Below are 48,598 nucleotides of genomic sequence, written 5' to 3'. Positions count from 1 at the left end.
GTGTAAGTCCGGTTCGGAGGGGAGTTCTCGGAAACCTACCATAGCAATATGGCAAGGCGCCGGGTTCTTACCCTACTTGTAACTTCGGTGGCTCCCGTTCCAATGGCTGCAATGATGGGCAAAGAATGGGGCGGTATGGGACAGAATTACCTCCGATCCCTGCTGGCACTGGGCTTTCAGGCGTTTCTCATTATCGTCTGCGTGGCAATTTATGCTGTGCTGGTGCAGAACATCGCTCTGGAAGATGACATCATCATGGCAATCTGGAGCTGCGTGGGCTACACTGTACTGCTATGTTTTACGCTGTTCAAAACCGGCAGTCTCGCCAAATCAGTCTTTCAGGCGCACTAAAACGGAAGGAGGTTTCCACATTGGCTTATGTACCCGTACCCAAGGACTTAACAAAAGTCAAAACAAAGGTTATGTTCAATCTGACCAAGCGGCAGCTTATCTGCTTCACGGGCGGAGCGCTTATTGGCGTACCGCTTTTCTTCTTGCTCAGAAAACCTACCGGAAACAGTGTAGCGGCTATGTGTATGATGCTGGTTATGCTGCCCTTCTTTATGCTGGCTATGTACGAAAAGCATGGACAGCCCCTGGAAAAGATCGTGGGCAACATTCTCAAAGTAGCTGTGATCCGTCCAAAGCAGCGACCTTACCAGACCAACAACTTTTATGCCGTATTAAAGCGGCAGGAAATGCTCGATAAGGAGGTGTATGACATTGTTCACCGCAATAAAAAAATGGCTGCATCGGATGTTCGGAAAAACCGAGGAAAAAACTGTGCAGCCGGTAAAGACAAAGAAAAAACTGTCCCGCGCCGATAAGAAGCAGATCGAAGCGGCCATTGCCCGCGCTAACTGCACGGACAAAAAAGGAAAATCTGCGCAGGACAGTATCCCTTATGAACGGATGTGGCCGGACGGAATCTGCCGCGTATCGGACAGCTACTACACAAAGACCATCCAGTTTCAGGACATCAACTATCAGCTCTCCCAAAACGAAGATAAGACGGCAATCTTTGAGGGGTGGTGTGATTTCCTCAATTATTTTGACAGCTCGATTCATTTCCAGCTGTCTTTTTTGAACCTTGCGGCATCGGAGGAGACCTTTGCTAACTCCATTTCCATCCCGCCCCAGAGGGACGCCTTTGACAGTATCCGCGAGGAATACACCACAATGCTGCAAAATCAGCTGGCCAGAGGTAACAACGGTCTCATCAAGACCAAATACCTGACCTTTGGTATCGACGCGGACAGCATCAAAGCCGCCAAGCCCCGTCTGGAGCGTATTGAGACCGATATACTTAATAACTTCAAGCGTCTTGGTGTAGCTGCCAGAACGCTGGACGGTAAAGAAAGACTTTTTCAGCTTCATGCGGTATTCCACATGGATGAACAACTCCCGTTTCAGTTTGAATGGGACTGGCTGGCTCCTTCCGGCCTGTCCACAAAGGATTTTATTGCACCAAGCTCCTTTGAGTTCCGCACCGGCAAGCAGTTCCGTATGGGCAAGAAATACGGGGCTGTTTCTTTTTTGCAGATTCTCGCACCGGAGCTGAATGACCGTCTGTTGGCTGATTTTCTGGATATGGAAAGCTCGCTCATTGTGAGTATGCACATTCAGTCGGTGGATCAGGTGAAAGCCATCAAAACGGTAAAGCGAAAGATTACCGACCTGGACCGCAGCAAGATCGAGGAACAGAAAAAAGCAGTCCGTGCCGGATACGACATGGACATCATTCCATCTGACCTTGCTACCTACGGCAGTGAAGCGAAAAAACTCTTGCAGGATTTGCAGAGCCGCAACGAGAGAATGTTCCTTTTGACCTTTCTGGTGCTGAACACAGCGGACAATCCCCGTCAGCTTGGCAACAACATCTTTCAGGCAGGCTCTATTGCCCAGAAGTATAACTGTCAGCTGACCAGGCTGGACTTCCAGCAGGAAGAAGGGCTGATGAGCTGTCTGCCCCTGGGACTCAATCAGATCGAGATCCAGCGAGGACTGACCACCAGTTCTACGGCTATCTTTGTACCGTTCACCACACAGGAATTATTCCAGAACGGCAAAGAAGCTCTGTACTATGGCATCAATGCTCTATCCAACAACCTCATCATGGTGGATCGAAAGCTGCTGAAAAACCCCAACGGCCTGATCCTGGGTACGCCGGGTTCCGGTAAGTCCTTCAGCGCAAAACGAGAAATTGCCAACTGCTTTTTGCTTACCAGTGATGATGTTATCATCTGTGACCCGGAAGCGGAGTACGCACCTCTTGTTGAGCGTCTGCATGGGCAGGTCATCAAGATCTCACCTACTTCAACCAACTATATCAATCCGATGGATCTGAATCTGGACTATTCGGATGATGAAAGCCCGCTGTCACTCAAGTCTGACTTTATCCTCAGCTTGTGTGAGCTGATCGTGGGCGGTAAGGAGGGCTTGCAGCCGGTGCAGAAAACCATTATTGACCGTTGTGTACGGTTGGTTTACAACGAATATCTCAATGACCCAAAGCCGGAGAATATGCCGATTTTGGAGGACCTTTATAACTTGCTGCGGGAGCAGGAAGAAAAGGAAGCCCAGTATATCGCTACGGCTCTTGAAATCTATGTAACCGGCTCCCTCAATGTGTTCAACCACCAGAGCAATGTGGACATTGATAACCGGATTGTCTGCTATGACATCAAGGAACTGGGCAAGCAGCTTAAAAAAATCGGTATGCTGGTGGTACAGGATCAGGTGTGGAACCGCGTTACCATCAACCGTGCCGCCCACAAGTCCACCCGTTACTACATCGACGAGATGCACCTGCTTTTGAAGGAGGAGCAGACCGCCGCCTATACGGTGGAAATCTGGAAGCGATTCAGAAAATGGGGCGGTATTCCGACAGGTATTACCCAGAATGTCAAAGACCTTTTGAGCAGCCGCGAGGTAGAGAACATCTTTGAAAACTCGGACTTCGTGTATATGCTCAACCAGGCAGGCGGAGACCGTCAGATTTTGGCGAAGCAACTGGGGATTTCCACGCACCAGCTTAGCTATGTGACCCACTCCGGTGAGGGCGAGGGCCTGCTGTTCTATGGCTCCACGATCCTGCCGTTTGTAGACCACTTCCCGAAGAACACCGAACTTTACCGCATTATGACCACCAAACCTCAAGAATTGAAAAAGGAGGATGAATGATTATGAACCCCAACATTTTGAATAAAAACCCGCTGATGTTTTTTGACAGGGCGGTAAATGCCCAGCGCAGCCAGCTACTTACGGTCATGGCCGATGCGGTAAGTGAGTGCCGCACGGCGGCAGATCAGGCAGCCGAACTGAATGAGACCGGTCAGGTGGGGCTGCTCCGTCTGGCAGAGGTCTGGAGCGCCATTCGTGCTAAAGAAGGTATGGGCGGCCTGATTCTGGAAGGAACAGAGGCGAAGATCCTGTCCGATGTGGTGGCACAGTTTTATGCCTACCTGTCCGGCTGTATGTTCAACGATCCTGTGGGAATGGCCATTTATGCAGAGCTGCACTACATGATGTCCTCCCTCATGCTGGGAGAATGGTTTGAATAAAGAGCCGCGCCTGCGCTTTACTGATGAGGAACGGTCTGATCCTGCACTGGAAAAGCCGATCCGTAAAGCGGAGAAAGCTGCGGCCAGAGCAGATAAGGCGCAGGCCAATATCCCAAAGAAAAAGGTCAGGCAGACGGTCATTGACCCAGATACCGGAAAAAAGACCTCGAAGCTGACCTTTGAGGACAAGAAAAAGCCACCTTCCAAAGTTTCTCAAGGCGTCAGGGAAGCTCCCGTCCATCTGGTTGCGGGCAAGCTCCACAAAGAGATCCGGGAAACAGAGCAGGACAATGTGGGCGTGGAAAGCGCCCACAAGTCCGAGGAAGCGGTGGAGACCGGCGCTTATCTGGTGCGGGAGGGCTATCGCAGCCACAAGCTGAAGCCGTACCGCAAAGCAGCCCAGGCAGAGCGTCAACTGGAAAAGGCAAATGTAAATGTTCTGTACCAGAAATCTTTGCAGGAAAATCCCCAGTTTGCCAGCAACCCTCTTTCCCGCTGGCAGCAAAAGCAGGCCATCAAAAGGCAGTATGCCGCCGCCAAACACGCCGGTCAGACTGCCGGAAATACCGCCCAGGCTGCATCTAAAATCGGAAAAGCCGCAAGGACGGTAAAAGAAAAGGTACAGCAGGCAGGGGCATTCGTCATGCGCCACAAGAAGGGTTTCCTGATGGCAGGGGTTTTGTTCCTCATTACCTGTATGCTGATGAATACCATGTCCTCCTGCTCCATGATGGCGCAGAGCATCGGTTCCGTTCTCTCCGGCACCACCTATCCGTCGGATGACCCGGAAATGCTGGCGGTGGAGGCAGATTATGCAGCCAGAGAAGCCCAGTTGCAGGAGGAAATCGACAACATAGAAAGCAGCCACCCAGGGTATGACGAGTATCGCTATGACCTTGGTATGATCGGTCATGACCCTCATGAGCTGGCAGCATTTCTGTCTGCCGTTTTGCAAGGCTACACCCGGCAGAGCGCTCAGGCAGAGCTGGCGCGTGTGTTTGCAGCACAGTATCAGCTGACGCTTACTGAGGAAGTGGAGATTCGCTACCGCACGGAGACCTCCACCGACCCGGAGACCGGCGAGACCACCTCAGAAGAAGTCCCCTATGAGTATTACATTTTGAATGTGAAACTCACCAGCAAGCCCATTTCCGCTGTGGCGTCGGAGATTCTGACCCCGGAGCAGATGGAAATGTATCAGGTCTACCGACAGACCATGGGCAATAAGCCGTTGTTGTTTGGCGGTGGTTCCCCTGACATGAGCAATTCCGAGGACTTGACCGGTGTACAGTTTGTAAATGGAACCCGTCCCGGAAATCCGCAGTTGGTGGAGCTGGCCAAGCGTCAGGTCGGCAATGTGGGCGGCTATCCTTATTGGAGCTGGTATGGCTTTGACAGCCGCGTGGAGTGGTGCGCCTGCTTTGTATCCTGGTGTTATAACCAGGCTGGAAAAAGTGAGCCGCGCTTTGCAGGCTGTGAGTGGCAGGGCGTTCCGTGGTTCCAGTCTCATGGACAATGGGGTGCAAGAGGCTATAACAATCTGGCTCCCGGAGATGCAATTTTCTTTGATTGGGATTTGGATGGGACAGCAGACCATGTGGGTATCGTGATCGGTACGGATGGCAGCCGTGTTTATACCGTGGAGGGAAATTCCGGCGATGCCTGCAAGATCAAAAGTTATGACCTGAATTATCAAAGTATTAAGGGCTACGGCCTGATGAACTGGTAACAGACTTTGTGGAAAGGAGTGAACGGTTATGGCAAAAAACAAAATTGAACGTATCGACCAGGAAATTGAGAAAACCCGTGAGAAGATTGCGGAATATCAGGAAAAGCTCAAGACCCTGGAAGCACAGAAAACGGAGGCAGAGAATCTGGAAATCGTTCAGATGGTTCGTGCGTTACGCATGACTCCAGCACAGCTGAACGCTATGCTTTCCGGTGGAATGAACCACGGCAGAGATACAGCACTGTCGGAATCAAATAATCAGGAGGTTACCGCTTATGAAGAATAAAAGAATTTGCAAAACACTTTCCGTCCTTTGCCTGACAATGGTTGTGGCATTTGGCTTTACGATCCCTGCTTTCGCACAGGGGTCAGAACAGGCTCCGGCGGCACCGGCAGAGGATTCTACCAATGACAGCAATGTGATTGTGGAAGAAACAGAACCGGCACCGGCACTTACACCGGAGGGGAATGCGGCATTGGTGGATGATTTTGGAGGCAATAAGCAGCTTATTACTGTTACGACCAAAGCTGGAAATTACTTTTACATCCTGATTGATAGGGCGAATGAGGACAAGGAGACTGCTGTTCATTTTCTGAATCAGGTGGACGATGCAGACCTTGCGGCGCTGATGGAAGATGGAAAACCCAAAGAGGAGATGCCTGCGGTATGCAGCTGTTCAACAAAATGTGAAGCAGGGGCAGTCAATACGGCCTGCCCGGTCTGCGCAACTGATAAGAGTAAATGTACGGGCAAAGCACCGGAACCTCCGGCAGAAACATCGGAGCCGGAAAAAGAGAAGCCTGCCGGATTGAACCCGGCTGCGCTGGTCCTTTTGCTGGCTCTGCTTGGTGGCGGTGGCGTATTTGCCTACTTGAAGCTCGTTAAGAACAAGCCTAAGACCAAGGGCAATGACAGTCTGGACGATTATGATTATGGAGAGGAAGATTCCGAGGAATGGGAAACCGAGGATGAGGAGTCGGAAGAACCGGATGCTGACGGGGGCAGCACAGAAGAAGATGATGAGGACAGTGTGAAATGACCCGTTTCACAGACAGTCCCTATGAACGCATGATGACACGCAGGCCGGAGGGCGGGAAGGAAACTTCCCGTCCTCCTTCTTTGCCCCACAGCCACCCCTGCTATGGTTGCGGGAATTATGGAAGACCCTGCGTAGGTATCTGTCACCGGGAAATGTCCCGATGGCTCAAAGAGAGGAGGAACCATCATGGCTCAACATAAATTGGTAATTGCCGAAAAACCATCAGTTGCCCAGAGTTTGGCGGCGGTGATCGGCGCAACCGTCCGTAAGGACGGGTATCTGGAGGGCAACGGTTGGCGTGTCAGCTGGTGCGTGGGCCACCTGGCCGGTCTTGCGGATGCAGACAGCTATGACCCCAAGTATGCCAAGTGGCGATATGATGATCTGCCTATCCTGCCGGAACATTGGCAGATGGTGGTGGGAAAAGATAAGAAAAAGCAGTTTGATATTCTCAAAAAGCTGATGAATGCCCCGGATGTTTCGGAGGTGGTAAATGCCTGCGATGCCGGACGCGAGGGCGAGTTGATCTTCCGTAGCGTCTATGAGCTGGCAGGTTGCAAGAAGCCGATGAAAAGGCTCTGGATTTCTTCGATGGAGGACTCTGCCATAAGGGAAGGCTTTGCAAACCTGCGCCCCGGTGCGGATTATGACGGACTTCGGGATGCTGCCCTCTGCCGTGCCAAGGCCGACTGGCTGGTGGGGATCAATGCGACAAGGCTTTTTTCCGTGCTGTATCACCGAACCCTCAACATCGGGCGCGTGATGTCCCCGACGCTGGCGCTTATTGTTCAGCGAGAAGTTGAGATCGACACCTTTCAGTCGATTCCCTTTTATACCGTGGCGCTGGAGCTACCCGGTCTTACCGTATCCGGGGAGCGCATGGCGGATAAGGTTGCTGCTGAGCAGCTGAAAGAAGCCTGTCAGGGTGCAGCTGTCACAATCAAAAAGGTGGAGTGCAAGGAAAAGTCCGAAAAGCCGCCTGCCCTCTATGACCTGACTACTCTGCAAAGAGATGCCAACCGCCTGCTTGGATTTACAGCCCAGCAGACCCTGGACTATCTGCAAAGCCTGTATGAAAAGAAGCTATGCACCTATCCCCGTACTGACAGCCGCTATCTGACCAGTGATATGGCAGACAGCCTGCCGGTGCTGGTCAATCTGGTTGCCAATGCTATGCCGTTTCGCAAAGGAATCGCTATTACCTGTGATCCGCAGACGGTAATCAACGATAAGAAAGTAACCGACCACCACGCAGTAATCCCTACCAGAAATCTCAAGGATGCAGACCTTTCTGCCCTTCCTGCGGGAGAAAAAGCGGTGCTGGAGCTGATGGCCCTGCGTCTGATGTGCGCCGTAGCCCAGCCCCATATCTATTCGGAAACCGTTGTGATTGCAGCGTGTGCCGGTGGGGAGTTTACCACAAAAGGAAAAACGGTGAAGCACCCCGGATGGAAAGCACTGGAGGACGCTTATCGTGCCAAAATGAAGGATACAGAGCCGAAAAAAGAGGGCGTAGAGAAAGCCCTGCCGGAGCTGACCGAAGGACAGACCCTTTCGGTTTCTGCGGCAATCGTCAAAGAAGGCAAAAGCAGTCCGCCTCAGCACTTTACGGAGGACACCCTATTGTCCGCGATGGAGACTGCCGGAAAAGAGGATATGCCGGAGGATGCCGAGCGAAAAGGTCTGGGTACACCGGCCACCCGTGCCGGTATTTTGGAAAAGCTGGTATCTGCCGGTTTTCTGGAACGAAAAAAGAGCAGGAAAACGGTGCAGCTTCTCCCTTCCCACGATGCAGTTTCCCTTATCACAGTGCTGCCGGAACAACTGCAATCGCCGCTTCTGACTGCCGAGTGGGAGTACCGCCTGGGAGAGATCGAGCGCGGGCAGCTTGCCCCGGAGGAATTTCTGGCCGGGATCAGCACCATGCTGAAAGATCTGGTGGGGACTTATCAGATCATCAAGGGAACTGAGTACCTGTTCACTCCGCCCCGTGAGGTGGTGGGCAAATGCCCTCGCTGCGGCGGTGAAGTTGCAGAACTGCAAAAAGGCTTCTTCTGTCAGAATGATTCTTGCAAATTTGCAATCTGGAAAAACAACAAATGGTGGGCTGCCAAGAAAAAAGAGCCGACCAAAGCTGTGGTGTCTGCGCTGCTGAACGATGGCCGTGTCCGTGTGACGGGGTTATATTCGGAGAAAACCGGCAAGACCTACGATGCCACTGTGGTTTTGGAGGACGATGGACAGTATGCCAATTTCAAGCTGGAATTTGACCAGCGGAAAGGAGGCAGCCGATGAAGCTCTCTTTAGTGGAACGGGAAACCATTCTCCTCTATAACCAGGCAGAACCAATGGCTGAGGTCTACACCCACGATCCCCGCCTGATGGAGAAACTGGAACTGCTGGCAAAAAAGCACCCCGACCAGATCACCCGAAAGGACGCCCATAACTTTACCGTCCCTAAGCGGTGTGTATCAGTCAGGGAGCCATACAGCGCAGAACGCCGCAAAGCTGCCAGTGAGCGTGCGAAAGCCGCCGGATACCAGCCCCCTGTGAAAAAGTCCGGCAGTTAAAGGCACATGGCAGAGAATGTATTTGAAGCAGTCAAGCAGTCGGTCAGCACCAGAGAAGCGGCAGAGTTTTATGGGATAAAAGTCAGGCGAAATGGCATGGCCTGCTGTCCTTTTCACGATGATAAGAACCCCAGCATGAAGGTAGACCAGCGATTCCACTGCTTTGGCTGCGGTGAAGATGGGGATGTGATCGACTTTACCGCAAAGCTCTTTGACCTCTCCCCAAAAGAAGCGGCGGAGAAACTGGCACAGGACTTTGGCCTGATCTATGACAGTCAGGCCCCGCCCCGCAGGAGATATGTCCGGCAAAAAAACGAGGCACAGAAGTTTCGGGAGGATCGACAGCGCTGTTACCGTGTACTGTCCGATTACTACTATCTGTTGAAAAAATGGGAAGCCGACCGTTCTCCCAGGACACCGGAGGAAGAATCGCACCCCCGCTTTGTGGAAGCAATCCAGAAGAAAACCTATGTAGAGTACCTGCTGGACCTTTTTCTTTATGAAAGTGAAGAAGAACAAAAGGCATGGATTGCAGAACACACAGCAGAAATCACACACTTGGAAAGGAGATTGAAAATCATGGCTGAGAATAAACCCACCAACCGAGAACGGCTAAGGGAAATCACAGATGGCATCGAGCAGGGCATCAAAGAACTGTTTGAAAGCGAAAAGTATATGCGCTATCTGTCCGTCATGTCCCGATTTCACCGCTATTCGGTAAACAACACCATGCTCATCTATATGCAGAAGCCGGATGCCACTTTGGTAGCCGGATACAATAAGTGGAAAGACCAGTTTGAGCGTCATGTAAAAAAGGGCGAGCATGGCATTACCATCATTGCCCCGACACCGTATAAGAAGAAAATCGAGGAGCAGAAGCTGGACCCGGATACCAAGGCTCCGATTTTGGATAAAGACGGAAAGATCGTTACAGAGGAAAAAGAAATCGAGATCCCCATGTTTCGTCCGGTCAAGGTCTTTGATGTGAGCCAGACCGACGGGAAACCTTTGCCGGAGCTTGCATCATCCCTTTCCGGCAATGTGCCAAATTATGAGGCATTCATGGAGGCCCTGCGCCGCAGCGCACCGGTGCCGATTACTTTTGAAGCAATGGCCGCCGATACGGACGGCTATTTTTCTGCCGATCATCAGAAAATTGCCATTCGTCAGGGCATGAGCGAGGTGCAGACGGTTTCGGCCACGGTTCACGAGATTGCTCACAGCAAGCTCCACAATCAGAAAAAGATCCAGATTACCAATGACGAGCAATATCAGGAGATCGAGCTGTTTGATAAACTTGGTCTGTTCTCCAACGGACGGATTGCTCGCGATAATCTGCCAGAGGGCGTTTATTGCTATGACCTGCGCGGTTCTGACTACGATCCTGGAGATCCGGTCTGTGTGGAAGAACGAGTGGTTGTAAACCATGCAGGCTCCGTTTTGCTGACAGAGCCGTTGGAACTGACGGAAGATGGACGCTTGATGCTGACCGAGGAAAAAGGGCTGAATTTTACCGGTGGCTTTTCTACCCTCTCCCAGTTTTTGCAGAAACAGAGGAAAGATCGTCACACGGAAGAAGTGGAGGCTGAAAGCATCTCCTATGCGGTCTGCAAGTATTTTGGCATCGAGACTGGAGAAAACAGCTTTGGCTATATTGCCAGTTGGAGTCAAGGCAAGGAGCTGAAAGAACTGAGAGCCAGTTTGGAGACCATCAACAAAACCTCCGGCACTTTGATCTCCGACATTGAGCGCCACTATAAGGAAATCTGCAAAGAGCGCGGAATCGACCCTCATGCAAAGGCAGAGCCGGAAACCGCCCCGATAGAGCAGCCAACCAGCAATCTGACTTACTATGTAGCAGAGTGCATGGAATTTCCAAACCTCGGAGAATACCACGATAACCTGTCTTTGGAGGAAGCAATCCGCATTTATCAGGAGATTCCGGCAGAACGAATGAACGGAATCAAGGGCATTGGTTTTGAGCTGAAAGACGGAAGCGACTATGAAGGACATTTTCCGATTTTGACCGGCCAGACCATTGACCTGGACACCATCCAGGCAATCGACTATTACCGTGATAATCCTCTGGTGCAAAAAGCGGTAAAGGAACTGGCTGCGGCAATGCCGGAAATGGAAGTGCTGGGGGCGGACGCCAACCAGCAGGAGGCTTTGTTTCTGATTGACGATGCCACTTATCTTCATATCCAGTCCTGTGACAGCGGCTGGGACTATACCCTTTACGATGCCGCGTCCATGAAAGAGCTGGATGGTGGTCAGCTGGATATGCCGGAGATTTCCCGCATGAAGGCAGTTCTCCAGATTTGTGATGACAACGATTTGGGCAGAGACTCGGTAAAATACGCACCGTTGTCCATGATTGAGACCTTGCAGGAAGCTGCCTACCAGCAGATGCAGGCAGAGGTCAGTCAGATGGCTGCTTCTTCCCAGCTGCCGGAAGCACAGGAGCAGGCACTGGATGAATACCCAACGCCGGATGAGCAGGTCTCTACACCGGATATGCAGGAATACGGATACTCCTATGATGGGATGCTCCCTGTTACCAGAGAACGGGCGCTGGAACTGGATGCCGCCGGTTTGACCGTTTATGTGCTGCATGAGGACAATACGGAGAGCATGGTGTTTGACCCGCAGGAAATCATGGATCATGGCGGCCTTTTCGGTGTGGACCGTGAGGAATGGGAGAAAAGCCCTCAGTTCCACGAAAAGGTCATGGAGCGCCAGGAACATCAGCAGGAACGGGAACAGGCATTTCTTGCTCAGAACAGAGATTGCTTTGCCATCTATCAGGTGAGCCGTGACGATCCACAGAATGTGCGCTTTATGAATCTGGACTGGTTAAAGTCCCATGCCATTTCCATAGACCGCAGCAATTATGACCTCATTTACACTGCTCCGCTGAGGGAGTCTGGCACGGTACCGGAGCAGCTGGAAAAACTATATGAGCAGTTTAATCTGCAAAAACCGGCGGATTTTCACAGTCCTTCTATGAGTGTCAGTGACATCGTTGCGATCAAGCAGGATGGTAAGGTATCCTGTCATTACTGTGACAGTGTTGGTTTTACCCAGATCTCCGGATTCCTGCCGGAAAATCCGCTGAAAAATGCGGAGATGGCCGTGGAGGACGATTACGGCATGATCGACGGTATCATCAACAATGGCGCAAAAGAGCCTACGGTGGCAGAGCTGGAACAGCAGGCCCGCAACGGTCAGCTCATTTCCCTGATGGATCTGGCTGCCGCTGCCCATCGGGAGGAACGGGAAAAGAAAAAGTCCGTCATGGAGCAGCTGAAAAGCCAGCCCAAGGCAGAACACAAAAAGATAGCGCCAAAAAAGAGTGCGGAAAGGGAGATTTGATATGGGAAACTTTACTTTTGAGGAAATGAACCTGATGTGCATTTACAATACCGGCAGCCGCACCGGACTGATCGACAGCCTGCGTGAGATGCGCGGCGAGCTGGCCCCGGAGGAAACCGAGCTGCGGGAGTTGACAGACAGCGCACTGGGCAAGCTCCAGGCCATGAGTGATGCCGAGTTTGCCGAGCTGGAGTTGTATCCGGATTTTGACCAGTAAACACCATAATCGCAGGGATGGGGTGGCAATATGCCACCCCACCTCTTTACCCCAAAACCGAAAGGAGGACAGAACACTATGCCAACCAAAGCTGAACTATATGCACAGATGGCGGAGAAGGTGACAACGCAGCTCACGGGGAGCTGGCAGGAATGGGCAGGGTTTCTCACTACTGCTTCCCGCCTTTACAAGTACCCGTTCCATGAGCAGCTGATGATCTATGCCCAGCGACCGGACGCCATCGCCTGTGCGGAGTACGATTTGTGGAATGAAAAGATGGGCCGGTATGTAAGGCGCGGTTCCAAAGGGATTGCTCTGGTGGACGATTCCGGGGACAGACCTCGCCTGCGTTATGTCTTTGACATTTCCGACACCGGAACCCGTGAACATTCCCGCACTCCCTGGCTGTGGCAGCTGGAGGAGCGCCATCTGGATTCCGTGCAGGCTATGCTTGAGCGCACCTATGATGTTTCCGGTGATGACCTTGCCGGACAGCTCACGGAGGTAGCCGGAAAACTGGCCGAGGAATACTGGACGGAGCATCAGCAGGACTTCTTCTATATCGTTGACGGTTCCTTTTTGGAGGAATATGATGAGTTTAACATCGGAGTACAGTTCAAGGCAGCAGCCACCGTCAGTATCACTTACGCTTTGATGTCCCGCTGTGGACTGGAGCCAGAACGCTACTTCGACCACGAAGATTTCATGGCGATCTTTGATTTCAATACCCCGGCAACTATCGGGGCGCTGGGAACAGCGGTCAGTCAGATTAACCAGCAGGTGCTGCGGCAGATCGGCGTCACCGTCCGAAATGCAGAGCGCGAAGCCAGCCAAGAAAGGAGCAAGCAAGATGAACAATCCAATGAACTATATCCAGAATGGAGACTATTTGATTCCCGACCTGAAGCTGAGACAGCAGCCGGAGAAAACCCTGGGCAAGTACGGCAGGATGAGGAAAACCTACCTGAAGGAACACCGTCCCATCCTCTACAACCAGATGCTGCTGAGCGAGAAGTTGTACCAGCACCTTCTGGAGATCGACGAGACCGCCCAGAGCAGACTGGAGCAGATGATGCCACAGCTGGCGAAAGAAGCGGGAGCCACCGAGGAACTGAAAGCCAGCGATCCCATGAAGTGGGTGGGGCTGATGAACACCTGCAAAGCTCAGGCCGAGGAAATCCTGATGGCGGAGCTTATCAACAGCTGACTCTAAACCTATTCCTCTCCGAAGCGGAACAGATCCAATCCATAGATGAAGCAGAGAATGTAGCGCATACATCCTCTGCTTTTTCTTTTGCCCAAAATGACATCGACCATGTGCTGCGTTTGGGAGGCAATACAGATCGTCAGAGAGAGCGTGTGGTTGCAGCCTTTGAAAAGCAGAAAACCACCGCTGAGATTGCCGAGATACTGAAAACGCTGTATCACGGCGGTAACGGCCTTGGCAGTGTGAGTGCATGGTATGCCGAGGATGGTATCCATCTTTCCCACGGGAAGTCTGTCCGTTATGATAGGTCTGCCCAGGTCATTTCCTGGGAGAGTGCCGCAGAGCGTATCGGGGAGCTTTTGAAAAGTGGTCAGTTTGCCTCCAATGTGGAGCTTGCAGAAGCGGCAGGCTATGAACGTTCCCTTCTCTCGGAAAAGCTCTGGCATCTGTATCACGATCTCAGTGAGGACGCCAGAAAAGCCGGATATTTGTCCTGCCTGTCAGAGATCAAAGGCAATGGTTTCCCGGAGGAGACTCGCCGCCTGACGGAGCAGCTGAGTGACCCGGCTTTCCGCCAGACACTCAAGGAAGAATACGCCGCCTTCTGGACTGCCTATCAGCAGGACCGTGACCTGTTGCGTTTTCACTATCATAGACCGAGGGAGATCTGGGAGAACCTGAAGGACCTTGACCTGCCCCGCAGGACCTTTTCTTCAGAGCTTTCCCAAGTGCCAACCGTCCAGCACTTCATTACCGAGGATGAGATCGACGCCGCTATGACCGGCGGCAGCAGTTTCGCCGGAGGAAAAGGCCGTATCTATGCGTTCTTCATGGCAAACCATACGGATAAGGAGAAAGTGAGATTCCTCAAAGACGAGTATGGCATTGGCGGACGCTCTCATGCCCTGTCCGGCGCAACACACAGCGGCGAAGATCACGATGGGAAAGGACTGCACTATAAAAAGCAGGACTGCCCGGATGTTCACTTGAACTGGGAAAAGGTTGCCAAGCGCATTACCTCACTTGTCCAGAAAGACCGCTATCTTACCGAACAGGAACAGGCGCAGTATGACAAAATCCAGGCTGAAAAGGAACTGGCAGAAGAAGATGCCATTCAAGCACAGCAGCCGGAGGTGGAGAAAGAAACGCCAAAGCCTACCCTTGGGGAGCAGTTTGAGCAGTATAAGCCTGTGGTGACTGCCACCATTTCCGAGGATACCGCATATCGCAATGCCTGCGGTCATTCTGACCGTGAAAATGCTGTCATCGAGGGTAATGCCGCTGTGCGCCGTGCGGTTCTTGGTTATAAGGATATGGAGCTGATCCGACTCTATTCGGATGTGCCGGAGTTCCGTCAGCGTCTGCACCGGGAAGTGATCGACGAGACCTATCCAAAGCTCCATGAGCTTCTGCGCCCTCTTTCTCAGGAAGATATTGATACTGCCCTTTGTGCATGGAACGGCAATATCGAGAGTAAACACGCTGTTGTCCGCTATATGAAAGACCATGCAAGAGAAAAAGATACCGCCGCATGGCTGGCTCAGGAATACGGCGGCAGTAACAGCAACAGCCTGTTCGTTGTCCGTGCCGGCAGCCCGGAGGAAACGCAGCTGCCCTGGCCGAAGGTACAGCGCAGGCTTGCCCAGCTCATTCAGGAGGACCGGTTCTATACCGAAGAAGAACAGAACCGTTTTGACGACATCGACCCAATCGCCATCCGGGAAGCTCTGGAAGAAAGAGGGATCGTCAACGGACAGGTGACAGACCCGGAAAAACTGGACAATGATCCGTTTATCCAACAGGTGATGTCAGATGCCGAGACAGAGCAGACTTCCAAAGTTTCCATTTCCGATGAGGAATATGACGCAGTTCGCCGCCCAATTCCGCAAAGAACCTCCTATGACCCAGCCGCCCCGGTCTATGCCGTGGGCGATACCGTGTATATCGAGGATGACGCCTATCAGATCACAGAGCTGCGGGAGGACACCGTACAGCTTCTGCCCACCGGGATGGTATATCCCATCTACCGGGCAGAGCGCAAAGAACAGTTCGAGCAGCTGCTTCGGGCAGACCGCCGCAATGCTTACTATACCGAGTTTCTTCCTATTGACCCGGACAAGACAGATCAGGACTTGCGGGATGTATTGGCTCATGGACTGATGGATGAAGCGGATAAAAAGCAGATTTCCACGCTGCTGCAATCCGGCAGGAGCAACAGCGAGATCGCCTACTGGCTGAGCAGAGCCTATTCCGGTGAGATCGAGACACTGAATCTGGAGACTGGCGATATTGCCGATTACCGTACCACGGCACAGGGCATAGAGCTGGAAGTCATGGATGCAGAGGAAAAGCGTCTGGCTATGCTGTATTTCCGCTGGGATGAGGTTGCACCTTTGCTGCGCGGGATGTATGCCCGTCAGCAGGACGGTTTTGGACAGGAACAGCCCCAACCGGCTACCGAATCCCCGACCTTCCATTCCGAGACCATGGCCGTCTATCCGGGCGATAAGAACAATCTGCCTTATGATGTGGTGGTGGAAGGACTGCATATCGAGGAGCCGGAGCCGCCAGCCCCTGTGACTGAGCCGGAGAAAACCTTTGAGGAAGTGTTGGATGAACACCCGGTTTCCATTCAGGTCAATGGCCAGTGGCAGACCTTTCCCAATGTCAAAGCTGCCGAGGAAGCATCTTATGAGGAATACAAGTCTAACCTGCGCCGCAATGCAAAAAACTTCCGCATTACAGATGAGCATTTGGGTGAGGGCGGTCCGAAAGCCAAGTTCCAGGCAAATGTCAATGCGATTCGTTTGCTGAAAGAGCTGGAAGCTGCCGGACAGCAGGCAAGCCCCGAACAGCAGGAGGTTCTTTCTCGATATGTGGGCTGGGGCGGTCTCTCTGATGCGTTTGACCCGGAGAAACCGGCATGGGCTTTAGAGTATGCCCAGCTGAAAGAACTGCTGACCCCGGAGGAATATGCCGCCGCCAGAAGCTCTACCCTCAACGCCCATTACACCAGCCCTACGGTCATTCAGGCCATCTATGAAGCGGTGAACCGTATGGGATTTGAGATCGGAAATATTCTGGAGCCGTCTATGGGTGTGGGCAATTTCTTTGGTATGCTGCCGGAGAAAATGCGAAACAGCCGTCTGTACGGCGTGGAGCTGGACCCTGTTTCCGGGCGCATCGCAAAGCAGCTCTATCCCAAGGCGGACATCACAGTAGGCGGCTTTGAGACCACCGATAGGCGTGACTTCTTTGACCTTGCCATCGGCAATGTACCTTTCGGTCAGTATCAGGTCAACGACAAAGCCTACAACAAGCTGAATTTCAGTATTCATAACTATTTTTTTGCCAAAGCATTGGATCAGGTGCGTCCCGGCGGTGTGGTAGCTTTTGTGACCTCTCGATATACCATGGACGCCAAGGATTCCACCGTGCGCCGCTATCTTGCCCAGCGTGCTGAGCTGCTGGGAGCTATCCGTCTGCCGAATGACGCGTTCAAAAAGAATGCCGGTGCCGAGGTGGTATCGGACATCATCTTTCTCCAAAAGCGGGACCGCCCGCTGGACATCGTGCCGGAATGGACTCAAACCGGACAGACGGAGGACGGATTTGCCATCAACCGGTATTTTATCGACCACCCGGAAATGGTGCTGGGCAGACAGGAGCCGGTAAGCACTGCTCATGGTATGGACTACACCGTGAACCCTATCGAGGGACTGGAGCTTTCCGACCAGCTGCATGATGCGGTGAAGTATATTCATGGCACTTATCAGGAGGCAGAGCTGCCGGAGCTGGGCGAAGGCGAAGCTATTGACACCTCCATTCCTGCCGACCCCAATGTGAAGAACTATTCCTATGCCATTGTAGACGGGCAGGTGTACTACCGGGAAAACAGCCGCATGGTGCGCCCGGATCTCAACACCACCGCAGAAGCCCGTGTAAAAGGTCTTGTGGGACTGCGTGATTGTGTGCAGGAACTGATCGACCTTCAGATGGATGCAGCGGTTCCGGACAGCACCATTCGGGAGAAGCAGGCGGAACTGAACAGCCTCTATGACAGCTTTTCTGCCAAATACGGTCTCATCAATGACCGTGCAAACCGTCTGGCCTATGCAGATGATTCTTCCTATTACCTGCTCTGTGCGCTGGAAGTCATCGACGAGGACGGGAAACTGGAACGCAAGGCAGATATGTTCACCAAGCGGACCATCAAGCCCCATCAGGCGGTGGCTGTGGTGGATACGGCAAGTGAAGCACTGGCGGTGTCCATCTCGGAAAAAGCCTGCGTGGATATGGACTATATGAGCCAGCTTACCGGAAAAACAAAAGAAGAACTGGCCGGAGAGCTGCAAGGCGTAATCTTCCGTGTACCGGGACAGCTGGAGCAGGACGGAACGCCCCATTATGTGACTGCTGATGAATACCTCTCCGGCAATGTACGCCGAAAACTGCGTCAGGCGCAGCGGGCGGCACAGCAGGACCCGGTTTATGCAGTCAATGTGGAAGCTCTTACCGCCGCCCAGCCCAAAGACCTGGATGCGTCGGAGATCGAGGTGCGTCTGGGCGCTACCTGGATTGACAAGGAATATATCCAGCAGTTTATGTATGAGACCTTTAATACCCCGTTTTATCTCCAGCGCAGTATCGAGGTCAACTATTCGTCCTTTACCGCTGAATGGCAGATCAAGGGGAAATCTTCCGTATCCTACAACGATGTGGCAGCCTACACCACCTACGGAACCAGCCGTGCCAATGCCTACAAGATTTTGGAGGACAGCCTGAACCTGCGGGATGTCCGTATCTATGACACCATAGAGGACGCAGACGGAAAAGAGCGCCGCGTGCTGAACGCCAAGGAGACCACCCTGGCTGCCCAAAAACAGCAAGCTATCCGGGAAGCCTTTAGGGACTGGATCTGGAGAGACCCGGAACGCCGCCAGACTTTGGTGCGCCAGTACAACGAAGAAATGAACTCTACCCGTCCCCGTGAATATGATGGCAGTCATATCACTTTTGGAGGGATGAACCCGGCCATTACCCTGCGGGAACACCAGAAAAGCGCCATCGCCCATGTGCTGTATGGAGGAAATACCCTGTTGGCACACGAAGTAGGCGCAGGTAAAACCTTTGAGATGGTGGCCGCTGCGATGGAAGCCAAACGCCTGGGACTGTGCCAGAAATCTCTTTTTGTGGTTCCAAACCACCTGACCGAGCAGTGGGCGTCGGAGTTTCTGCGCCTCTATCCTTCCGCCAATATCTTGGTCACCACCAAAAAGGACTTTGAGACCCATAACCGAAAGAAGTTCTGCGCTCGTATTGCGACGGGTGATTATGATGCCATTATCATGGGACACAGCCAGTTTGAGCGTATCCCAATCAGCCGGGAGCGCCAGGAAAGGCTTCTCTATGAGCAGATCGACGAGATCACTGAGGGCATCGCAGAGGTGCAGGCCAGCGGCGGCGAGCGTTTTACCGTCAAGCAGCTGGAGCGTACCCGAAAATCTCTGGAAGCCAGACTGGAAAAGCTGCAAGCCGAGGGGCGAAAAGACGATGTGGTAACCTTTGAGCAGCTGGGTGTAGACCGATTGTTCGTAGACGAGGCTCACAACTATAAGAACCTGTTTTTATATACAAAAATGCGGAATGTGGCTGGCCTTTCCACATCGGACGCACAGAAATCCTCCGATATGTTTGCCAAGTGCCGCTATATGGATGAGATCACCGGAAACCGTGGCGTGATTTTTGCCACCGGCACACCGGTCAGCAACTCCATGACCGAGCTTTACACCATGCAGCGTTACCTTCAGTATGAACGCCTGCAAGAGCTGAACATGACCCACTTCGACTGCTGGGCTTCCCGATTTGGAGAGACCGTCACAGCATTGGAGCTTGCCCCGGAAGGGACCGGCTATCGGGCGCGCACTCGATTCTCCAAGTTTTTCAACCTGCCGGAGCTGATGAACCTGTTCAAAGAAGTGGCGGACATCAAGACCGCCGACCAGCTGAATCTGCCTACCCCGGAAGTGGAATACCACAACATCGTGGCGCAGCCTACCGAACATCAGCAGGAAATGGTCAAGGCCCTTTCGGAGCGCGCATCGCTGGTACACAGCGGAACCGTTGACCCGTCCCAGGACAATATGCTCAAGATTACCTCGGATGGCCGTAAGCTGGGCCTGGACCAGAGAATCGTCAACCAGATGCTGCCGGATGAACCTGGCACAAAGGTCAATCAGTGCGTGGACAACATCATGCAGATCTGGCGGGATGGCAAAGCTGACAAGCTGACCCAACTGGTGTTCTGCGACATTTCTACACCGCAGGCAAAAGCTCCTGCAAGCAAGGCGGCGAAAACGCTGGATAATCCACTGCTTCACGCATTGGAAGGCTCTGTGCCTCTGCCGGAGCAGGAACCGGTCTTTACGGTATATGACGATATTCGTCAGAAACTCATTGCTCAGGGAATGCCTGCCGACCAGATCGCTTTTATCCATGAAGCCAATACCGAAGTGCGGAAAAAGGAGCTGTTCTCTAAGGTCCGTACCGGTCAGGTTCGTGTCCTTTTGGGCAGCACCGCCAAGATGGGCGCAGGCACCAATGTGCAGGACCGTCTGGTGGCACTTCATGACCTGGACTGTCCGTGGAGACCGGGAGACCTTGCCCAGCGCAAGGGCCGTATCGAGCGCCAGGGCAACCAGAATCCTCTTGTCCATGTGTACCGCTATGTGACCGAAGGAACCTTTGACGCATACCTCTGGCAGACGGTGGAGAATAAGCAAAAATTCATCAGTCAGATCATGACTTCTAAATCGCCGGTGCGTTCCTGCGATGATGTGGACGAAACGGCGCTTTCCTTTGCCGAGATCAAAGCCCTGTGCGCCGGAGATCCCCGCATCAAGGAGCGTATGGATTTGGATGTGGAGGTTGCCAAGCTGAAGCTGATGAAAGCCGACCACCAGAGCAAGCAGTACCGTCTGGAGGACCAGCTGCTCAAATACTTCCCGGAGGAAATTGAAAAGCACAAAGGCTTTATCAAGGGCTTTGAATCCGATCTGGAGGTTTTGGCAGCGCACCCGCACCCGGAGGACGGTTTTGCTGGTATGGAAATCCGTGGCGATCTGCTGACCGATAAGGAGAACGCCGGCGCAGCCCTTTTGGATGCCTGCAAGGAGGTCAAAACCTCCGATCCGGTGCAGATTGGCAGCTACCGGGGATATGCCATATCCGTGGAATTTTCCGCTTGGAAACAGGAGTATACGCTCCTGCTGAAAGGACAGATGACCCACCGGGCAACCCTTGGTACAGACCCTCGCGGAAATCTTACCCGTATCGACAATGCCCTCGCCCAGATGCCCCAGCGTCTGGAGGCGGCAAAGGCCCAGCTGGATAACCTCTATCAGCAACAGGCTGCCGCAAAGGAGGAAGTCGGAAAGCCATTCCTTTATGAAGAAGAACTGCGAAGCAAAAATGCCCGTCTGGTGGAGCTGGATACTTTGCTCAACATCGACGGAAAGGGACAGGCGCACACCGAGGCTGTTGTTGCCAAAAGCACACGGACTTCGGTGCTGGACAGCCTGAAGCGTCCGGCGACGCCCCGCAGTACAGAAAAGAAACCAAAACAGCATGAGGAGGTGCGATAACATGAATACCAATAATCTGAATACGGCCCTTTATGAAAAGATGGCCACTGAGCAGGAAAAATATAGGGACTGGTTGAAAAGCCAGCCCCCGGAAGAAATCCTGCACCACACCTATGAATATACTGTCCGTGAGGATATTGTGATGGCGATGGAGGAGCTGGAGCTGACCGACGCACAGGCCCAGGCGCTTTTGGAATCTCCCTCGCCGCTGGCGGATGTGTACCGTTATTTTGAAAAGCTGGAGACCGGCTATATGGATATGATCCGGGACAGCATTGAAAACCGTGCCGATGATGTGTGCAAGGCGCAGGAAGAATTACGAACTGCCCCTCTCTACCCCCATTCTGCCGCCTATGCGTCCGAGCATGGAGAGATGGCACAATATAACCGTTCGTATCAGGCGAACAGCGCCTGCAAAGAAGCCATTGAGCAGACCATCAGCGCCCACTATGCAGAGAACCGGCTGGATACGGAGGCGGCGGTCAAAGATGTGCTGGAAAAGTTCGGGACGGAACGGGTACAGTTCATTCTTGCAAACACCATCCAGCGCAAGAACCATGACGGGCGTATCTCTCAGGACAATAAAGCCTGGGCAAAAACCATTCCCATGCCGGAGGACAGCGGCGCTTCCCGCCACTGCGCCTATCTGGTTGTGGATGGGGTCAACCCCGGTCTGACCGATCTGTTTACCAGGCAGGCCAGAAAAACCATGCAGGAACAGCAGAAAAGTTCTGTCCTGCAAAAGCTCAAACAGGAACCGCCTGCCCATAAGCCTGCCGCCCCGAAGAAACAGGAGCCGGAGCGATGAGCAGCCCCAAGCGCAAGCGGGATGTGCCGGTTCTGTTTTGGGTATCCGCTGATGAAATGGAGTTGATTCAGCAGAAAATGGCACAGTTTGGGACAAAAAACCTGAGCGCCTATCTGCGGAAAATGGCTGTGGACGGCTATGTGGTGCAGCTGGACTTGCCGGAACTGAAAGAACTGGTATCCCTGCTGCGCCGGAGCAGCAACAACTTAAACCAGCTGACCCGCAAGGTGCATGAGACCGGGCGGATTTATGATGCCGATTTGGAGGATATATCCCAACGGCAGGAACAGTTATGGGACGGCGTTAAGGAGATACTGACCCGGCTCGCTAAACTTTCATAATCAGGACAAATACCCCATCTGCGGAGGGAGGAACGGCGTTCTTTTCGCCGCGCCTTCCTCCGCTTTTTCTTTTTACCCATATCCTTGCCTTTTGGCTGTGAGACAGGGATAATGGAATCAGGAACAGGAACTGTGATTTTGGGAGGAGGCATAACAATGAGGGCATTGGTATTTTTGTTGAAACTGCTGTTGAAGATCGTGATGGTTCCGGTGATTCTGGCGCTGACCCTGTTCGTTTGGATTTGTGTGGGGATCGTCTATGTCTCCGGTCTGGTGCTGGGGCTTATCAGCATGGTGATCGCCCTGCTGGGTGTGGCGGTTCTGCTGACCTGTTCCCTGCAAAACGGCATTATCCTGCTGGTGATGGCAGTCCTTATTAGTCCCTATGGTCTGCCGATGGCTGCCATCTGGCTGCTGGGCAAGGTGCAGGACTTGAAGTTTGCCATTCAGGATTTGGTTTATGGATAAAATGCGCGGTCACAAAAATGCCAGACAGTGTCTGTTAAATTGCTATATTTACTTCTGTGCTACATCCGTGTATAATAGTAGCACGAAAGGAAGTGATGGATGTGACCAAATCAGAACGGTTTGAGCAATTAGACAGACTTCTGACCGAGCATGATGGGATGCTGCAAACCGCACAGGTAATCGCCAGCGGAATTGTAAAACCCATTTTTTATGAATATGTCAAAGAGAAAAATCTTCAGCAGGTTGCTCACGGAATTTATGTCTCCGAGGACACCTGGATTGATGCGATGTTTCTGTTACATCTGCGATGTGGTCAGGCAGTATTTTCCCATGAATCAGCGCTATTTTTCCATGACTTGACAGACCGGGAACCATCTCCATACGCTATCACGGTGCGCAGAGGGTACAGCACCACTCGCTTAAAGGCAGAGGGCCTTTCTGTTTACACCATCAAACCAGAACTATATGAGGTAGGGCTGACAACTGGCCAAACACCTTTTGGGCATACGGTTCCTGTCTATGATATGGAGCGCACCATCTGCGATCTGCTCCGCAGCCGAAGCAGCATGGAAATACAGACTTTTCAAGGTGCGCTGAAGATGTATGCCAGAAGAAAGGACAAGGATCTGCGGACTTTGATGCGGTATGCCGGTATGTTCCGGGTTGAAAAAATTTTACGGCAGTATTTGGAGGTGCTTTTATGATAAAGACAGCAAGGCAGCTAAAAGATTTGATTCGCAATCTTTCCAGAGAAAAATCTGCGGATGCACAGCTTTTAATGCGAAACTATATGATGGAGCGTTTTCTGGAGCGTATTTCCCTTTCTGAATATCGTGATAAATTTATTCTGAAAGGCGGGATGCTGGTAGCGGCAATGGTTGGACTGGATGCCCGTTCCACGATGGACTTGGACGCTACTGTAAAAGGAGCCAATGTTAATGTAGAGGAGATCGAGAACCTGATTTCTGCTATTGTGAGTGTGCCGATTGATGATGGCGTCAAATTTCAGCTGAAAAGCATTTCAGAGATTATGGATGAAGCGGAGTATCCTGGGATTCGGGTCAGCATGACTACAACCTTTGACGGTGTGGTGACACCTTTGAAGATTGACATTTCCACAGGGGATGCCATTACCCCCAGGGAGGTACGCTACTCTTTCAAGCTGATGCTGGAAGATCGCTCCATTGACATTTGGGCATACAATCTGGAAACCGTTCTGGCTGAAAAGCTGGAAACAATCATCACCAGAACCACCACCAACACCCGCATGAGAGATTTCTATGACATCTATATTCTGGATCAGCTCCACGGGAACACATTGAACCGGCAGACGCTCTATGATGCACTGTTGGCAACTGCTAAAAAACGCGGAACCGAACGGCATCTTGCAGAAGCTGTGGATGTTTTGAATGAAGTGGAAAGCAGTTCTGTGATGCAGAAACTTTGGGAATCTTACCGCAGGAAATTTTCCTATGCGGCAGATCTGGAGTGGAACATCATCATGAGGGCGGTTCGCAGTTTATATGCGCTCAGTGAAAAGGAATCGAGCCTATGAAGAAGAATGGGCATTATTGTAAAGTCTGCGGAGAATATAAGGCTAACGAAAAATTTTCCGGCAAAGGTCATGCGGCGCACATCTGTAAATCCTGTGCTTCTTTATCGCCGGAGAAACAAGCGGAGCAAATGACGGTAAACCGCTTACTGAATCTCCCTTGGCGGTTATCAAAGGAGCAGATTTCCTGGCTGAAAAACCGAATGAAAGATAAGCGCCCGGAAGTTCGTGCACTGGCAAAAGAACAATACGAGATGAGGTTTCCTCCGAAGCGGTTAGAGGACATCGAGGACGATTTTATAGAATAGCAAAAGCGGTCTGCACCATGCAGGCCGTTTCTTTTTTAGAAAGGAGGCCCTTCTATGGCAACCACACGCATCATGCCCCTGCATATCGGAAAGGGGCGCACTGAGAGCCAAGCAATCAGCGATATTATTGATTATGTGGCAAATCCGCAAAAGACTGACAACGGAAAACTAATTACCGGCTATGGCTGTGACAGCCGGACCGCCGATGCAGAGTTTCTGCTGGCGAAGCGGCAATATATCGCCGCCACCGGGCGGGTGCGCGGGGCGGACGATGTGATCGCTTACCATGTGCGCCAGTCATTCAAACCCGGTGAAATCACGCCGGAAGAAGCCAACCGTCTGGGCGTAGAATTTGCAAAGCGTTTTACTAAAGGCAATCATGCCTTTGTGGTCTGCACTCACATAGACAAGTCGCACATTCATAATCACATTATCTGGTCATCGGTCAGCTTAGAATATGACCGGAAGTTCCGAAACTTTTGGGGCAGCACCAAGGCGGTTCGTCGGCTAAGTGACACCATCTGTATTGAGAATGGACTGTCCATTGTAGAGAATCCGAAACTTCACGGAAAGAGCTATAACAAATGGCTGGGCGATCAGGCAAAGCCATCTCACCGAGAGCTGCTTCGTGTGGCGATTGACAAGGCATTATCACAAAGTCCTGCTGACTTTGAAGAACTGCTGAAGCTGTTGCGAGAATATGGTTGTGAAGTCTCAAAGCGCGGAAAATCGTATCGACTGAAACTCTCTGGTTGGGAGAAAGCCGCCCGCATGGACAGTCTGGGCGAAGGATATGGATTGGAAGATTTGCGGGCAGTTCTCTCCGGGAAGAAAGCACATACCCCGCGAAAGAAAACAGTCACACAAGCAGAGCCGCCCAAGGTCAATCTGCTGGTGGACATTCAGGCAAAATTGCAGGCTGGAAAAGGTACTGGCTATGCTCAATGGGCTAAAGTTTTCAATCTGAAACAAATGGCGCAGACCATGAATTACCTGTCAGAGAACAATCTGCTGGAGTATGCGGTTTTGGAAGAAAAGGCTACGGCTGCCACGGCACATCACAATGAACTTTCGACGCAGATCAAAGCGGCTGAAAAGCGCATGGCAGAGATCGCTGTTCTGCGTACTCACATCGTAAATTATGCCAAGACCCGTGAGGTCTATGTGGCATACCGCAAGGCGGGTTACTCTAAGAAATTCCGGGAAGAACATGAGGAAGAAATTCTGCTCCACCAGGCTGCTAAGAATGCCTTTGATGAGATGGGAGTCAAGAAGCTTCCCAAGGTCAAAGAGTTGCAGACGGAGTACGCGAAATTGCTGGAAGAAAAGAAAAAGACCTATGCCGAGTACCGGCGTTCCCGTGAGGAAATGCGGGAGCTTTTAACGGCAAAGGCAAATGTAGATCGAGTGCTGAAAATGGAGGTAGAACAGGATGTTGAAAAAGAAAAAGACCACGGCCAGCGGTAAGCTGGTCCTGGTCAAAAGCGTTCGCAGAACGCGCAGCCACAGAATGAAATTCTGTGTTCAAAGGGGCTTGGGGGCGCTGCCCTCAACAAGCAAGCGGAGAGGAAAATCACAAAGGGATTTTCTTCTCTGCGGGCCTGTGTGTATTAACACAGGCATTGCTTGCCAATATTATCCCGAATCTGGACTCGTAAAAACATGAACGGGCTATTTTCTTGAATTTCGTCCAGGCGTGTGTTATTATAAAATCAGTAAGTTATAATTAACTGATTGGAGTGAGGATAATGGGAAATGCCAGTTTCAATCAAGACTGGTACGGTATGCAGGCCAAAGTTCTGGCGCAAAGTGATGATCGTGTAGTCGTAGATTATGGCTGCAAAGGCCGGGGAATTGTAAAAAACTATAATCTGTTTGAGGGAATACAGCTTTGTTTCCTCGATTTTGAATCAGATGAGTCTATGGAAACACAAAAGTTTAATCCAGATATTATTCAGATCACGCACTGCCAGACCGGCCGGTATGAATGTGAATTTGCTAACCACACTGTATCGTATTTGCCAGAGGGCTATTTTAGCGTTGCGGCAACAGAGCATTTGCCGGTTTCCTTTTCTTTCCCTTTGGGAAAATATTACGGCGTCAGCCTCGTCATTGACCGTCAGGCGCTTTCAGATGGAACACGCCGGATGATGCAGACAATCCCTATTGACCTTGATAAAATAGGAACAACGCTGGGACTTGAAACACGGTGGTATGTCAGTGATACCCCAGCGCAGTTGAAGCATCTGTTTTCAGAATTATATTCTGCCGCTGAGACGGAGCCAATCGGCTATTTCAAAATCAAAGCTATCGAATTACTATACCACATGGATCAGTTGACACAGATTAACGGGTGCGATTTGAAGTATTTTGATAAGAAACAGATACAGACCACAAAAGCGATACGAGAATACCTCATTTCCCATTTGGATGAAAAAGTGTCTCTGGAGCAGTTGGCAAAGGAAGCACACTTAAACCTCTCTGTTTTTCATTTGGTTTTTTCTCATATCTACGGAGACACACCCTATGCGTATCTCAAAAAATACAAAATGAATTTAGCAGCCCAGTGGCTCTCGAAAGATAAAATGAAAATCGGGGATATAGCTTTAGAACTCGGATATAGCAATGCCAGCAAATTTGCTAAAGCGTTTCAATCTGTGTATGGGATGTTACCAAAGGACTATCGAAAAAATAAATAGGAAGAACGGGCTATTTTCTGCATCATCTCAAAGGAATGGAGCGGAAAAAAATTGAGGGACTGTGTATAATGGGTTGATGCAGTTAGCTTTATCTAACTGCATCAACCCATTTTTAGGAGGTGGTGATTTGTGCTTGTTATAGACACACGAATAAAGTTGTTGTTATTCATTCTTATCAACTTTATGGTGTTCGGCTTGAAGGATTTCATTCTTGGCAGCGTGTGTTTTTTCTTTATCTGTATCCTTTCGTGCCTGATGGGGCAGAAAAAGATTGTATTGAAATACCTTATCTTTTATGTGGTGATTGCGGCCATACAGCAGCTTTGCGCCTTCCTTCCCCAGGCCATCGAAACTATTTTGTCGATCTTCACATTGTTTATTCGGGTGATGATACCCGTGGTACTCTTTGCCTCAACCTTTATCGCTACAACGAAAGTCAGCGAATTGATTGCGGCCATGTACTCGCTAAAAATTCCTCGGAGCATTACCATTACATTCGCTATGGTATTGCGCTTTTTTCCGACTTTCAGTGAGGAGATCCACAATATCTATGACGCGATGAAGTTAAGAGGCATCGCACTTTCGTGGAAAAATGTATTCACGCGCCCTGTGCTCATTCTGGAGGCAATCGCTATCCCCATCGTGATGCGCTCTGCTTCGATTGCAGAAGAATTATCTGCTTCTGCGGTGACACGAGGCATTGATAATCCGGCACAACGAACTTCGTTCATTCAGCTAAAAGTTCATGCTAAAGATTGGATGGTACTGTGCTTCTTTCTTGTTGCCTTCGTTGTGCTGTTTTTCTGCAAATACCAGATATATGGGAGGATATGATGATGATTGATATTGACCATGTATCTTTTCAATATTCCGGCGCTGAACAGGAAAATCTGCAAGATTTCAATTTGCAGATTAAAAAGGGGGAGTGTGTTGTTCTCACTGGCGAATCTGGATGTGGAAAGACTTGTGTGACCAGGTTGATAAATACGCTTATTCCCCACTTTTACGAAGGGGAAATGTCCGGGGCGGTTCTCATTGACGGAGTTGATACCCGCACGATCCAACCGCACGATTTGTCAGACAAGATAGGCTCTGTTTTCCAAAATCCGCGCAGTCAATTCTTCAGCCTGGATACGGACAGCGAGATTGTGTTTGGTATGGAAAATAAGGGGATGCCTTATCAAGTGATGTTGAACCGTTACCAACAGACTATCCGGGAATTACATATTGAAAAGTTAAAGGATCGCAACCTGTTTGACTTGTCCGGCGGGCAAAAGCAGACCATAGCCTTTGCCAGCGTTTACGCATTAAATCCTGATATTTTTGTCTTGGACGAGCCTTCCTCAAACTTGGATCCGGAGGCCATCCAAGAACTACGGCGGCTGCTTTTGCTGATTAAGGCGCAGGGAAAAACGATTGTTGTATCCGAACATCGCCTTTACTTCTTGAATGGGATTGCAGACCGCATTGTCCTTATGGAACATGGTAAGCTGAAACAATCTTGGTCCGCCCGTGATTTTGCTTTACTCAGTACCGAGCAAATCAAGGCGCTGGGACTTAGAAGCTATACGCCTGCAAGGTTAGAACTTCCAGAAACAATGCCATCTCGAAACGATACCCCGGCTGTCGAAGTTAAAGATCTTGCGATAGGATATGAGAAAGGGAAACCCGTGGCGCAGCACCTGAATTTTCGTGTCTACCCAGGAGAAATTGTTGGTGTGGTAGGAAAAAATGGATGTGGGAAATCAACTTTAGCCCGGACTTTATGTGGCTTGCAGAAGGAACTCCGTGGAGAAGTTCTATACCAAAACAGTATGATCCCAAGCAAACGGCGGATCAGGAAAGCATATCTTGTCATGCAGGACCCGGACTATCAAATGTTTACCGATAGCGTTTACCAGGAACTACTGCTGGCATTATCTGACCAGAAGGATAAAGACGAAAAGAGAATAGACGATATTCTGGATGAGCTGAATTTGACGATTTATAAAGAGCGGCATCCAATGTCCCTATCAGGTGGGCAAAAGCAGCGCACTGCTATCGGCGTTGCGGCTCTCCGGGATGCAGAGGTACTTATTTTTGATGAGCCTACAAGCGGCTTGGACTACAAAAACATGGAGAGTGTTGCAGGAATTTTAAGTGCGCTGTCCAAAAGAGGGAAAGCCATCTTGGTGATTTCCCATGACAATGAACTACTGATGAAGATTTGTTCCCGTGTCATTCGCATGGATGAAAAGACTTCATCTTAGTTATATACCAATAATAGAAAGGGGCTATCTATATGAGTGAACAAGCAAAAGCTGTCGGCGTGTCCGACAAAATGAAGGCAAAGGACTATATTACACTGGGCATTTTTACGGTTCTGTTCTTTGCCGTAGTAATGGTGTGCATCTTTGCCTCCGCAGCTACCGTGGTGACCTTTGCGTTTGGGAGCGCCATTGCTGCAATTCCTGGAGGCATTATCTATATGCTGATGCGCGCTAAAGTGCCAAAGGCCGGGAGCGTTCTCTTGAGCGGTGTGGTGATCGGCCTGATTGAGTTTCTGATTGGCGCAGGATGGGCGGTTGCTGTCGGTTTTATTGCCGGTGCCATAATTGCGGAGCTTCTGGCCCGTATCGGCCACTACAAGAGCTTCTGGCTGAATACCATTGGCTATTCCGCCTATATGATGTTCTTTGCGCTGGGAACCTATCTCCCTATGGTCATTATGACCGGCTATGTGGATGATATGTCCACCTCTAACGGTGTGAGTGCTGAGTATCTGGCAGAGTTACATAGCTTTATGAATGGAACAATGGTAGTCATTATCGCCGTTGTGACTTTCGTTGCAGGCATCATCGGCGCTTTGATTGCAAAAGGTGTGTTCAAAAAGCACTTCCAGAAGGCAGGCATTGTCTAAGGGCGATATAGTTGCGACTAACTCTCTGGTATCTTTGGGCTATTTTGGACAGTGGAACAGAGTTATGGAGTAGCAGGCAATTCCAAAGGTTGATAAAATGAGTGGTGAGGTTAGAAACTGCTAACCTCACCATTTTCAATTTTAAGGAGGGTTCATGCTATGTCAAACGCAAAGTCGAAACAAGCAAAACCAAAGACGGGTTTGGCGCGATGCATGGAATTGGCTTCTGACAGAAAGGGCCTTGTGTTCTTAGCTGCGGTTCTTTCGTCACTGGCGGCCATTGCTTCGTTCATCCCGTACATAGCGGTCTATTTTATGATCCGCTCGATTATCGGGGTTTTCCCGAACATTGACCAGTTGGATATGGGGATGGTCATGAATTACGGCTGGCTGGCGCTCGCCGGGATCGTGGCGAATATCCTGCTATACTTCCTGGCTATTTTCAGTTCACACATGGCAGCGTTCGGAACGCTGTACGAGTTGAAGGTTCTCTTTGCAGACCATATTACTAAAATTCCACTTGGGTATCACCTGACGATTGGCAGCGGACGTCTGCGGAAAATCATGGATGAAAACATTGAAAGCGTAGAGGGCTTTATTGCTCACCAGTTCCCGGATTTTGTCGCTTCTATTACAGCTCCCATTGTCATGGTCATCATCCTACTGGCCGTTGACTGGCGGTTCGGTCTTGCCTCTCTGGTCGGTATCATTCTGGCGTTTGTTGCGGAGTTCATTGGCTTTGGCAGCGGCGAGATGAAAGAGAATATGGGTAAGTACCAAAAAGCCCTAGAAGAAATGAACAACGCTTCTGTGGAGTATGTTCGTGGAATGTCGGTTGTAAAGGCGTTTAACCAGACCGCATCCTCTTTCAAAAAACTCAAAGAAGCAATTACCGGATATACAGAGTGGGTCCTGAAATTTTCCCTGGGCTGGCAGAACTGTATGCCCGCTTTCACCACAATCATCAATAATGTTTATCTGATCCTTGTACCTGTCGGAATTTTAATCGGCTCCAGGTCGGATGATTTTGCTGGGTTTGCCATGACCTTCATTTTCTATTTGCTCTTTGTACCCGCAATTTCCGGTGTACTGAACAAAATCATGTATATCTCCGAATCGTTCATGCAGATTGATGGGAATGTGGCTCGGATGGATGAAATTCTGAACATCCCTGAAATGCCGGAAACATCTCATCCTAAGAAACCTGTTGGGGATGATGTTGCTTTCCACGATGTCAGCTTTTCCTACACGGGGGATGTTTCCGAGAAAGCCCTGGAAAATGTATCTTTCTCAGCAAAACAGGGACAGATCACAGCTATTGTCGGCCCGTCCGGCGGCGGCAAAAGTACGATTGCCAATCTGATTTCTCGGTTTTGGGATGTATCTTCTGGCAGCATTACCATCGGCGGCGTAGATGTGCGCGATATGGCGGAGGATGACCTGATGCGCCATGTCAGCTTTGTGTTCCAGGATATTTTCCTGTTCAAGCAGAGCATCTTGGATAATATCCGTATGGGCAATCCTTCGGCCAGTGAGGAACAAGTGATTGCGGCGGCGAAAGCGGCGCAGTGCCACGAGTTCATCTCCAAACTACCGGGCGGGTATCATACGGTGGTCGGCTCCAAAGGCATCCATCTCTCTGGCGGCGAGCGCCAGCGAATTGCCATTGCGCGGGCCATTATCAAGGACTCGCCCATCATCGTGCTGGATGAGGCAACGGCGTTCAGCGACCCGGAGAATGAATACCTGATCCAGAAAGCTTTTGAAAAGCTGATGCAGGGTAAGACAGTTATCATCATCGCACACCGCCTCTCCACGATCCGCAATGCAGATAAGATTATTGTCATGGAGAAAGGGCACCTGATCGAAGAAGGAAAACATGACGAGCTGGTGGACGCAGGCGGACGCTATGCGCAAATGTGGAACCACTATACAGAAGCGATTGGCTGGAAAATCAGCGGAAAGGCGGTGTAACTATGAGCAGATTACAAAAAGCTCTCTTTTTATCAGACAAAGGTTACGCAGATCTGAAAAAAGCAATCTTCGCCTGCACATTGACGAACTTGGCTATGCTTCTTCCGTTCTGTGTAACTGTTATGATTTTCAGTGAAATTCTGACTCCCTTTGTCAATGGCGGCTCCATTCAGTGGAACCATATCTGGATGCTGTGGGGCGCGGGTATTGTTTCGGCCATTCTGGTATTTCTGGCTGCTAAAAACGATTACCGCAAAACCTATATTGCCTCATATAAAGAGTCGAACACGACCCGGCTTCGGATTGCGGAGCATCTGCGGAAACTTCCGATGAATTTCTTTAACACCAAGGACCTTTCTGAACTGACCACAAATATGATGGCAGATTGCAGCAGCATGGAATCCCTGCTCAGCAGCACGATCCCTCCGCTGATTGCAAACGGCATCACGGTGACCCTGACCTGCATCCTGCTGGCCTTCTTTGACTGGCGGCTTGCTTTGTGCGTATTTATCACGGTTCCGATTGCCTTCCTCATTATCTGGCTCAGCCGGAACCATCAAAAGAAGCTGTTTGAAAAACAGGTTGACGCAAAGCTGGTTGCTTCTGACCAGGTACAGGAATACTTGGAAGGCATGAAGATCATCAAGTCCTGCGGGCTGTCCGGTTCTCATTTCAGCGCGCTGGATAAAGCTCTGTTAGCAATGAAAAAAATCGCCATCAAAGTGGAGATGGCTGTCGGCGTGTTCATGTCCAGTGCAAGTATGATTTTGCAGGCTGGCATCGGTATCACGATTTTTGTTGGCGCTATTCTTCTAACACAAGGACAGATTGAGCTTCTTCCTCTGCTTATGTTCCTGCTGATGGTCACACGGATTTATGGACCGATCCTGGCGATCCTGGCGAACCTGTCCTCACTGCTGAATTTGAATGTGGTCACAAGTCGTATGCGTACCCTGCTCACTACCCCTGCGATGGACGGTGAAGGAAAAACGGTCCCGAACTGCGATATTGAGCTTTCCCATGTGACCTTTGCCTACAATCAGGAAGATGTCATCAAAGATGTTTCTTGTAAAATTCCCCAGGGGAGCGTGACTGCCCTTGTTGGCCCGTCCGGCTCCGGTAAAAGCACGATTTCCAAACTGATTGCCCGGTTTTGGGATGTTCAGCAGGGAAAGATCACCGTGGGCGGAAAAGACATTAAGAGTATGGAGCCGGAAAGTCTCATGTCTTATATGTCCTTCGTGTTCCAGGATGTGACCCTGTTCAATGATACGGTTATGAACAATATCCGTCTTGGCAATCCAAACGCAACGGACGATCAAGTAATTGCTGCGGCCAAAGCCGCCTATTGTGATGAATTTGTCCGGGAAATGCCGGACGGGTATCAGACGGTCCTCGGTGAGAACGGCAGCACTCTTTCCGGCGGTGAGCGCCAGCGTATTTCCATCGCCCGCGCATTGCTGAAAAATGCACCCATTATTCTGCTTGACGAGGCAACAGCATCCCTTGACCCGGAAAATGAAGTCCTGGTTCAAAAGGCGATTGCCAAACTGGTGGAGGGTAAGACGGTCATTATGATTGCTCACCGGCTCCGTACAGTTGTAGATGCAGACCAAATCCTCGTCCTTGACAATGGACGGTTGGCAGAGTATGGAACCCACGATGAGCTGATGAAGAAGAACGGATTGTACCATAAACTGTTCCATATCCAACAGGAGAGTCTTGGTTGGGCTGTGTAAATTGTTTTAGAAGGGAGATGTTCCATGAAACTTCATGCGTCCGGGGAGGACTACCTGGAAACCATCCTTGTTCTCCAAAAGAAACTCGGTATGGTACGCTCCGTAGATGTGGCCCGGCACATGGAGGTGTCAAAGCCCAGCGTGTGCCATGCAGTGGCTACCTTGCGGGACGGCGGCTTTCTCACAATGGACGAAGATCACTTTCTCCATTTGACCGATGTGGGCCGCGAGGTGGCTGAAAGAACCTATGAACGCCACTGTTTCTTTACCGAGCAGCTTATTGCCGCAGGCGTTGATCCCAAAACTGCGGAGGCCGACGCCTGCCGGATTGAACACATTATCAGCGATGAGAGTTTTGACCGGCTGAAAGAGGCAGCCGCACAAAAGCAAGAATAAACCGAATAAGCCAAGCGATCCTACCCCCGACCAACGGGGAAAAGAAAAAAACCGTTGCAGGGCAGGTAGCTTCGTGCGCCCATAATGGATTTTCAAGGACTGCGGCGGTTTTGAGTAACATCAAGGCCGCCGTTCCTTATGCCCTCGACAAAGGAGTGACGACTACACGCTGACACGGCGGCTTTAGGAGGGAGCCGCCGTGAAGCAAAGACCGCTTCGACATAATTCGGCAGGAATTTACCTGTCAAAAAAAGCCTGACCGTCAATCGGTCCCCATCTGCTTATGAACAGGCACTATCGTGGCTGGTCCATAAGCGTCATAAGTCCTCTTTTAGCAGCGCCAGCCGCCGTTCTTCGGATGCTGGCGCTTTTGTTTGTCGTTTTTTCGGGAATTTCCCCGAAAGGTGTCGCTCACCGCCTTCATTTCGGTTCACCCGTCAACCCGTGAATCGAAATGGAGGTACATAATGCAGAAGATCAATCTTCGGGAACTGTATCCCGATGTGTATAAAAGCGATGTCTTTGTAGACGTGGCCGAGGAAGTCGTGGCCGCGATCCGGGGCCAGGAGCAGGACGATGCCGCCTATGAACGCCGGAAGTTCCGGCACAAGGCTCACTACTCTCTGAACCGGGAGGATGGCATTGAAAACGATGCCCTCAACCGGCCACTCACCCCGGCGGAAGTCCTGGAGCAGAAGCTGCTGCGGGAGGAAGTGTATGCCGCGCTGATGCAGCTGACCGCCATCCAGGCCCGGCGTATCTACGCCCGGTTTTACCTGGGCATGACGGTGGCCGAGATCGCCCGGATCGAGGGTGCTGACCGCCGCCGCGTGTGGGAGAGCATCCGGCGCGGACTGAAGAAGCTGGCGCGGTTGCTGGATACGGCCCAATAACCTGACCGCCGCATAGCGGCAAAAAGAGAGCCGGTGGAGGTTTTTATTCCTCCACCGGCTTACTTATTCTCTAAATGTTCATCTGGGTCAACCCCAGCCGTCTGCACCATCTCTTTTAGCTCATCAGTCAACGCACGGGTCGAGTTTAACAGCACTTTTCTGGCAGCCGGAGGGCACGAAAGGTAAAGCTGCCGCATATCGTTGGCGGCTTGCTCATCTTCAGGCAGATCGAGATTCATCAGGGAATCTAAAGATAAATTCAAGACTTTGCAAAAAGCGCGCAGAACCTCAAAAGAAGGATTCTTCACCCCTCTTTCGCAGCCTTGAACGTGCTTTAGAGAAACGTGGCTCAGATCTGCGAGTTCCTGCTGCGTCAATCCTTTTTCCTTACGCGCTTTTTGTATCCTTCGTCCCAGCTCTTTTATCAGTTCCATAGGCACTATCGTCTCCTTTATCATATTTTATCGTGCCCATTTCCTTGCAGGAAGAACCTCATAAAAGGCGTTTTTGAGTACGATAGTACCTATTTTGTTGTGCTTGTAAGGAGATTGCGCTGTCCGCAGCTTCTATGAAGGGACAAGGCAAAATATTTTTTCAAATAAATCGCAGTACAGACAGGACAAATCGCCTGTTTTTGTCATGGCTGTCAAGAAGGAGCTTTTCTTTCGCTGACCTTTGACAACTGAATACACGGCAGAACAGGTACATAACCCGCGCATGAGCGAGTGCAGGACGCCGCGAAGATGGAGCAGCCAGGAGGTGATGGACAAGCTGTTTCGGAGCGATCAACGTCCCTGTGACCCGGATGGTGGCACATCCGGCGCGATGAGGGCGCGGGGGCTTAAAGATACTTCCTCACGGCCCGCCAAAGACTTGGGGGGAACCCTGCGGCACACGATACGAACGATGCTGCGGAGTTATGACAGCCGCGCCAGCGGAGACCTGTTGTGTTCCCATCGTCAGGGGGCGTGGCAAATATGACGAGTAATCCGAACAGAATAACAGTAGCCGCACCAGGTTTTTTATCCGAAGATTTCTTTCAGACTGGTGCGGCTGTTTAAGTATTAAGATATTAAGGAGGCGAGAGTGATGTTTGAAAAATTCCATCGAGGTGACATATATTCGGCTGATTTAAGCCCTGGTATCGGCTCCGAACAAAGTGGCTCTCGTCCTGTACTCATTCTTCAAAACAATGTGGGAAATTGTTTCAGTCCTACGATTATTATTGCAGCAATTACCAGTGTAAGCAAAAAAAGCAGAAAGTTCCCCACGCATTACCACTTAAATGACAGATGCGGTTTGGTGAAACCATCTGTTGTTATGCTGGAACAGATCAGAACAATCGACAAGTCGAGGTTAAAAAACTATATTGGTCATCTAAACAAGGATGACATGGAAAACATAAACAAGACGCTCTTGTGCAGTCTGGGGATTACATAAAAGTGCCGAAAGGCCGTATCATTTTCAGGCTGTGCAAGTAGAGTTATAATTTCGTTAGGAATTGCGGAGGTGATTCTGAATGGAGAATATCCAGCATAAAAGCGCATTGATTCCTTCAGATGAAATCCGGTCAGAAGAACTTCTGGCGGAACAAAAATTTGAAGCGTTTATCACTTCGCTGGCACATATCATCGAGAAATATGGTATGAGAGTGCTGGGCGAGGTTGACGGAGCTGCGTGAGAATCGCAGCTTTACATAGGATATTTTCCAAAAGTAAATTTTGGAGGTATGAATTATGAACCGATATGGAAAACGCTGTGTTTTGTATCCGAGGGTCAGCACAGAGATGCAAGTGGACGGATACAGCCTGGAAGGTCAAAAAAATATGCTGACACGATTTGCGGATCGTGAGGAAATGATCGTTGTTGATACTTATGAAGATGCCGGTAAATCCGGTAAATCCATTGAGGGACGGCCTGCCTTTCAAAAAATGCTCAGAGATATTGAGGATGGCTTGGACATTGATTATATTTTAGTGTATAAGCTGTCACGGTTTGGCCGTAATGCAGCAGATATACTTAACTCTTTGGAGCTGGTTCAATCTTATGGTGTAAATCTGATTTGTATAGAAGAAGGGATTGATTCCTCTCAGACAAGCGGAAAACTTTTGATTTCTGTACTATCTGCTGTAGCTGAGATTGAGCGTGAGAATATTATCGAGCAGACGATGAACGGGCGGCGCGAAAAGGCACGGCAGGGTGGATGGAATGGTGGCTTTGCTCCTTACGGATATACACTGGAAGATAACAAGCTGATGATTGAAGAAACAGAGGCTGTGGCAATACGGAAGATTTTTGAATTATATACTTCATCGGAAATTGGTTTGGGTGGTATCGCGAATCAGTTGAATTTACAAGGTATACGGAAAATTCCGAGGCAGAATGGCACATTAGAGGATTGGACAGGACATTTCATTAAACTGATATTGGATAATCCGGTTTATTGCGGTAAAATTGCCTATGGACGGAGAACGAAGGAAAAAGTCAAAGGCACAAAAAACGATTACCAGATGAAAAGAAATGACGATTACATTCTGACAGAGGGACAGCATAAAGGAATCGTTAGTGAGGAGGTATGGGAAAAGGCTCATGCCAAGCGTCTTAGAACCGGAGTAAAGCAACCGTCAAAAATTGGGCGGGATCGAGTCCATTTGTTATCCGGTCTGCTGAAATGCCCGGTTTGTGGAAGTCCCATGTATACGAATAAACACGCATGGACAAATAAAGATGGCACTTACAAAGAAATTTACTATTATGTATGTAGTCGGAATAGAATGGTCAGGGGTAAGCATTGTGAATATAAGGCAATGCTGAAAAAGACCGATATTGAACCGATGGTCATTGAGGCAATTCGTGAGATCGTAAGGAATGAGGAATATGCCCAGGCCATTAAAAAACGGATTGGCGTTCAGATTGACACGAAAGCAGTGGATAAAGAACTGGAGGGCTATCAGGCAAAGCTGAAGGAAGTTGATCTGAATAAAACAAGATTGGAACGGGAAATTGACAGTCTCCCTGCTGATGCAAAATACCGGGAACGAAAGCTCCATGATATGACCTTGCGGTTAGATTCCCTATATGATGTCATTGTTGAGCTGGAGGAAAAAATCGAAGATGCCAAACTTCGGCGAGATGCAATTAAGCAGCAGGCAATTACTCTTGAGAATATTTACAAAATCATGGTGAATTTCGACTGCGTTTATAATATAATAAATGACGAAGAAAAGAGAAATGTGGTCACAGCCTTGATTAAGGAAATTGAAATTTACAGAAATGACGAGTCTGAATATCCGCTAAAGCGGATTGGCCTGAATTTTCCGGTGTTCAAGGATGGCGGGGAAGTTACGGAACTTTTGTGGGACAAAGGGAATACCGTTGAGACGGTTGTTCTTTTGTCAAAACTGCAGCAGAAATAAAAAGAGTCTGATAGAGCGGGATTTGACGGAGGTAATGAAATGTTTGAAGAATTAGGAATTAGTTTTGGCACAGCACTAATCGTTTTACTTACATTGTATTTTATAGTTAAGTGGGCTGTCAAAAATGGAATAAAAGAAGCCTATAGAGATATTACAGGGAAAGTCACTACCGAAGATATTGAGGAAGAACAAATATGTAATGAACTAGGTCTTAACGAAGAGGAGAAATAGTTAATAAAGAGAGGTGCATATGCTATGCCAGGTATACTCGTGGTTGAAGATGATGAAAATTTAAATCGTGGAATTACATTTTCACTGAAAAAATCCGGATATGAGGTTTTTTCAGCAGAATCAGTGAAAAAAGCGAAAAGAATTGCAAGTGATAATAATGTGGATGTTACCATTTGTGATGTGAATCTTCCAGATGGGAATGGTCTGGAATTTGTAAGGTGGATGAGATGCAATTATAATACATACATTATTTGCCTTACAGCACTAGATCAGGAGATAGATCAGGTCATGGGATATGAAGCAGGGGCAGATGATTATATTACAAAGCCGTTTAGTCTTTCGGTACTTCTTTTGAAAATAGAAGCACATTTCCGCCGCAGACAGGAGAAAACGGAAGCCGGAAAGCTGATTTCGGGAGATATCGTATTTATCGCAGGAGAAATGAAAGTCCTGATAAAGAGTCGTGAAATCAGTCTGACAAAAACGGAGTTGAAAATGCTGACTTTTTTTCTTCAGAATCCGAAACAGATTCTTTCAAAAACACAAATATTGGAAAATGTGTTTGATCTGGAAGGGGATTTTATGGATGAAAATACAATCGCTGTCAATATCAGAAGACTCCGTGAGAAAATTGAAGATAATCCGGCTGCACCGGTTTATATAAAGAATATCAGAGGTCTTGGATATATATGGAATCAGGAGGTAAGGCAGTGACAAAGAGATATCGCAAGAAGATTACAGTAGTGCTCTCCTTGGTATTACCTGTCATATTATTGTTTGCAATATTAAATTGCTTTACCACGTATGTGTTTTATGAAGATTATAAATATAAAATGAATCTTATGACAGAGATTGCTGCAAAGGAAGAATTTTCCGGGCTGGATGCTGTTTCGGAATTGCTTAAGGATAAGGATATTGAAGCCAACGAACAGGGGAGGCGATTATTGGAGCAATATGGATACTGGGGAAATAAAGGGAATGCATTTTATTCGCAATTCTGGCATCAGGTTATGGTGACTGGTGCTGTAAGCACTGTGATATGCGTGCTTCTTTTGACTTTTTTACTTTATTGGAAGAAAAAAGAAGATGCGAGTCATCAGAAAATTTTAGACCAGTTGGAAGAAATTCTGATCAGATTCCGTGAAAATAAATTTGATGATTTACTGAAAACGGAAAATCACGCAGAACTGGAAAAATTGAATGACCAGCTTGAAGCAATCGGACATCATATTCAGTTGCTAAAGGAAGAAGCAAGGGAAGAAAAAGAGAGCACGAAAGAAATAGTTTCTGATATTTCTCACCAGTTAAAGACACCGGTTGCAGCTTTAGATATATGTTTTAGTGTGCTGATGCAGAATGACTTAAGTGCCATAGAACAGGAGGAGTTTCGTGTCCGTTGTCGGAGTGCTCTGGATGGACTGGAGACATTATTGCAGTCGCTTCTTGAAATATCCAAGATGGAAACTGGACTGATTCAGATGAATAAGAAAAAACTTCCGCTTATGGATACTGTCATATCTGCTGTGAACCGTACTTATCCCAAAGCGGATGAGAAAGAAATTGAATTCGTTTTTGACTATGAAAAAGAGCTGGAAGCATGCACGATTATGCAGGACAAAAGGTGGCTTGGTGAAGCTGTGATCAACGTTCTGGATAATGCAATCAAGTACAGTCCGTGTGGTTCAAAAATATTTATCCGGTTACAAAAAAGGAACGATTTTGTAAGAATGGAAATTGAGGATCAGGGAATTGGTATTCCGCAGAATGAGTATCACAAAGTTTTTCAACGATTTTACAGAGGAAGTTCCAGGGAGGTCATGGAAAAGAGTGGTACAGGAATCGGACTTTTTCTATCAAGAGAAATTATCGAAAAACACGCAGGTACGATCACGGTAACCTCCGGCAAAAAGAAAAAAGGAAGCACGTTTGTGATTCAATTACCATATGTTGGTTAAATTTTAAGTGAGCAGAACTCTTACAATTCTGTAAGAGTTCTGCTCGTTTTTTGAAAGTGAAATGAAAGATTGTCCTGATACAATTTGGATGTAGGTTGAAAAATGACCAAATATATAAACAGGCAAAGAAAGTGTGCTGAAAAGGTACGTTTTACAGAATTGAAAAGGAGGTAGCACATTGAGTGTGATATTAGAAACCAAGCAGCTTTGTAAGTTTTATGGCGCAGGTGAGAATCAGGTCAAAGCGGTCAATCAGGTGGACATTCAGATTGAGCAGGGAGAATTTGTAGCAATTGTTGGAAAGTCAGGATCCGGTAAAAGTACATTACTTCATATGCTTGGAGGGCTTGATACCCCTACAAAAGGCAGTGTTACTTTGGCAGGGAAAGATTTATACAGGATGAAGGAAGATGCCCTTGCTGTTTTCCGCAGAAGAAAAATCGGATTTGTTTTTCAGGCATTTAATCTGGTTTCATCTGTTAATGTCTGGGAAAATATTGTACTGCCACTGGGGCTGGATGGAAGAAAAGTGGATGAAGCGTATGTAAATGATATTATTGCAACTCTGGGGATTGAAAAGAGGATTTACAATCTGCCAAATCAGTTATCCGGAGGACAGCAACAGAGAGTAGCAATTGCAAGAGCACTGGTGAATCGTCCGGAAATTATATTTGCAGATGAGCCGACAGGAAATCTTGATTCTAAGACCAGTGATGAGGTGATTGCCCTGCTTAAGATGACAGCAAAAAAATATGGACAGACAATTGTAATGATTACCCATGATGACGAAATTGCACAGGTCGCTGATCGTATTCTGGTAATTGAGGATGGACAGGTGGTGGATTTTAGATGAAGACAATAAGCAGGATTGCATATAGCAATGACAAAAAGAACAAGACAAGAAGTATACTGATTATGATGTCCATATGTCTGACTACGATGCTGCTTGTGATTATCAGTACTGTGGGAAATGGAATGATCCGTTTACAGAAAAGTCAGGCGGCAGGCTCATATGGAAGCAATTATGGTTTGTTTGTCGCAGCAGATGCCTCGCAGTTAAAGGACGTACGCCGCCGTGCGGAAATAGATGCAATAGGAATTATGTGTACAGAAGGCATAATTAAAGGCAACGAAAACGGTGGTTTTGTCTGCATGGATGAGACTGCAAGAAAAATGCTTCCCTATAATAAGGAATATGAGTTAAAGGAAGGAAAGTATCCGGGGGGAACGCAGGAAATTGCTGCAGGAAGAGCATTTTTTAGTGAAATGGGATATGATGATGTAAAGGTCGGAGATACGGTTACACTGGATTACCGTGCAGGGATGCGGTCAGAATATAAGCCGGAAGAATTTGTTGTCAGCGGAATCCTATATGACCGGGATGAGTATACCATCGAGGCATCTTATGTTGCTTTCGGGTCACAGGAGTTTTACGATGAGCATGTCGCAGAGAATGACAGACAGTATAATATTTATTTTACTTTAAATGATTCTGCAAATGTATCTATGAATAATATTGAACCGGTTATAAAACAGATTGCAGCATCTTGTGGGATCGAAGAAAAAAACGTTATAATAAATGATTTCTATCTGCAATGGATCTTGCAGCCGAGTTATGAAACGATTGCGGTATGTGGAATGCTGATTCTTGCAATTGTACTTTTCTCTGTTGTGGTCATTTATAATATTTTTCAGGTCGGTATTGCCAACAAGATACAGGAGTATGGAAAAATCAAGGCTCTGGGAGCGACAAAAAAGCAGATGAAACAACTGATCTTCAGAGAGGGCATTTTTTTGACAATTTTTTCAATACCGGTTGGATTTCTTTTTGGATTTCTGATTGCAAAATACGGTTTTAACTGGCTGGTAGAACAGGGGAACCTTGTATCAACCCAAACTGGTTCTATGGGCGTTCAAAACCAGCAGGTGCCACTGTTTTCCCTGCCTGTTATGCTTCTATGTATTTTCGTATCATTTCTTACCGTTGCTTTGGCACTGCGTAAACCAATGAAAATTGTTTCACGGATTTCACCTATCGAAGCAACACGGTATTTAGAAAATGTAGAAACACAAAAAAAAGGAAAACGAAATGGCAGAAAAAATGTCACCGTGTTTTCTATGGCAATGGCAAATGTAACGGGTAATCCCAAAAGAACTATTGGTACTATCCTCACAATGGGTTTTTCTTGCGTATTGTTTGTGATTATCTCTAATTATGTGGGAAATATTGACACGGAGCATGAAGCACGTCTTTTTGTTAATCATGGACAATTTGAACTGCAGCTTGACTATTCTGCTGAGTATGATGAAAGATATCCGGAGAATAATCTGGATACGATTCTGACGGATGATCCATTGAATGATTCGCTGATTGAAGAAATCAAAAGCATTCCGGGAGTAACAGATGTCATGACGAGAGAGATTGTCTCTGTAAATCTGAACGGAACAAGATTTCCGGCTACTATTGTGAGTAAAAAGGATTTTGATTTTATGCGCCAAGAAGGGGATATTGGCTCTATGGACTATGATCAGGCGGTAAAGAATGGTGATATTTTCTTTGGCTGGTCGACGTGGATGGAACAAGATGGATATGCTCCGGGTGAATCCATTGCATTTGACTTTGAGAATGGAAGTGGAACCTATACCTATCAGGGAAAGATTGCAGGATCCTTTGTAAGTGCGGACACTTATCTTGTCATTCCGGAAGGTGTATACCGTTCCATGAATCCGAGAGGAACAGCCTATGGCTATTTGTGGATGGACTGTGATAAAAAAGATGTGGCATCTGTGGAACAGAGTCTGAATACTTTGATTTCTAATACTTCACATATAAAAATGGATACCTATCATGCACAGTTACAATCTGCAGAATTAGCAGCCCGCATGATGAAGCTTGGCTGTTATCTGTTTATGGCAGTTGTAGGACTCATCGGTTTTATGAATATGGCAAACACCATGATCATGAATATTACGACAAAAAAGCAGGAATATGGTGTATTACAGGCTGTGGGTATGACAAATAAACAATTAAATTTATGTCTGCAGTTACAGGGACTGATTTTTACGGTTGGTACCATATGCGTAGCTTTGATCATTGGTCTGCCGCTCGGCTATGCACTTTTTTCCTATGCAAAACATAATGGAATATTTGGAATGAATATCTATCATGTTCCAATCGTACCAATTTTTATTATGATTTTTTTGGTCGGTCTGTTGCAGATTGTACTTTCCTGCGTTTTAAGCAGTAATCTGAAAAAGGAAACGCTGGTAGAAAGAATAAGGTATCAGGGATAGCAAGTAATATGTAATGAACTAGGTCTTAACGAAGAGGAAAAATAGATAATTTCCAATTGTATTAATACTGATTTGGCAATAAATACTCTGAAGACAGCCCTTAAAAAGGAAAAACATCCTAAAGTGATTTTGCACTCAGATCAGGGAGTTCAGTTTACCTCATGTGAATTTGTAAATTTCTGTAAAGACAATAATATAACACAAAGTATGAGCAAGGCTGGCTGTCCTTATGATAATGCTCCGATGGAAAGATTTTATAATACGTTCAAAAGCAATTTTTATAACGTAACTTCATTTTCAAATGTAGAGGTGATGGATGAACTAACTACTAAATACATAAATTGGTACAACTATGTTCGCCCTCATTCACACAATAATTATTTAACACCAATGGAGGCTCGTTACAAATAGGTATTTATCGAACAAAGTGTTACAAAAAAGCTTGACCAGTACAGATATTCTATTTAACCTATTGAGAGAACCAGTGGGACAGTAAAAAAGCCATTTTACCTGTCCCCGTTGGCTCTATTAAACAATATATTATGAAAGGCTATGCTATCAATGAAAGGCGTTTGCAGGCATTAGAAAAAACAGTTGATATACAGAGCAGAATGCTTGCCGATGCACTTGATATAGAGGAACTGCTTGATAGCTAACTAACGATTTGTCCGTGGGAGAGATCCTGCGGGCATTTTTGTATCTTTTCTATGAACTCTATTGATTTTGCTTGTCTAATATGGTAGACTATACATAGAATCTAATGGCGTAGACAAGGAGGTTATGAATATGGATTTTCCGAAGATTCACGAAAGCGAATATCGTTTTTGTTTGATTATGTGGGAGTATGAGCCGGTTACTGCTGCCCAGCTTGTAAAGCTCTGCCAGGAACAACTTGGTTGGAAGCGAACCACCACTTATACTGTTATCAAGCGCCTTGGAGAGCGTGGCGTATTAAAGAATGATAACAGCGTCATTACATCTCTCGTTTCTAAAGATGAAGCACAGGCGTATGAAATTGACGAACTGGTTGAGAAAAAATTTCAGGGTTCTTTGCCCGCATTCATCGCTGCTTTTACGAAGCATCAGGATATGTCCGAAGATGAACTCGATGAAGTGCAGCGTATGATTGACTGCATCAGGAAAGGAGGTTCGCAATGAACGAACTTTTTTTGAAGATCATCAACATGAGCATATCGGCAAGCTGGCTTGTCTTGGCTGTGCTGATTCTCAGATTCGTTCTGAAGAAAGCTCCAAAATGGATCAATGTTCTACTTTGGGGAATTGTAGCCATCAGATTGATTTGCCCATTCTCTTTTGAAAGCCCATTGAGCCTAATTCCAAGTGCCGAAACCATTCCACTGAACATAGGCATGGATACCACCCCTACCATCAATAGCGGAATAAGTGTAATAAACAACGCAGTTAATCCCATCATCAGTCAGTCCAATACGCCGATGGCTGGTGCCAGTGTAAATCCGCTGCAAATCACTATTGGTATCTATGAATACATCTGGATTTTCGGCATGATTGCACTTGCACTATATACGGCTATCAGCTATTGGCGTTTGCGCCGCAAAGTTGATACTGCTGTTCGCTACAAGGACAACATTTTCCAGAGTGAGAATGTAAGCTCTCCGTTTGTGCTTGGCATCATTAAACCAAGAATCTACCTCCCGTTCAAAATAAACGGTCAGTATCTGGAACACGTTGTTGCCCACGAGCAGGCACACATTCGTCGTAAAGACCATTGGTGGAAGCCCCTTGGTTTCCTTTTGCTTATGATCCATTGGTTCAATCCTCTCATGTGGCTGGCTTATGTTCTGCTGTGCCGTGACATCGAGCTTGCTTGTGATGAAAAGGTCATCAAGGAACTTGGCAACGAGCAGAGAGGGGATTATATGCAGGTACTTGTGGCCTGCAGCGTAAATCGTCGTATGATTGGCGCTTGTCCTCTCGCTTTTGGTGAGGTTAGTGTTAAGGAGCGTGTGAAGTCTGTGATGAATTATAAGAAGCCTGCGTTCTGGGTTATTATTATTTCGGTCATTGTTTGTGTCGGCGTCGCAGTTTGTTTCCTGACTAATCCCAAGCAAGATAGCTATACATTGCGAATTGTTGTTCCCGCAGGAAGTCAAGAGAAATTTGTATATACGGATGAGGAAGTCAGCACAATCAGAAATTCAATTAAAATATGGTCTGGTGATGGATTGGGTGATACGGAAGTCCTTTTATCTCCAGTCAACAAAACAACAGAAACCAGATACACAGCCACTTATCTTACACATGGTATGCCTGTGGAATTTGATGCAGAAAAAGATACGTGGTTTAAGATTGGTGTGAATATGCAGAACTCCACCAATGAGGACATTATTGTTTATGTTGAAGTAGAAAATGTAGAAGTGCGTATTGTGGATGAGATAAATTCTGTAATAAAGTGGTTTGATTACACAGAGAACCCCTCTGCCATGGATGATGAATCAACTATAAATCTTCCAATATATCCAGATGTTACTTTCAGCTACAACCAGGCACAGATAATTGCGTCAAAACCCTTTGACACCTCAGAACTTATCGACCATACAATTTTGATTACCGGAATGCCGATTTGGAATGCGTACTTTGCAGATCTTACCGGTGATGACTATCCAGAAATCTGTGCTACATATACCTTTGGTTCAGGCATCATTGATAGTCGCATAATCATATATGACTATGCAAAGGGAGCAAGCTATGAGCTGTCTGATCGAGGATATTTCGATTTTACCCTCAGATTGAATGAAGCTGACGGATACCTCTATGTAGATAAAACGAAATATAATACTGATGAACTGGTAGAAACTGGCCGATTAGTTTTCAAGAATAATTGTATTCAGATTGAAGGTTTTTCCAACGAAGCGAATTAGGTGTTCCAAGCTGAAATCCTTGAAACTTATCCTGCACGAATTGCGGATGTTTATAGCATCAAAGTTGCAGCAGAAAAGGGTAGACTAAACTGATTTGAACTAAATTTTGCTGGAAATATATCTTTACAAAACAAAATAAGGAAGAAATAAGAACCAGGGAGATAGTAAAAGCCATTTTACCTGTCCCCAATGGCTCTTATGGATAAAAAGGCACAGTCGCGGAGGCGATTGTGCCTTTTGTCAAAATAAGATTAATATACTACTGCATCATTTGCTGTAAATTTTTCCAGCGAGTTTTCCTTAGTCTGAACACAGACAAATGAAATTCCAGCATCCTCAGCGGCAAAGAACTGACGCTTTGCGGAAGGAGAAATTCTGATCCAATCACCAGCAGCGAGAGTAATTTCCTCTCCGTCAATAATAACTTTTCCCTTGCCAGAAAGGATACCGTAAACTTCTTCGTTTGTTTTATGAGAATGTACGAAAGGAACATTAGCTCCTGCAGGAAGAGTATTAATACTTATTTCAGCACCTGTGAGAGAAAGGGCTTCGTGAAGTTCAACTCGACCTTCATTTCCGATATTTGTTTTTGCATAGTTTGTCATGGTATATACCTCCATTTTTCTTAGTGTTTGTTCTTACAGCCATATAATACTATGTTACGCATTCAAATGTAAGTACGCACCTTTTTGTAACTATACATTCAAAAAAGAATGTGTTATAATTTGTTTGGAGGTAAATGCATATGAAGACAAAAGATGAGCTTCCTGTTTGCCCAGTGGCCACAGCAGTGTCACTTGTAGGTGGCAAATGGAAACTTCTTATTATACGAAACTTAAGAATGCGGTCATGGAGATTTAATGAGCTGCAGCGAGATTTGGAAGGTATATCTCAGAAGGTATTGACGGACAGCTTAAGGCAGATGATGGATGATGGTCTTGTATACCGACACGATTATCAAGAAATGCCGCCAAGAGTTGATTACAGTTTAACTGAATTGGGGGAAAAACTGCTGCCGATTATGGATGCGCTGGCAGATTTTGGAAATTATTATAAATCTGCTATTAAGTAAATCATCCTGGACAGTAAAGAAGCCATTTTACCTGTCCCTATTGGATCAACTCTACGATCCGTAGGTAGCGAAAGCCATCCATATACCGTAAAATAGGCACATGGAGGTAAAAGTATTATGAATCAATATGTAACAGGAACTACGATTAAGGAATTGCGCGAAAAAAATAAGATTACGCAGGTGCAGCTTGCTGAAAAGCTTGGTGTGAGTGATAAGACGTGATGTGACCCCAAAAAGTTAGACTTTTTAGCGTAGCAGTTTTCGGCTGCTACGCATTTTTATGCAGCCAAGTGGGTGAGCCGATATTCC

The 48,598-nt window shown here is 48.2% G+C and carries 44 protein-coding genes and 1 pseudogene; 42 read left to right on the top strand and 3 right to left on the bottom strand.

Going from position 1 to position 48,598, the window contains the following annotated elements; all coding sequences use genetic code 11:
- Positions 1–72: 72 nt before the first annotated feature.
- The 12 genes and pseudogenes from LKD48_RS11630 to LKD48_RS11575 form a co-directional block, all read left to right on the top strand.
- Positions 73–351 (top strand): annotated as a pseudogene (locus tag LKD48_RS11630) (VirB6/TrbL-like conjugal transfer protein, CD1112 family); the annotation flags it as partial.
- A 20-nt stretch (positions 352–371) separates the two neighbouring features.
- Entirely contained in the window at positions 372–827 is a 456-nt protein-coding gene (locus LKD48_RS11625) for a PrgI family protein (protein ID WP_005335865.1), read from the top strand.
- A complete protein-coding gene (locus LKD48_RS11620; protein WP_308732076.1) occupies positions 784–3,183 on the top strand; it encodes a VirB4-like conjugal transfer ATPase, CD1110 family in 2,400 nt (799 codons plus the stop codon). The genes LKD48_RS11625 and LKD48_RS11620 overlap by 44 nt, the downstream gene beginning before the upstream one ends.
- Positions 3,180–3,563 carry a DUF3851 domain-containing protein gene (locus tag LKD48_RS11615; RefSeq protein WP_040005130.1) on the top strand — a complete coding sequence of 128 codons (384 nt, stop codon included), beginning with the start codon at positions 3,180–3,182 and terminating at the stop codon, positions 3,561–3,563. The genes LKD48_RS11620 and LKD48_RS11615 overlap by 4 nt, the downstream gene beginning before the upstream one ends.
- Complete coding sequence (locus tag LKD48_RS11610; protein WP_308732074.1) at positions 3,556–5,292, top strand: C40 family peptidase; 1,737 nt, start codon at positions 3,556–3,558, stop codon at positions 5,290–5,292. The genes LKD48_RS11615 and LKD48_RS11610 overlap by 8 nt, the downstream gene beginning before the upstream one ends.
- A gap of 28 nt (positions 5,293–5,320) precedes the next feature.
- Positions 5,321–5,578, top strand: a complete 258-nt coding sequence (locus LKD48_RS11605; protein WP_009003366.1) for a DUF4315 family protein — start codon at positions 5,321–5,323, stop codon at positions 5,576–5,578.
- On the top strand, positions 5,568–6,332 hold the full coding sequence (locus LKD48_RS11600; RefSeq protein WP_158436411.1) for a DUF4366 domain-containing protein: 765 nt from the start codon (positions 5,568–5,570) through the stop codon (positions 6,330–6,332). Before LKD48_RS11605 ends, LKD48_RS11600 begins: the two co-directional genes overlap by 11 nt.
- Positions 6,329–6,532 carry a hypothetical protein gene (locus LKD48_RS11595; RefSeq protein WP_009003368.1) on the top strand — a complete coding sequence of 68 codons (204 nt, stop codon included), beginning with the start codon at positions 6,329–6,331 and terminating at the stop codon, positions 6,530–6,532. The genes LKD48_RS11600 and LKD48_RS11595 overlap by 4 nt, the downstream gene beginning before the upstream one ends.
- Complete coding sequence (locus LKD48_RS11590; protein WP_308732073.1) at positions 6,519–8,627, top strand: type IA DNA topoisomerase; 2,109 nt, start codon at positions 6,519–6,521, stop codon at positions 8,625–8,627. Before LKD48_RS11595 ends, LKD48_RS11590 begins: the two co-directional genes overlap by 14 nt.
- Positions 8,624–8,902, top strand: a complete 279-nt coding sequence (locus LKD48_RS11585) for a hypothetical protein (RefSeq protein ID WP_004798047.1) — start codon at positions 8,624–8,626, stop codon at positions 8,900–8,902. Before LKD48_RS11590 ends, LKD48_RS11585 begins: the two co-directional genes overlap by 4 nt.
- 6 nt (positions 8,903–8,908) lie before the next feature.
- Positions 8,909–12,277: a YodL domain-containing protein gene (locus LKD48_RS11580; protein WP_308732072.1), complete on the top strand. Its 3,369-nt coding sequence runs from the start codon at positions 8,909–8,911 to the stop codon at positions 12,275–12,277.
- A 1-nt stretch (position 12,278) separates the two neighbouring features.
- Positions 12,279–12,494 carry a transposon-transfer assisting family protein gene (locus LKD48_RS11575; protein WP_002576226.1) on the top strand — a complete coding sequence of 72 codons (216 nt, stop codon included), beginning with the start codon at positions 12,279–12,281 and terminating at the stop codon, positions 12,492–12,494.
- A 96-nt stretch (positions 12,495–12,590) separates the two neighbouring features.
- Here LKD48_RS11575 and LKD48_RS11570 read toward each other — a convergent pair whose 3' ends face one another.
- Positions 12,591–13,352, bottom strand: a complete 762-nt coding sequence (locus LKD48_RS11570; protein ID WP_308732071.1) for a hypothetical protein — start codon at positions 13,350–13,352, stop codon at positions 12,591–12,593.
- Between the two features lie 4 nt (positions 13,353–13,356).
- Here LKD48_RS11570 and LKD48_RS11565 point away from each other — a divergent pair, with 4 nt between their 5' ends.
- The 17 genes from LKD48_RS11565 (at position 13,357) to LKD48_RS11485 (ending at position 35,421) form a co-directional block, all read left to right on the top strand.
- Positions 13,357–13,701 carry a TnpV protein gene (locus tag LKD48_RS11565; RefSeq protein ID WP_331466850.1) on the top strand — a complete coding sequence of 115 codons (345 nt, stop codon included), beginning with the start codon at positions 13,357–13,359 and terminating at the stop codon, positions 13,699–13,701.
- A 776-nt stretch (positions 13,702–14,477) separates the two neighbouring features.
- Positions 14,478–21,344 (top strand): helicase-like domain-containing protein, encoded by a 6,867-nt coding sequence (locus LKD48_RS11560; RefSeq protein WP_331466849.1) that lies wholly within the window; start codon positions 14,478–14,480, stop codon positions 21,342–21,344.
- A gap of 1 nt (position 21,345) precedes the next feature.
- A complete protein-coding gene (locus tag LKD48_RS11555; RefSeq protein ID WP_069432445.1) occupies positions 21,346–22,152 on the top strand; it encodes a DUF3848 domain-containing protein in 807 nt (268 codons plus the stop codon).
- Positions 22,149–22,493 (top strand): plasmid mobilization protein, encoded by a 345-nt coding sequence (locus LKD48_RS11550; protein WP_069432444.1) that lies wholly within the window; start codon positions 22,149–22,151, stop codon positions 22,491–22,493. The genes LKD48_RS11555 and LKD48_RS11550 overlap by 4 nt, the downstream gene beginning before the upstream one ends.
- Before the next feature lie 156 nt (positions 22,494–22,649).
- Positions 22,650–22,961, top strand: coding sequence for a CD1845 family protein (locus tag LKD48_RS11545; RefSeq protein WP_069432443.1), 312 nt, complete (start codon positions 22,650–22,652; stop codon positions 22,959–22,961).
- Between the two features lie 95 nt (positions 22,962–23,056).
- Positions 23,057–23,665, top strand: a complete 609-nt coding sequence (locus LKD48_RS11540; protein ID WP_002576209.1) for a type IV toxin-antitoxin system AbiEi family antitoxin domain-containing protein — start codon at positions 23,057–23,059, stop codon at positions 23,663–23,665.
- Positions 23,662–24,516, top strand: a complete 855-nt coding sequence (locus tag LKD48_RS11535) for a nucleotidyl transferase AbiEii/AbiGii toxin family protein (protein ID WP_069432442.1) — start codon at positions 23,662–23,664, stop codon at positions 24,514–24,516. The genes LKD48_RS11540 and LKD48_RS11535 overlap by 4 nt, the downstream gene beginning before the upstream one ends.
- Positions 24,513–24,821: a hypothetical protein gene (locus LKD48_RS11530; protein ID WP_069432441.1), complete on the top strand. Its 309-nt coding sequence runs from the start codon at positions 24,513–24,515 to the stop codon at positions 24,819–24,821. The genes LKD48_RS11535 and LKD48_RS11530 overlap by 4 nt, the downstream gene beginning before the upstream one ends.
- A 54-nt stretch (positions 24,822–24,875) precedes the next feature.
- Entirely contained in the window at positions 24,876–26,288 is a 1,413-nt protein-coding gene (locus LKD48_RS11525) for a relaxase/mobilization nuclease domain-containing protein (RefSeq protein WP_308732070.1), read from the top strand.
- Between the two features lie 281 nt (positions 26,289–26,569).
- Positions 26,570–27,520 carry a helix-turn-helix domain-containing protein gene (locus tag LKD48_RS11520; RefSeq protein WP_195601560.1) on the top strand — a complete coding sequence of 317 codons (951 nt, stop codon included), beginning with the start codon at positions 26,570–26,572 and terminating at the stop codon, positions 27,518–27,520.
- A 129-nt stretch (positions 27,521–27,649) separates the two neighbouring features.
- Entirely contained in the window at positions 27,650–28,354 is a 705-nt protein-coding gene (locus LKD48_RS11515) for an energy-coupling factor transporter transmembrane component T (protein WP_058722591.1), read from the top strand.
- Positions 28,355–28,356: 2 nt separating this feature from the next.
- Entirely contained in the window at positions 28,357–29,769 is a 1,413-nt protein-coding gene (locus tag LKD48_RS11510; RefSeq protein ID WP_257340045.1) for an ABC transporter ATP-binding protein, read from the top strand.
- A gap of 32 nt (positions 29,770–29,801) precedes the next feature.
- Positions 29,802–30,419 carry an MptD family putative ECF transporter S component gene (locus tag LKD48_RS11505; protein ID WP_257340046.1) on the top strand — a complete coding sequence of 206 codons (618 nt, stop codon included), beginning with the start codon at positions 29,802–29,804 and terminating at the stop codon, positions 30,417–30,419.
- 159 nt (positions 30,420–30,578) lie between these two features.
- Positions 30,579–32,393: an ABC transporter ATP-binding protein gene (locus LKD48_RS11500; RefSeq protein ID WP_308732069.1), complete on the top strand. Its 1,815-nt coding sequence runs from the start codon at positions 30,579–30,581 to the stop codon at positions 32,391–32,393.
- Between the two features lie 2 nt (positions 32,394–32,395).
- Positions 32,396–34,132, top strand: coding sequence for an ABC transporter ATP-binding protein (locus tag LKD48_RS11495; protein ID WP_257340051.1), 1,737 nt, complete (start codon positions 32,396–32,398; stop codon positions 34,130–34,132).
- 24 nt (positions 34,133–34,156) lie between these two features.
- Positions 34,157–34,528: a metal-dependent transcriptional regulator gene (locus tag LKD48_RS11490; protein WP_058722586.1), complete on the top strand. Its 372-nt coding sequence runs from the start codon at positions 34,157–34,159 to the stop codon at positions 34,526–34,528.
- A 467-nt stretch (positions 34,529–34,995) separates the two neighbouring features.
- On the top strand, positions 34,996–35,421 hold the full coding sequence (locus tag LKD48_RS11485) for an RNA polymerase sigma factor (RefSeq protein ID WP_195601563.1): 426 nt from the start codon (positions 34,996–34,998) through the stop codon (positions 35,419–35,421).
- A gap of 59 nt (positions 35,422–35,480) precedes the next feature.
- On the opposite strand, the gene LKD48_RS11480 is transcribed toward LKD48_RS11485, so the two are convergent.
- Positions 35,481–35,855, bottom strand: a complete 375-nt coding sequence (locus tag LKD48_RS11480) for a helix-turn-helix domain-containing protein (protein ID WP_004797313.1) — start codon at positions 35,853–35,855, stop codon at positions 35,481–35,483.
- A 655-nt stretch (positions 35,856–36,510) separates the two neighbouring features.
- Here LKD48_RS11480 and LKD48_RS11475 point away from each other — a divergent pair.
- The 11 genes from LKD48_RS11475 to LKD48_RS11430 all read left to right on the top strand — a co-directional run bounded on the left by LKD48_RS11475 (position 36,511) and on the right by LKD48_RS11430 (position 47,217).
- Complete coding sequence (locus LKD48_RS11475; RefSeq protein ID WP_002576184.1) at positions 36,511–36,861, top strand: type II toxin-antitoxin system PemK/MazF family toxin; 351 nt, start codon at positions 36,511–36,513, stop codon at positions 36,859–36,861.
- Positions 36,862–36,940: 79 nt separating this feature from the next.
- Entirely contained in the window at positions 36,941–37,102 is a 162-nt protein-coding gene (locus LKD48_RS11470) for a hypothetical protein (RefSeq protein ID WP_171905590.1), read from the top strand.
- A 55-nt stretch (positions 37,103–37,157) separates the two neighbouring features.
- Positions 37,158–38,837: a recombinase family protein gene (locus LKD48_RS11465; protein ID WP_308732068.1), complete on the top strand. Its 1,680-nt coding sequence runs from the start codon at positions 37,158–37,160 to the stop codon at positions 38,835–38,837.
- A 39-nt stretch (positions 38,838–38,876) separates the two neighbouring features.
- A complete protein-coding gene (locus tag LKD48_RS11460; RefSeq protein ID WP_308732067.1) occupies positions 38,877–39,068 on the top strand; it encodes a DUF6019 family protein in 192 nt (63 codons plus the stop codon).
- Between the two features lie 24 nt (positions 39,069–39,092).
- A complete protein-coding gene (locus LKD48_RS11455; RefSeq protein ID WP_308732066.1) occupies positions 39,093–39,782 on the top strand; it encodes a response regulator transcription factor in 690 nt (229 codons plus the stop codon).
- Positions 39,758–41,023: a sensor histidine kinase gene (locus tag LKD48_RS11450; RefSeq protein WP_308732065.1), complete on the top strand. Its 1,266-nt coding sequence runs from the start codon at positions 39,758–39,760 to the stop codon at positions 41,021–41,023. The genes LKD48_RS11455 and LKD48_RS11450 overlap by 25 nt, the downstream gene beginning before the upstream one ends.
- Before the next feature lie 178 nt (positions 41,024–41,201).
- The gene (locus LKD48_RS11445; RefSeq protein ID WP_015520995.1) at positions 41,202–41,876 is read left to right on the top strand and encodes an ABC transporter ATP-binding protein; all 675 of its coding nucleotides are present in this window, start codon (positions 41,202–41,204) and stop codon (positions 41,874–41,876) included.
- Positions 41,873–44,317 carry an ABC transporter permease gene (locus LKD48_RS11440; RefSeq protein WP_308732064.1) on the top strand — a complete coding sequence of 815 codons (2,445 nt, stop codon included), beginning with the start codon at positions 41,873–41,875 and terminating at the stop codon, positions 44,315–44,317. Before LKD48_RS11445 ends, LKD48_RS11440 begins: the two co-directional genes overlap by 4 nt.
- Positions 44,318–44,362: 45 nt before the next feature.
- The gene (locus LKD48_RS16650; protein ID WP_408628578.1) at positions 44,363–44,728 is read left to right on the top strand and encodes an integrase core domain-containing protein; all 366 of its coding nucleotides are present in this window, start codon (positions 44,363–44,365) and stop codon (positions 44,726–44,728) included.
- 375 nt (positions 44,729–45,103) lie between these two features.
- Positions 45,104–45,475 carry a BlaI/MecI/CopY family transcriptional regulator gene (locus LKD48_RS11435; RefSeq protein WP_308732063.1) on the top strand — a complete coding sequence of 124 codons (372 nt, stop codon included), beginning with the start codon at positions 45,104–45,106 and terminating at the stop codon, positions 45,473–45,475.
- The gene (locus tag LKD48_RS11430; protein WP_308732062.1) at positions 45,472–47,217 is read left to right on the top strand and encodes a M56 family metallopeptidase; all 1,746 of its coding nucleotides are present in this window, start codon (positions 45,472–45,474) and stop codon (positions 47,215–47,217) included. Before LKD48_RS11435 ends, LKD48_RS11430 begins: the two co-directional genes overlap by 4 nt.
- A 251-nt stretch (positions 47,218–47,468) precedes the next feature.
- Here the strand turns inward: LKD48_RS11430 and LKD48_RS11425 are convergent, their stop codons facing one another.
- The gene (locus LKD48_RS11425) at positions 47,469–47,822 is read right to left on the bottom strand and encodes a cupin domain-containing protein (RefSeq protein ID WP_308732061.1); all 354 of its coding nucleotides are present in this window, start codon (positions 47,820–47,822) and stop codon (positions 47,469–47,471) included.
- A gap of 140 nt (positions 47,823–47,962) precedes the next feature.
- Here LKD48_RS11425 and LKD48_RS11420 point away from each other — a divergent pair, with 140 nt between their 5' ends.
- Both LKD48_RS11420 and LKD48_RS11415 read left to right on the top strand, forming a co-directional pair.
- Positions 47,963–48,289, top strand: a complete 327-nt coding sequence (locus LKD48_RS11420; protein ID WP_118616258.1) for a winged helix-turn-helix transcriptional regulator — start codon at positions 47,963–47,965, stop codon at positions 48,287–48,289.
- 117 nt (positions 48,290–48,406) lie between these two features.
- Entirely contained in the window at positions 48,407–48,511 is a 105-nt protein-coding gene (locus LKD48_RS11415; protein ID WP_308732060.1) for a helix-turn-helix domain-containing protein, read from the top strand.
- Positions 48,512–48,598 lie beyond the last annotated feature (87 nt).

Source organism: Anthropogastromicrobium aceti (genome assembly GCF_020687335.1).
In the GTDB taxonomy this organism is placed as follows: domain Bacteria; phylum Bacillota; class Clostridia; order Lachnospirales; family Lachnospiraceae; genus Anthropogastromicrobium; species Anthropogastromicrobium aceti.
This window is presented reverse-complemented; position numbering and strand designations above follow the sequence as displayed.

What these genes read in the sequence shown, in the direction of transcription:
- LKD48_RS11520 (WP_195601560.1), top strand. Translation starts at nt 26,570, where the DNA reads ATGGGAAATGCCAGTTTCAATCAAGACTGGTACGGTATGCAGGCCAAA.
- LKD48_RS11585 (WP_004798047.1), top strand. Translation starts at nt 8,624, where the DNA reads ATGAAGCTCTCTTTAGTGGAACGGGAAACCATTCTCCTCTATAACCAG.
- LKD48_RS11595 (WP_009003368.1), top strand. Translation starts at nt 6,329, where the DNA reads ATGACCCGTTTCACAGACAGTCCCTATGAACGCATGATGACACGCAGG.
- LKD48_RS11495 (WP_257340051.1), top strand. Translation starts at nt 32,396, where the DNA reads ATGAGCAGATTACAAAAAGCTCTCTTTTTATCAGACAAAGGTTACGCA.
- LKD48_RS11530 (WP_069432441.1), top strand. Translation starts at nt 24,513, where the DNA reads ATGAAGAAGAATGGGCATTATTGTAAAGTCTGCGGAGAATATAAGGCT.
- LKD48_RS11415 (WP_308732060.1), top strand. Translation starts at nt 48,407, where the DNA reads ATGAATCAATATGTAACAGGAACTACGATTAAGGAATTGCGCGAAAAA.
- LKD48_RS11605 (WP_009003366.1), top strand. Translation starts at nt 5,321, where the DNA reads ATGGCAAAAAACAAAATTGAACGTATCGACCAGGAAATTGAGAAAACC.
- LKD48_RS11420 (WP_118616258.1), top strand. Translation starts at nt 47,963, where the DNA reads ATGAAGACAAAAGATGAGCTTCCTGTTTGCCCAGTGGCCACAGCAGTG.
- LKD48_RS11485 (WP_195601563.1), top strand. Translation starts at nt 34,996, where the DNA reads ATGCAGAAGATCAATCTTCGGGAACTGTATCCCGATGTGTATAAAAGC.
- LKD48_RS11455 (WP_308732066.1), top strand. Translation starts at nt 39,093, where the DNA reads ATGCCAGGTATACTCGTGGTTGAAGATGATGAAAATTTAAATCGTGGA.
- LKD48_RS11615 (WP_040005130.1), top strand. Translation starts at nt 3,180, where the DNA reads ATGATTATGAACCCCAACATTTTGAATAAAAACCCGCTGATGTTTTTT.
- LKD48_RS11475 (WP_002576184.1), top strand. Translation starts at nt 36,511, where the DNA reads ATGTTTGAAAAATTCCATCGAGGTGACATATATTCGGCTGATTTAAGC.
- LKD48_RS11560 (WP_331466849.1), top strand. Translation starts at nt 14,478, where the DNA reads ATGACCGGCGGCAGCAGTTTCGCCGGAGGAAAAGGCCGTATCTATGCG.
- LKD48_RS11430 (WP_308732062.1), top strand. Translation starts at nt 45,472, where the DNA reads ATGAACGAACTTTTTTTGAAGATCATCAACATGAGCATATCGGCAAGC.
- LKD48_RS11465 (WP_308732068.1), top strand. Translation starts at nt 37,158, where the DNA reads ATGAACCGATATGGAAAACGCTGTGTTTTGTATCCGAGGGTCAGCACA.
- LKD48_RS11450 (WP_308732065.1), top strand. Translation starts at nt 39,758, where the DNA reads ATGGAATCAGGAGGTAAGGCAGTGACAAAGAGATATCGCAAGAAGATT.
- LKD48_RS11500 (WP_308732069.1), top strand. Translation starts at nt 30,579, where the DNA reads ATGTCAAACGCAAAGTCGAAACAAGCAAAACCAAAGACGGGTTTGGCG.
- LKD48_RS11550 (WP_069432444.1), top strand. Translation starts at nt 22,149, where the DNA reads ATGAGCAGCCCCAAGCGCAAGCGGGATGTGCCGGTTCTGTTTTGGGTA.
- LKD48_RS11565 (WP_331466850.1), top strand. Translation starts at nt 13,357, where the DNA reads ATGAACTATATCCAGAATGGAGACTATTTGATTCCCGACCTGAAGCTG.
- LKD48_RS11540 (WP_002576209.1), top strand. Translation starts at nt 23,057, where the DNA reads ATGGATGTGACCAAATCAGAACGGTTTGAGCAATTAGACAGACTTCTG.
- LKD48_RS11435 (WP_308732063.1), top strand. Translation starts at nt 45,104, where the DNA reads ATGGATTTTCCGAAGATTCACGAAAGCGAATATCGTTTTTGTTTGATT.
- LKD48_RS11460 (WP_308732067.1), top strand. Translation starts at nt 38,877, where the DNA reads ATGTTTGAAGAATTAGGAATTAGTTTTGGCACAGCACTAATCGTTTTA.
- LKD48_RS11440 (WP_308732064.1), top strand. Translation starts at nt 41,873, where the DNA reads ATGAAGACAATAAGCAGGATTGCATATAGCAATGACAAAAAGAACAAG.
- LKD48_RS11600 (WP_158436411.1), top strand. Translation starts at nt 5,568, where the DNA reads ATGAAGAATAAAAGAATTTGCAAAACACTTTCCGTCCTTTGCCTGACA.
- LKD48_RS11470 (WP_171905590.1), top strand. Translation starts at nt 36,941, where the DNA reads ATGGAGAATATCCAGCATAAAAGCGCATTGATTCCTTCAGATGAAATC.
- LKD48_RS11525 (WP_308732070.1), top strand. Translation starts at nt 24,876, where the DNA reads ATGGCAACCACACGCATCATGCCCCTGCATATCGGAAAGGGGCGCACT.
- LKD48_RS11425 (WP_308732061.1), bottom strand. Translation starts at nt 47,822, where the DNA reads ATGACAAACTATGCAAAAACAAATATCGGAAATGAAGGTCGAGTTGAA.
- LKD48_RS11590 (WP_308732073.1), top strand. Translation starts at nt 6,519, where the DNA reads ATGGCTCAACATAAATTGGTAATTGCCGAAAAACCATCAGTTGCCCAG.
- LKD48_RS11505 (WP_257340046.1), top strand. Translation starts at nt 29,802, where the DNA reads ATGAGTGAACAAGCAAAAGCTGTCGGCGTGTCCGACAAAATGAAGGCA.
- LKD48_RS11545 (WP_069432443.1), top strand. Translation starts at nt 22,650, where the DNA reads ATGAGGGCATTGGTATTTTTGTTGAAACTGCTGTTGAAGATCGTGATG.
- LKD48_RS11480 (WP_004797313.1), bottom strand. Translation starts at nt 35,855, where the DNA reads ATGGAACTGATAAAAGAGCTGGGACGAAGGATACAAAAAGCGCGTAAG.
- LKD48_RS11580 (WP_308732072.1), top strand. Translation starts at nt 8,909, where the DNA reads ATGGCAGAGAATGTATTTGAAGCAGTCAAGCAGTCGGTCAGCACCAGA.
- LKD48_RS11490 (WP_058722586.1), top strand. Translation starts at nt 34,157, where the DNA reads ATGAAACTTCATGCGTCCGGGGAGGACTACCTGGAAACCATCCTTGTT.
- LKD48_RS11535 (WP_069432442.1), top strand. Translation starts at nt 23,662, where the DNA reads ATGATAAAGACAGCAAGGCAGCTAAAAGATTTGATTCGCAATCTTTCC.
- LKD48_RS11575 (WP_002576226.1), top strand. Translation starts at nt 12,279, where the DNA reads ATGGGAAACTTTACTTTTGAGGAAATGAACCTGATGTGCATTTACAAT.
- LKD48_RS11510 (WP_257340045.1), top strand. Translation starts at nt 28,357, where the DNA reads ATGATTGATATTGACCATGTATCTTTTCAATATTCCGGCGCTGAACAG.
- LKD48_RS11555 (WP_069432445.1), top strand. Translation starts at nt 21,346, where the DNA reads ATGAATACCAATAATCTGAATACGGCCCTTTATGAAAAGATGGCCACT.